Here is a 56,220-nt window from a genome sequence, read left to right as displayed (position 1 = left end):
GAAGGGCGCCTGCGGCTCCCGGGCGAGGTCCTCAGGCAGCACCCCCAGCGCACGGGCGCCGATCCGCGCGGCCCGCAGCTGCGGGAGTTCTGCAGCGTCGCCCTCTACGGGCAGCTGGTGGGCCAGGGTCCGCAGAGCGACGTCCAGGCGGGCTGCGCCGCCCGGTTCGGCGGCCGCCGCCAACTGTGCCTCGGCCGTGGAGGTCTCTGGCGCGATGGCGATCTTCTCGCCGGGCCTGCGGCGGCGGCGCTGCAGCGTCCGGCGCAGGGCGAGAGCGCCGGTGACGGCGGCGGCCAGCAGCGCGCCCGCGCCGAGAACGGTGCGAAGGCTCAGCGGACTGCCGGTCGGAGCCGACGCCGGCGCCTCGGACGCCGCGGCGGTAAGGGAGGAGGCAGCGGAGCCGGACGGCTCAGCCGACGCCGACGGAGAGGCGCTGGTGCTGGGCTTGGGTGTCGCGGAAGCCGTCGTGGAGGGAGCGCCCTGATCCTGCCCGGGCTCCTCGGCCGAACGGCCGGCCGACGTGCTGGGGGCCGACGACGCTGGCGCGGGCGCGGCGGTGTGGCCCGGTGCGGGTGCCTGGACATCCCCCGTGGCGGCGCCCGGCTTCTGCTCGCCGCCTGGCTTCTGGGTGGCGGGGGGAGCAGGCTGCGGGCTGCTCTCCTTGTCACCGTGCTCGTTGTCCTGGGACGGATCGTGCCGTTCGGGCTGGGCGCCGGGCACGGTGACCTGCTGCCCCGCGTAGACCACATCCGGATCGGAGATCGCGGGCAGTCCGTCCGGTTGTGGCTTGCCACGGCTGGCCTCGAACAGCTCAGGCCACTCGTTGCCGTCGCCGAGTTCCTCCTCCGCGATCTTCGACAGGTAGTCCCCCGAGCGCACCGTGACGACGTGCCCGCTCTCCCCGGCAGCAGCCCCAGCACCGTCAACCAGCTGCGTACGGACGCCTCCTGCCGATCCGGCGGCACCGGGCATCGCCAACTGCCAGCCCGGCTGCAGAAAACTGTTGGCCTTGAAGACCTGGCCGTCGGCCATGGTGCGGCCCTCATTCAAGGCGGCGATCTCACGCCACCGCTCGCCGTCGCCCAACTGCCGCTCGGCGATGCTCCACAGGCTCTCCGCGGGCCGGGAATCGCGCACCGTGTACGTGCTGCCTGGGTCGGCTTTCTGGCTGCTGGCCGCCGCGGCGTGGTCCGGCGTTGAAGCGTGTGCTGCCTGCTGCGGGAGGCGTGGGGCGGACTGGGCAGGGATAGCGGAGGCTGGCGTGGCCAGCGCCGAGCCGGTCGGCAGCAGCACCAGGATGCTGCCGATCAGGACGGCCGCGGCGCGATGCGAGGCGCCGAGCCCGCGGGGCGCGTGCCAGGTCCGCCCGCGCAACTGAGCGAGCAACTCCCGCAGCGCACAGAACGTGAATTGGGCCCAGCCAGCCCAGCCCACGGCAATGAGCAGAAGGAGAAAGGCTCCGCCGGTGTCCTGCCGGTCCAGAAGATGCGTCAGGTCGTCATGGCTGGCCGCCCACACCACGGGCGTGGCCCAAGCCAGAAGCAGCGGCAGCCCGGCGACGGCGGCGGCCAGAACAAGCAGGCTCAGCACCGCCCGCAGCACGGTGAGGCTCCTGCGGGCGGCCGCCGGGGCAGGTGTGGTGCGCATCTTCTATGGCCCTTCGGGGACGGTGACGCCGTGCAGGAGGGTGGCCTTGCCGTGGCCGGTCACCGGCAGGGAGCCGATCCCGGCCACGGGCAGGAACTTCGTGTTGTAGGTGCCCGTCGTGGTGACGGTCAGCGCCTTGCCGTCCGCGGATACCGCGACCGTGCCCGCCATACCGGCCGAGCGCAGGTAGGCCTGAGCGGCGGCCTGGGCGGCCTGCGGATCGACAGTGATGGCCGTGCCGGCAATGGCCTGCGCAGGGTCGATGGCCTGTCCGCCAGCACGGGCGGCTTCGGTGGCGATGAAGTCGGCGCGTTCGGTGGCGCGCATCTTGCCGCCACCGTCGACGGCGATGCCGATGATGCCGAGCAACGCGATGACGCAGATCGCGACGAACACGGTGACGCCGCCGCGGTCGTCGTGCAGACGCCGGGCGAAGGTGCCCTTTGTGCACATCAGTTGTCCCGTGTCGGAAAAGTCGTCGGTTCGGCAGCCGCCGCAGCGTCATGGAAACCCGCAACGTCGGCATCCGCTGGATCAAGCTGCTCCTTGACCCCGGCGTCAGCTGCCGCCCGATCCGCGAAGACCGCATCCTCGCCGAAGCCATGGCCAGCCGCGGAGACGCCAAGCGTCTGCACGACATGTCCGGCCTGTCCATCAACGCCAGCCTCCGCTACACCAACGTCGTTGACCATCCCGGCTTCGATTCCGCGTGATACGCAGTCGCTACGCTTCAAGCCATGGGCATACTGCACGACTACTTCCGGGCACCGGACACCTCTGCCGCGATCGACTGGTCTGTCGGTCCCGACGGAGACTGGGATCAGCACTCCGGGACCGGTCTCGACGAGCACGGCGTCGATTGGTTCGACGCCAAGGGCCTCGATCCGAACGTCGTGCTGGGGCAGCTCATAGCATTCGCCAAAGGAATCCCCTTCGACGCGCGTGCCACCGCACCTGCACTCGTATGGCCTGACGAGAGGTTGTGGCCGCAAGGGGAAGACAGGCCAGGACAGGAGTCTCCCTGGGAGACCGGCCTGTTCCTTCAACAACTGCCCGACGAGTGGATCGCAACGCTCGCCGAGATCCATGACGAACACCTGCCGCTGCTCGCACTTCAGTGGCTCGACATCCCCGAAGCCAACTTCGCCGACTTCATCGACGTCCAGGACACCATCGTCGAGTTCCGCGCCCTGGCCCGCCGGGCTCGTGATCACGGACACGGCGTGTACTGCAAGACCGCCATATAGTCCACCGACGGCACGCGAACCCGGAATGCCCGCCACAGCACGGCAAGGGATGGGGAGATGACACGCTGGTTTCGCAGCTACTGGGCCGAGGAAGACACCTGGTTCTACTTCGAGGTCGACGCCGGCGGCTGGATCAACCGCCAGGTTGAACTCCAAGGGCCGCTCGAGAAGCCCATCACGGCAGCCTCGTTGGCCGAATGGGAAGCCGCCCAGCAGGCCGGAACCCTCGCAGACTACGAAGCCACGTTCGGCGCCACGGCGGAGGTTCCCGTCCACGAGTGGGACGCCCACGAGCCGCACGACCTTACCGCCAGTGAGTTTGAGACCGTCTGGCTCACAGCACGAGCAACCTGCCAGGCAAGAGCCCGAGCACGCTCGACGCACGGAACGTGAACTCAAGCATCCCTGCGCGCTCACTGCTCAGCACCCACACTTCGGTTCGTACTCCACGGCACTTCAGAATTCGCGAACCCCAGAGCTCTTTGCCGGTACTGGTCCACGACCGAGGTGGCCGTCGACGTGAGCGTGCGGGAACCCGGCGTGCCGGGCAGGAGCAGGTCGGAGAGGTTGACCGTGCAGGTGACGGTGACCGTCACGGTGGCGACCTGGCCGACCGGTACGTTCAGCCCGCTCGCGTTGACGCTGACGTTGCTGCTGGCGCACTTGATGCCCTGGTCGTCGAGGGACTCGGCGGCCGCGGTGTTCGCGGCGTCCTGAGCAGAGGCCGCGGTGCGGTGGATGGACGCCTCGCGGGCTGCATCCTCGGCCGCGCTGTCGATCTTCGCGCCGGACGTGACCAGCCGCCCGCCGGCGATCGCCAGACACACCAGCATGATCAGACCCGGGACGATGATGGCAGCCTCGATCGCGGCACTGCCACGATCGTGCGGCGCCGAACGTACCCTGCTCAGCACGGACTTCACCTGGTTCCTGCGAGGATGCCCCGGCCTTCAGGCCGGGAAGGAATCGGACTCCTGCGGAGCAGGGCAGGGAACGGGGTTTCGCCTCCAGGGCGAAAGACCGTCCACGCGATCGGGTAGCGTGGTCGATGTGCGTTGCGAGAACCAAGCGCGCACACCGTGCTGAGCGAGAGCCAAGCCAGCACAGCAACTCCTTTGCTTGTAGTGCCAAACCGGGCAGGTTCCGACCCGGCTGGTGTTGAGGGTGTAGGACCCGTAGGTCCGCTGGACCCGCAGGCAGCCTGAGCCAGGAATCCCCCTGCTTCAGCGGGGGGAGGGTTCAATCTCCTGGGACGGTCCAGCGCTCGACCGCGCTGGAAGCCGACTGCGTGATCCTCAGACCCGGTACGCCGGGCAGCATCGACTGCGCGATCCCCGACACCTGGACCCGCACCCGCTGCCCGTTGCTCCCGGCCGTGGAAACGCTCGCGCCGCGCAGGCTGTCGCCCGCCGTGCGGCCCAGCACGTCCTGCGCACGGGCCACGCCGTCGGCGGGGGAGGCCTGGTAGGAGCGTGCGGCGGACAGGCCCTCCCGTGCGGCGGTCAGCGCGATCTGCCGCGCGTAGTACCACATGGAGGCCTGGATGACGGCGATCGCGGCAAGCAGCACGAACGGGAACACGATCGCCATCTGGACCGACGCGTCCCCCCGGTCGTCGTGCCACCGGCTCCCCTCCCACCAGGCCTTGAGCCGGGCCGTGCGCTGCATCAGATCCCGGCCAGGTTGCCGTTGTACTTGGCGATGACCACGGCGATCGTCCCGGCGATCACCAGGGCGCCGGTGACAGCCGCGACCCAGATGATGACGGTGGTGATGCTGATGTCACCCCGGTCCGGACGCCTGCTCGCTTCCTTCAGCCCTTCCTCCAGAGGCGTGGCCAGCCAGCGCACAGCGCGGTAGGAACGGGCGGCGGTGTGCTTCATGAGCGGTGCTCCTCCACAGAATTGGGATTCACGATCAGGTCAGACAGTGAGCATGCGGATCACCGCGGGAAACGCCATCAGGAGCATGACCAGGACGGCGAGCAGCGCGCCGGGGGCGGTCATCTTCTCGCTGGCGGCATTCGCCTCGGCGGCCTGCGCGGCAAGCAGCTCGGTGTTCAGAGCTTTGGTACGGGCCTTGAGGGCCTGGTAGACGGCGGCGCCGTCGGTCGCCGAGCCGCGCATGATGTCGGCGACGTCGTCGAGGACGGGCAGGTCGTACTCGTCCTTCAGGTCGGTGAGGGCCTGCCACGGCGGGATCTTCTCCAGCCGGGCCCGCCGCAGCGCCCCCTGCAGATAGAGGAAGGGCCAGCCCCGGCCCACCGCGGCGGCTTTCTCCAGCGCCTCGGCCGGGCCCGCGTCCGCCGCCCGCTTCAACGCGACCAGATCGAGGTAGGCGGCGACCGCGTGGGCGAACTCCTCCCGCGCCCGCTTGGCCTGGTCACGCACGGCCAGGTCGGGGGTGATGAACAGCAGTCCGGCTGCGGCAAGTCCGACGACGGCGGGCACGTAGAACGGCAGCGACACCCCTGCGATGATCCACGGGATCGTCACCAGGACCGGGCACAGCAGACCGAGCGCAGCCAGCGCCGTCTTGATCAGCATGAACCGGCCCGGGCCCTGACCGAGCAGGGCGAGGTTCTTGGCGGGGATACGGACACCGGGCAGGCGGCCCAGCCGCGCGAGCAGCCACCGTCCCCACACCTCGTCGCGGTCCAGCTCCGGTTCGGGCAGGGCAAGCCGGCCCGGCGCGGTCCGCTCCAGCGCGGCAGCCAGGGCGGGCTGCGGCTGCAGCAGTTCCCGCACCAGCAACGCGACACCGGCCCCGACCGCGCCGCCGGCAAGCACCATGGGAAGCAGGTTCATCGGACCGGTACTCCTTCCGCCTCGCGCTCGGCACCAGGGGAGTCGGGGGCAGCGGGAAGGGCGGGCAGACGGACCGTGCTCAGCGGGTCGGGGACAAGGAAGCGCGCCACCCGCCGGAATGTGCCCAGCGACCTCATCAGGGCGAGGGTCGCGATGAACCCGGCTGTCAGGAACGCCAGCACCAGTTGCCCGAGCAGTGTCGAATACGGGGCGGTGTAGGACGGCACGAAGAACCCGGCGACGATGATCCCCAGGGTGATGAACGTCATCCAGCGCACCGTGGTCCGTGACTTGGCCCGGTCCGCCTCGACGTTCCGCTTGCCCGCCACCTCGTCGCGCACCGTGGCAGCGAGGTCCTCCAGAGCCTGGGCGAGGCCCGGGCCACGGTCATTCACCGACAGGATGAGCGCGGCCGCCACCTTGTCGGCGGTGATGTCATCTAGCTCGTCGGCGAAGGACCGCAGCGCCTCCTCGGGCCGCCAGCCCAGGCGCAGCCGGTCGGAGAGATTGATGATCTGCTCAGCGAGTTCCTCCGGGGCCCCCTTCCGGCTGGCGATCATCGCCTGTTCCAGGCCCATGCCCAGCCGGAGCAGCCCGGCCAGCCGCTGCGTCCACTCACTCAGCGCCTCCAGCTGCCCGATGCGGACCTGCGCCACCTGGGCGGGAGCGACCAGCCACGGCACCCCGAGCACGGCAGCGCCCAGCAGGACAGCGGCGACGAAGTTCCCCGAGAGCAGCCACACCGTCAGGCACAGCCCAACCGCGGCCGCCGCCAGGGTGCGACGCCGCATCTTGGCATCCTGGGACCGCACCTGTTCGGCGCGCCTCGCACGCCACCGCTGAAGCAGCGGGGCCCTGCGGGGCGCCGTGGTGCCGACCAGGCCGGCCACCACGCCGCCCACCACGGCCATGCCGCTGAGCAGCGCCCACAGCAGCGTCATGCGCTCCTCACCTTCAGCGGCAGCGGCCCGCTCCAGGCGCCGTAGACGTGCTGCAGCAGCTGGGAGTCGAAGCCGACACGGCGCAGGTCGTCGATACAGGCCGGATCCATCTGCGGCACCGCCCGCACCTCCCCGATGTCGGGACGCGGCGCGAAGATCTCGTTGGTGGCGGGACGCCCGGACTCACCGATGCCGGTGACCTCCACGATGTGGGAGACGAACCGGTGCCTCCGGCCGCCGATCTGCGTCTCGTCGACCATCGACACGTAGACGATGAAGTCCAGGCCGTTGGCGATCTGCCGGTAGGCGAGCCCTTCGGACAGGTTGCCCTGGGCGAGCGCGTAGAGCTCGGCGATCCGGTCGAAGACGATGTCGGGGCGACGCGCGTGGATGGTGCACAGGTTGCCGCCCGCGCCGTTGGTCAATGCCTGCATCATCGCGACGACTTCCGGCCCGCGGACCTCGCCCACCACGATCCGCTCCAGCGACATCCGCAGCGCGGGATGCATCAGATCCAGCAGGGAGATCTCGCCGGCCCCGCGACCGGTGGCGTCCTTCTCACCGTTGGATTCGCGGGCTACCAGCGAGACGACCTGGCGGTGGTAGCCGTTGGTGTGCGCGTGCAGCTCGTCCTCGGTCTGGATGGTCGCGAACCGGGTTTCCGGGCCGAACTCCTTGAGCATCGCCCGCAGCAGACTGGTCTTGCCGACCTTTTGCTTGCCCGCGATCATCACGTTCTTCTCGGCGCGCACGCAGGCGGCCAGGAACTCCTTGAGGATCGGGTCGATGGTGCCCAGTTGCATCATGTCGTTCAGGTCGGCGTGTTCGACCCGGTGACGGCGGATGACCGCATAGGTCATCGGGCTCACATCGGTGATCGCCTGCAGCCGGGAGCCGTCCGGCAGCGCCAGCGCCAGCAGCGGGTTCGCGGTGGAGATCGTGCGCTCGCTGTGTCCCGACTCGCGGGCCAGTTCCCGCAGCAGTTCGAGAAGTTCTTCCTCAGAGTCGGCGATCGCTCCCACGAACTTGCGCTGTCCGTTGCCGTAGTCGAGCCACACCTCATCGTGGCCCTGGATGAAGATGTCCTCCACATCCGGGTCGTCGAGGTACGGCTGCAGCCGCCCCGCACGGAACAGCAGGTCATACACAGCGCGCCGCAGCGCATCATCCTCGGCCGGAGTCGGGTTGACACCCCGCTCAAGGGCCTGCGCGTCGGACCACAGCGCCACCGCGTCGTTGATCCAGCGCAGACACAGCTGTTCCTCGCTGGCCCGGTCCACCATCGGACTAGTCTTGAGGAGCTCTTCACGCTGCTTGGCGACCTGCGACTTGATGTGCCCGGCGACCGCGTAGTCCACGGTGACCTGCGGCGTAGCGCCGAGCGCCTGCGGGCTCGAGGCAGAGCCCTCCCCGGGTACACCGGTGGCCTGCGCCGGCCAGCCGCCCTGCAGCGGATGGCCGTTGACGTGGAGCGGGCGCACAGAGGGATCTGCGTGAATCGGCTTACCGCGCATGACTCACCCGCCCGCCTCCAGCCGGACCGGCAGCGCGGGGAGCGAGCCGGGCCCTGCGTGCTGCAGCCCGCTGCACCAGCAGCGCACTCGTTGTCCTGGCCGCCTTCATCAACGCCGACCTGGTGAAATGACGGGCCTGTTCGGCGCCGTCGGACAACACCCGGGCCTCCTTCGGCGCGTACGGAAGCGTCGCCACCACCGGAACCCCCAGCACCCGCTGCACCTCACCAGCCGGATACGGACCCTCGTCGATCACCACCAGCCCGACGTCGCCCGCACGCTCCTCCAACGCCTCCACACGAGGCTGGGCAGCCTGCAGACAGCGCAGCGTGTTGCGCACCACCACGACCACCGCGTCCGCACGCTGCGCGAGGACCCCGGAAGACGGCCCGAAGGCGCCACTGCGCCCCAGATCGATCAGCACGTCATGACCGTGCACGGGCAAGGCGTCGATGCCAGTGAGCATGTCGGCCAGCGACTCCCATACCGGGCCGAGCCCGGCCGCCTGCGCTGGTTCGGTCAGGCCCGGCAGTAGCAGCCGGTCCCGGGGCGACTCCGCCTTACTGTCCTCGGAGCTCAGGTCGATCAGCTGGCGCCAGAACGCCTCCTGCAGCTCACCCTTGCGGGCGGCGACCGACAGGTTCCGCAGCCCGTACCGGTCGCCGAGTGTGCCTTGCAGCAGGCCGTGCAGGACCGCGCCACCGTCCGGGTCGCACTCCGCGAGGATTACTTTCCGGCCCGGCTCCAGCGGCCAGGTCAGCAGCAGAGCCAGGGCGGTGGTGGTCACACCGGGAGCGCCGCTGCAGCCGGCCAGAGCGATGACACTCATCAGCTGCCGCCCTGCGCATCGAGGACGAGCCGCAGTGTGCTGGAGGACACCCAGGAGGCGACCGTCGGGCCGTCGTTGGCGGAGGTGGCGACGTCGACGACCACGATGCCGGTGCCGGGCGCGGCCTTGGATGCCTTCACCACCCGTCCCGCGATGGACTCCGGCGGGATACCGGAAGCCTTCGCCGTCTCCCCCTGCGCCGGGACATGGACGAGCTGCACCTTCTGGCCCGGCACGAGCTCGGTGGCCGGCACCTGTTCGGGCTTGAGCCCGATCGGGACCAGCTGTTCGCCCGCCTTGACCAGCGAGTCCTTCGTCACCTGTGACGGGGTGAGCAGCGAGCCGGGCTTGAGCTCGACCGCGGCCCGCTTGCCCACCACCGAGCCAAGGTCGTCGGCTTTCACCGTCTTGACGGCCGGGTCCAGGGAGATGGACGCCTGCCCCAGGTCCTGCTCGGTGAGGACCTGGCCGACCTGCACGTCGCGCACCACGGTGACGACCTGCGTCCGGTGGCCGACCTGCAGCAGCAGCACGGCAACGCTGGCTCCGCCCGCAGCGATCAGTGCCAGCGACAGGGCGATCATGCCGGGCCTGCGCCTGCGGGCCGAAACGCGGGGAGGTGCCACCGGTCCGGCCGCCCGTCCTTGCGGGGGCACCCCGTTCGCGGCGGCGTCTGGTGTGCGTTCCTTCGTCTTACTCAACGCTCGTTTCCCTTCGGGGTGCTACCCGACAACCTGCACTTCGCCGATCGCCACCTGCATCTGGGACTGCCTCACTTCGGTGAACTGGCCGGCCTGGCCGCCGCCCCCGGCCACCTGCCAGTCCACCGTCCACGTCGCCGTCGCGGTTACCGCGTACTTGCCGCCGGACTGCGAGGCCGAGGTGCGGGTGTAGGTGTGGCCGCACGTCGGCGACTCCTGTTTGCCGACCGATGCCTCGTACCGTGTGCCCGGGCCGTTGCACGTCACCGACTCGCCGTCACCCAGCTTCCACACGATCTTGCTGACTTTGGCGGTGGCGGTGACGGTCACCCCGGCCAGGCCCGCGAAAGCGGTGTTCGGCCCGTACGTCGTGGGCGTCTGGTTCACCCACATCCACATGGGCACGCCGACGGTGTACTTGCCTGCCGCTCGCGGGCTGACGATGGACGGGCCGGTCAGTAGCATCCGGTCGACGGCCTCTCGCGCCAGTTGCTCGGGGTCGACGTTGACTGCGGGTGCCGCGGCCGCCCAGAAGATCTGCGGAGGTGTCACGGTGCCGACGGCTGCCCCTAGCGCCTGACTCAGGCAGATCCGCGCGTAGATCGCGCCGTCGCCTGGCTTGTGCCCCTTCCAGACCGGGTCGCTGGCTGGCGGCTGCGGGTCGAGCCGCTCGACCGCGCAGGTCTCTGGGCGCGCCTTGTCGGTGCCTTTGCCTTTGCCGGTGCCCTTGCCGTTCGACGCCGTGTCGCCCTGGCTCTGTCCGCTGCCGGTTCCCGGCTCCTGGCGGCAGACGGTGACCCAGCTTGATGCCCCGGCGCAGTCGCCGCCGATGACGGGGTCATCGCTGGCGTGGGCTGGCCGCGTCGTGAGGGAGCCCAGTGCGGCCGCCGAGAGCAGGCCCGCGGTGGTGCGTCTCAGCAGGTGCGGGCGCCGTCTGGCGTGAGCTTTGTGATCATCCACCGGTTCCCCCACTTTTCTGCGTTGACTGTGGTCACGTAGCGCGTGGCCTGGTTTGACGGGAACGGCTGAACCGCACCCGTCTTCTTCTTGACCGTGGGCCACTTCGAAATGTCCAGGCAGTCGCTGATCGTCGCCTTCGGGATCTTCACGCCCAGCGTCAGCGACGTCACCTTGGCGTCGTGCGTCGGAGCACCCTTGGTCGCGGTGCCGGCCTGTTTCATGACGAGCAGGTCGCCCATTGCCCGGGCCAGAGCGTCCTTGGTCGCGTACGTTTTGAGTTCTGTGCCCTTGATGTCGGTCTGCGCGTACGCCTTGACCTGCTCATCCCACATGCGGCTGTACGCATTGAGGGCAGCGGCCTTTTCGGCCGCTTCCGAGGAACTCGGACTCGGTGAAGGTGAGTTCGACGAATTGGCGGCCGTCGGCGTGGCTGACGACTCGGCGTTGTCACCCGTGCCGTTGTCGCTGCATGCAGTCAGGCCGACGGCGCAGCAGCCGATGAGCGCAACGAGCGCGGCGCGATTTCGGGCGGGAACGGAAGAAATCCTCAAGCAAAGTCGAGCTCGTGTCACGCTGTCTCCCCGTGTGACGTCACCGCAGTCGCTGGCAGCCGCTATGCGGCAGCCCCAGGTCCGCGGTCTGGTGCGTTTGCGTAGTGAGAAGGTTACGCATATGCCAGATGGTTCTGTCTGAATTAGCCAACAACACGGGTAACTTGGCTCAAATTCAGTCACATCCTGTCTTTGCAATCGCCAATCATCCTCGTTGACGTTCTCCCAGCCCAGTCTTTTAGTGCTGGTGCGCGTCAGCTGTGCATGTGGCGCCTCAAGCGGCCTGGATCGTGCAATTTGGAACATCACAGCTCGGTCCACGGTCGTGGCTCCCCTCCGGTCAGCGGTACCCACCGCGGTGCGGTCGGGCCGTGGGTTTCGAGGTCGTCGAGGACGGCGGCGCCGAGGGGCACTTCGCGGGCGAGGGCGGCGACGAGTGGATGCTGTTCGGTCATGGCTTGCAGGTCGCTGATCCGGTTGGCCAGTACGTGCGGTGTAGCGCCGGTCAGGATGAACAGCACGCGTGGGAAGACCGGATACCAGCGCAGCCAGGCTGCCCCTGCTCCGGCCTGCTGGCGTCGGGAGCGTGCGCGGCCGATGGGCTGCGGTTCGTACGACCACAGCCGCGCGTACTCGATCAGCTTTGCGGCGAGGCGTTCGCTGCCCATGGTGGCGCGGTCGACTTCGATGAACGCCCGTAGTTTCGTGCGCTGTTCACTGCCGGCGAGGGTGTAGTGCATGACTGCGTCGGCGATGACTTTCTCGCCGTCGCTGAGCGGGTGGGAGATCTCGGGTGTCCAGTCCAGGTGGCCGTGCTCGTCACCGCGGCGGCGGGCGTCGGCGACGAAGGCCAGGTGGGAGCGGACCACGGTGAGGGTGTGCGGGGTGCGCAGGGAGGCGGCTGTCGCCGAGGTGATGGGGTAGGGGGGACGGCCGCGCAGCGCCGGCCAGTCCCGGGTGAGGCGGGCGCCGTCGGGGGTCAGGAACCAGGCGCGGGACCGGTTGGACTGCGGCAGCACCGTGTAGTCGAGCAGGCCTCTGATGCGCAGCCTGTTGAGCGGGTTGGAGAGTGTCTGCCGGGTCGCGTGGGGCCGCAGCAGGGTGTGGAGCTGGCTGGTGGTGGCCATGCGGTGCTGGGCGAGCGCGGCCAGGAGCTGGTGCGGCAGCGGCTCGACGGGACTCGGCACGAGCCCGGACGGCTCGGAACGGGCGGAGAGCGGGGCGGTGGTCACTGGTATCCCTTCGACTTGTCCAGGCGCGCTGGCGCGCTGGCGGGGGTGTGCTGGGCGAGGAAGGCGGCCACGCGGTCGAGTTGGCCGGCCGCGCGGGCGGTGAGCTGATCGAGGGGAAGCGCGCCGGCGGTGGCCCGGGCGGCGTGTTCAAGGGCGGCGACTTTGCCGGGGCGGGCCTGGTCGGCGAACACCTCGTCGAGATGGGGTCCGGTGAGGCGCAGCGGTCCGATACGGCGGCCGCGGACGGTCAGCGACACGTAGTGCTCGAAGCGGTCCAGGACGGCGACCTGGGCCGGGGTGGGGCTGTCGCCCCACTCGGCGGTGATGGGCGCGATGGCCGATGTGGAGCCGGCCGTGCTGGCCAGCGTGGAGGCGTTCTGGGTCAGCGACAGGCGCACCGGGGCCGGAAGGCGGGCGAGGAGCTGGGTCATGCCGTGGACGGTGGCCTTGTACTTGCGGAAGTCCTCGAACATCGACGCGATGGTTTCCGGGGCTGCGCCGGTCAGGGTGATCAGCTCGTCGAAGTACAGCCGGAAGGGCACCCGGCCGTTCTCGGGGGTGTCGCGGCGCGAGCGCACCGCGCGCAAAAGGTCCCGGGCGAGCAGGGCGGTCAGCAGCCGGTCGGTGGGCCCGTTCCCCGCCGGGCACACCCACACGATCATCCGGTGGTCCATCGCGGCGCGGGCGTTGTAGACGCCGGCCCCCTGGCCGAGGAAGGCCCGGGTGACGGGGTTGGCAGCCAGCCGGGCGAGGGGGTTCAGGACGACGGCGAAGGCGTCGGCGGGCAGGGCCGGGAACACGGTCTTCCACCAGGAGCGGCTCTCTTCGTCGAGCCGGTCGGCGGTGGCGGCGAGTGCCGCAGCGCGGAAGCCGGGGTCGGTGAGCAGGGCCCGCGTGTGAAAGACCGTGGCCTGGTCCTCTGGGCAGCCTGCCTGGCAGGCGCCCTGGTTGACGGCGACGAGCACGGACAGCGCGGCCGTGAGGATGGTGATCGCGCGGGGTGCGTTCGCGTCGTCCCACCCCAGGGCGGCGGCGAAGGCATCGGTGAGGGCCTCGACGACCTCGTGCGGGGCCGGCCCGTGCTCCATGCCCAGCGGATTCCACGAACTGACCCGGGGAGCTGGGCCGTTGGCGTTGAGGTCGATCAGCGCGATCCGGTCCATGAGGTGGTCGTGGGCGAGGAACGGCGCGGCGCGCGGCCAGGAGTCGCGGTGCGGATCGAGGAACATCAGCCCGCCACCGGCGTGGGCCCAGCCGATGGCCTGGGCGAGGGCGCGTTCGGTTTTGCCGCCGCCCGCCTTGCCTACGGCGCACTCGAACAGGGTCTCGGCCGCGTAGGTGGCCACCATGCGACGGCGCCCGTCCGGGCCCCGGTAGAGGCCCTGCAGCAGCAGCTCGGGGTCACTGAAGGTGAAGGACGGCAGGTCACCGGCGAGCAGCGGCAGCCGGCAGTGCACGGTCGGCGGCTTGAGCAGACCGGTGAGCTCCTCCAGCCGGACCCAGTTGGCCCGCGGCGGCTGGCAGTACCCATGCCTCCAGCGCCGCTCGAAAGCACGGCGGCTGGGCCAGTGATCGGCGCCCAGCCGCCACGGACCCACCCGCAGCCCGCGCATCGCCCACCGGGAGCGCCCGCCGAACACGTCCAGAGCGGCCTGGAGTTGCGCGAGCCGGGCCTGAGCGCGGCCTTCCACCCTGGACGCGCACATGATCAGCAGCTGCACCCGCACCAGGTGGTCGTCCTCGGCGAGCTTGCCCAGCGCCTCGGCCCGGTCCACCCGGCGCGGCACCGGCGGCATGACCAGCCGCCGCCCGGCGGCCCCGCCCTGCCTGCCGCTGACGAGCTGCTGCAGATGCCAGCCGAGCGAGTCCTCGAACCCCGCTGCGTCGCGCCGCACCCAGCGGGCAGCACGCGCGGTCTCGCGACGCTCCGCGCGCCGCGCGGCCTGCATCAGCTGCAGACGGCGCGCCCGCAGCGCCCACTTCGGCGCCCGCTGAATGTCCAGGCGGACTTCGGCGAGGTCACCGAGATCGGCCCGCAGATCGGACACCGCGTCCACGAGGGGCTGCAGCGGGTCCGGATCCAGCGGCACCTCACGCAGCGGAGCGGTGAGCCTGCCCCGCAGGATGAACTCCGCCCGCACGGTGTGCTCGCGCGGCTCGTCGGCGATCGGCCGGGCCCGGCTGACGGTAACGTCCGGGCCGAACGGCGTGATGGACAGCAGACGCTGCGCACCGGCCGGCCCTTCGATCCGGTAGCGGAGCGGGCTGGAGCCGTCGGCGCGCAGCCTGATCTGCACCGCCTTCGACCTTCGCGGCGCCCACCAGGGCATGCTGGTGGAGGCGCGGGCCAGCTGCACCCCGCGGCGGAAGATCTCCTCCAGGCCCGGGTCGAAGTGCCGGGACGCTGCGAGTTCAAGCGCCATCCGCTCGGCCGACGCCTTCAGTGCCAGCCGCCGTACGACGATCTCGCCCACCCCCCAGACCAGGGCGAGAGCCAGCACGAACAGATACCAGTGGCCGGTGAGCCATCCGGCGCCGTGGGCAAGCGCGGTGAGCAGGCCGGGCACCTGTCCGGACGCCGTCTCACCGGCGTTCAGGTACGGGGCAGCGGAGTCCACGTGGGCGATCCCTTCCTTGTGGTGTGGGTGAAGCGCCAGTCGGTGATGCGGCCGTCGGTATAGGTGCCGCCGCGGTCGGCCCCGGCCCACACCAGGTGGACCACGGCCCGGCCGCCTCCGCCGTCGCGGCGGGCGATCGCGGCCTGGATGCGGAAGCGGGCGAACGCCGGTGCCAGCGCCCGGCCTTCGGCGGTAAAGACCGCGGGCCACCTCCCGCGGCCGGCGCCGGTGGCGTCCGCCCGCAGCAGGGACCGGCCCATCGCCAGCAGCTGCCGCGCGTCACCCGGCGGGAGGTCCGGCGGCCAGGCTGCGTCCAGTGCCTCCTGAATAGCGCGGTCGCCTGCCACGCCTTCGCCGTGCGGCGGCAGCGCAGACACGGCGGCGGCGCCCCTGGTGGGATTGCTTGCTGCGTGGGCCGGCGCGGGCACGTCGTTCGCCGCAGAGCCTCTGGCGGGGGAGGCCGCCGGAGAGCGGGTCACCGGGGCTGAGGAGCCCGGCGCCTTCGGCGAGCCCGACGGCTCCCGGGCCTGGGGGACGGCCAGCAGGCCCAGCCCGCACACAGCCAGCAGGACGGTGGCGATGACCAGCATGCGAGGTGAGCGCGGCATGGAAGTGGTCACAGCAGCCGGGCCCCTCCCGCGTAGCCGGACATCGCATCGACCGCGTCCAGACGGACCAGGGTGCCCGGGCGGGCGGCGTTGACCATCCGGCCGCTGCCGACGTAGATGCCGACGTGGTAGATCGTGGAATCCCGGCCCGGGGCGTAGGCGTAGAAGACCAGGTCACCGGGCTTGAGGACGCTCTTGCCGAGGCCGGCAGGAATCCGCCGGCCAACGGAGGCCTGGGCGGCCGCGGTGCGCGGCAGGCTGATGCCGGCGTTGGCGTACGCGTACACGGTCAGCCCCGAGCAGTCGAAGCCGGTGATGTCCGCGCCGCTCTTCCCGCTCGGCGAGCAGCAGATCCCGTACGACTTCCCGCTCGCGTTGCCGCCGCCCCACGAGTACGGGACACCCCGCTGGGAGAGGGCCGCATCGAGGACGGCGCGGACCCTCCCGGACACGTTCTTCAGGTCCGGGCTCTTGGCGGCCGCCGTGTACTGGTCGATCCAGCCCAGCACATTCGAGAGGTACTCGGTGGAGTGGTTGTACTGAAGGATCGCGGCCTCGAGCTGGGACCGCTGCGTCAGGTCGCGGCCGTTTCCGCACAGGTAGACGGCGGCGCCGAGGGCGGCGTCGTCGGCGTTGTGCGGGTCGGCGGTCTTGTCACCGTTCGCGTCCTTGCCAATCGATGCCCAGGTGGAGGGGAGGAACTGGAAGGGGCCGACTGCGCGTTCACCGCTGGCGGTGCCGTCCCACCTGCCGTTGTCGGTGTCCGGGAAGGCGGTGGTGTTGCCGCCGGCTCCGGAGCCGTTGAGCAGTACGCCGTAGATGCGCGGGCTGATGTCGCCGTTGCCGGCGATGGTGCGGCCGATGGCGTGGTTGGACTCGACCTTGGCTATCCCGGCAAGGATGGGCCAGCGCATGCCGCGGCACCGGGGCACATACCGGCCGACGAGCTGGACGGCCTTCTTGTAGGCGGTGAGCATGCGCGGAGGGATGTCCGCGGCCGTGCCGCCCTCGGCGATCCCGCCGTCGTCTCCCGCGGCGCTCTGCAGCGCGACGACCGCGCTGATCGCTCCGGATATGGGCGCGGCGCAGCACACGGCGGCGAACAGCAGCATCACGGTCAGGCAGCCCCACTTGGCCTTCCGGCCACGGCGGCGGGTCACGGGCCGTCACCGTCCTCGGGCTCTGCCGGGGCCAGCCAGTCGACCTCGGCCCCAATACGCCGCGCCTCCTCATAGGCCCGCGCCCGCCGCGCCTGCTCCTGCTGCTGGCGGAGTCTTTCGGCATCGGGCGCGGTACGCCGCAGCAGTTCCTGGAACCGATCCGCCGCTTGGGCGCGCGTACTGCCGCTGACGCCTTCGGGAAACACTGAGGCCGGCCTGCCGGAATGAGGCTCGGAAAGCCTGGGTCCAGGCGCGGCAGTTGGCGGACTCGGAGGGGAGGGCGGTTGCGAGGCTGTGACCGGTGGCGCGGCAGGGCGCGCCCGACCGGAGCCGGCACCGCCAGCCGTACGGGCCATGCCTCCGGAAGGGGGCGGGCCGGACGGACGAGGAGGTGGACCGGACGGCGGAGCCGGTGGGCCGGGCGGAGGAGTGGGAGGGCCGGATGGGGGAGTGGGAGGTCTTCCAGCAGGCCCGCCGCCGCCCAGCCGACGGTTGCGGACGGGCCCAGTGTCGCCCCAGGCCCGGATGTCTTCGCGGACGGTGTTGCCCCACACCCGCACTTGCTGGCGGGCGTCCTGGGAGTAGCGCGAGCCGCCCGTCCGCGTAGCGCGGACGGTAGCGGGCAGGCCGACCGTCGTCCCGTAGGCGGCGCGGCCGCCGCGGTGCAGGATGCGGTATCCGCGGAAGCGGACGAGCCGGTTGTGTGCGCGGGTGGACAGCAGGGTGCGGTCGGTGTTCTGGTCGTGCAGCACCTGACCCGAGTTGCGGTCGACGACCTGGCCGTCCTCGTTGCGGTACCGGTCGGGCGGGCCGCCGGGCCTGAGCGGCCCGCCGCTGCCTGAACCGCCCGGTCCGGCACCGGGTGAGCCGCCAGGATCGCCGTCGGCGGTGGGCTTGCGCCATTTGATGAGCTTGTCCATGTCGGGCCGCCGCCCGATGAGCAGCCAGTGGGCGCCCTTGGTTCCGAGCCGTGCTCCGAGCCCGCCGACGGCCGCGGCGGCAGTCAGCGGTGCGAGTCCGCGTCCGGCTTCGGCCGTGGCGTCGGCGAGCAGCCCCCCGGTGTCCACCGGCATGCCCGCGCCGTCGACCAGTGAGGCGAAGGCGCTCATCAGGCGCTGGCGGGTGCCGAGCATCCCGAACCGGCCACCACCTCCGGTGAAGGCGCGCAGCCCGCCGCCGTAGCCGCCCATCGCTGCGGGGGAGTTCATGGCGAGGGCGGCGCCGAGCTCGGAGGTGTCGCCGGGCAGATGGGTGCCGCCCACCTTGGCATAGCGCATCCGCATGGCCATGCGCCGGCCGAAGGACGTGATGCCGGTCAGCAGCCTGCGGTGCCCGGCCGCACCGGCGATGGCCAGCACGTCGATCAGCAGGATCCGCTCGACCATCAGGTCGGGGCCGTTGGTGACGGTGGCGTCGACGGCGATGCCGAAGAACGGTACGAACGCACAGATCCCGACCAGCGCGAGGATCGCGATGCCCCACAGGGACAGCCACTTCCACACGGACTGGCGGGCAGGCCCGGGCAGCATCCCGGCGATGAAGGTGACCCCACCCGCCGCTGCGGCGGCGGCGCAGATGCCCTGGGTGCCGAGCAGGACGATCGCGCTCGACAGGAGCATGCCGCAGATGAACAGGGCGGCGATCAGCAGCAGTCCGGCGCCGCTGACCCGCCACCAGGTGGGCTTCTCGGCGTAGGCGGCACACGCCTTGCCGACCGGGCCGGCCCTCTTCATGTCGGCCAGGAAGGAGGAGAACTCGCGGTCGTCGTCGGTGACGATTGCGTTGGAGGTGTCCAGCAGTTCGCCCCCGGGGGTAAGGGCCGGAAGGCTGCCGCTTCCGCTGGGGACATCGCTGGTGGAGCGCTCGCAGTACTTCTTCGCCTCACCTTTGATCAGCCGGCAGGGATCGTCCTTGTCGCCCTTGCCCTTGTTCTGTGCGCTCGCCTTGTACCCGCCGGTGATCCACTTCAGGTGGACCGCATACGCCGTCCGGTCGGCCGCCTTGGCGGGGTCGAGGATGCGCCCGTACTCCAGCAGCATGTACGGCTTGACGATCAGCGCGTTGGTGATCGAGTCCTGGATCGGGCGAGCCACCTCCGCGGCCGAGACAGGGCCTTCGCCTTCCTGCTGAAGGCACTTGAGCTCTTGGTTGCCGGCCATGCCGTCGCACGGGCCGCGGCTGGCGAGTTTGCCGCCCCAGTCGTAGGAGTTGACGCTCTGCTGGGCCACCTCGGCGGCCACCTGCTGGGCCTGCCCGAGCGGGCCGTCCTGGGTGAGGAGGTAGTCGGGGCGGACGAACGCGGACGCGGCGAACGCTGCGATCAGAAGGGTCAGGAAGATCTCGCCCAGACCGCGGCCGACCCGGCCGCGCACAAGCATGAAACCGGCGAACACGAACGCCCAGGCCAGCAACAGGCCCTTCAGCCCGAGCGTGTCGACGACCACGTGGGTGTAGGAGTCGGCGACCTTCTGCGCCGGCTGGATGAGGATCTTCAGCAGCGGGAACCGGAAGGCCAGCTCGATCGACCACCCTGCGAGCCCCACCAGCAGCCGGATCAGCGTGAACAGGCCGGACAGGGCGAACGCGAGCGCCTGGGACCTGAACGCGACGACTGAGCCGCCTTCGGCGTTCAGCTCGTATCCGTTGATCGGCACCCCCTCGGAGGAGGTGATGTTCAGCGGCGAGAGCAGGTCACCGGTCTCACTGCTGCTGCTCGCCGCATACACGACCTGGCTGTTGACCATGACGAACACGGCGGTGAGCAGCAGGACGAAGCCGGCCGAGCGGAGGGTGCCGCGGTCTGGACGCCACATGTGTCAGCGCCGCCTTTGCCCGGCGGTACTCCGGCGCCGCCAGATGGCGAGGGCGGTCAGCCCTGCGCCGGCCGTTCCCAGCCGCCATGCCGCACCGGCGGCACTGGGGTGTCCGGTGGGGGCGGAGTTCGTGGTGCCGCGCTCGCAGTACTCCTTGGCGGGCCCCACGATCCGGTCGCACGGGTCCTGGTGGCCGGAGTGGGCGCCGGTGGCGAAGGCCTGCCCGGTGTGCGGCAACCACGGCTCCGGCATGCTCGTCCCGAGGGCCAGGACGAGCACGCCGACGGCGACGGCGATCACCATGAGGATGCTGGCGGCCGCGGCGACGTGCCGGGAGCGGTCCCAGGAAGCGCTGGTCATGAAAGGTGCTCCTTCGGACGGGCATCCACTGCCTCACCGGCAACAGGTACGGAGGGCGGGGCAGCGCTCGTGCGGCGTCCGGGTGTGGTGGTGATGGAGGAGGAGATCCGTTCGATGCGGGGGATGACGACCTTGATGCGACCGGTGTTCTGCCGCGGGCACGCGATGAGGAACTCGCCTTCGCGGCCGCGTTGTCCGACGGGGGACAGGCCGGTGGTCACCAGCCGCAGCAGCTCGGGGTCGTTCGGGTCGAGACCGAGGAACTCCAGTCCCCGGCGGGCGCGTTCGCGGTCGGCGGTGCGGGCGAGCGCGCGGTAGGCCATCAGCCCGCGGTCGGGGCCGAGTTCCTCGGCATCGTGCGACCCGGCGAGCAGGCCGGCGCCGTGCTTGCGGCCGTCGTGGAGGATCTCGTGGACCAGGGCGGTGCCCTCGGCCGAAGAGGTCAGCCAGTACAGCTCGTCCAGCACCACGGCGGTGAACCGCTCCGGGTCCTCGAACGCGGTCTGCCGGGCGATGGCCGCGATCAGGTAGAGGACCGCGCGGCCGATCAGGGCTTCCAGCGGCTGCTGGTGCAGGACTTCGGGCTTGTCGAACGCGGCCTTCGGCGGCAGCTTCAGACCGGTCGTGGTGATCACGATCATGTCGGAGGCGCTGGAGGCGTCCAGCCGCACGGGTGGCAGCGTGGGGTCGAACACCATCCGGGCCAAGGAGTTGGTGGCGACGATGCGGATGAGGCCGGCGAGGGTGGCGGCCGCGTCCTGCCGCTTGCCCGCCTCCGCCCCGGCCATCTCGTCGAGGACCTGAAGGACACGGTGCATGGAGGGGGCGTCACCGGCGGCGGCCCGCTCGACGGCGTGGTGCAGGACCTCCCCGTTGGTGCTCATCGGGCCGATGCCGAGCTGGAGCGTGAGGTAGGACAGGGCGTAGTGGCGGCCTTCGGGGCCGTCGAACATGCGCAGCGGGTCGATGGACACCTCGGCCTGGGCGGCGTCGATGATCTGGCAGCGGCCCGCAGCTGCGGTGCGGGCGAAGGTGGCCCACTCCCGCACAGGGGTGCGGTCGATGCAGATCGCGACCCCGCCGCGCGCCCACACCGACTCGGAGATCAGCTTTTCCAGGACGCTCTTGCCCGCGCCGAGATCGCCGATGATCCCCATGGATGCGGAGGCGTCCTGCTTCGGCGCGTCCGCCACGTTGATCATCACGGGGCGGGTGGTGCCGCAGTCCAGGTCGATGCCGAGGAACATGCCGTTGGGGTCGCCGACCTCCGCAGCCGTGAAGGCCCCGCCCAACGCCCAGTCCTCGCTGACCTGATGCTGGGTGAACTCCCGCACCACGCCAGGCCGTACTGTGCTGGGCAGGCCCAGGGTGAACAGCGCATCCTGCAGGCCGCCCGGGCGCACCGCGCGGTAGTCGGCGCCGCCGAGCAGCGCGGCCAGGGCGCGGGCCCGGGCGTCGCAGACGGCCGCGGTCGGCCCCCACACCGTCAGCACCGTGACCGACTGGACCTCGACCTCGACGGACGTGCGGGAGAGACGGGCGTCCAGCTCGCCCAGGTCGCGGGCGGCATCGGTCAGGGAGGCGGGCATGCCGGTGGGGCGGGCGTCGTACTGGTCGGCCTGGTCGATCAGCTCGTTCTTCTTGCGCCGCACCTGGTCGCGGGCCTTCTCCGCCGGCACCAAAGCGAGGTCGACGGTGTAGTCGACGGGAAAGTCGAGCATCTCCAGCTGGGCGAACAGATCCGCGGCATCCTGGCTGACCGCGGGCGGGCACTCGGCCAGCGCCAACTGCGCCTGGTAGCCGACTCCTGCGTCCGTTTCGACCTGCAGCCAGCGCCGCCCCAGCGGCGAGCCGGTGTTCAGCCGCCACCAGGCCTTGCGACCCGACCGCGTGATCCGGCCCGCGTTCTTGAGCTCGTCGACGTCGTCGATGCCGGGGTCGATGCCGCCTTCCTGCAGGCGGACCTGGCCGAGGTCGGCGTAGCTGGGTGAGCGCAGCACGCCGTCACGGATCTGCCCGCCGTACAGCTCGCTGGTCTCGGCCTCGGCCAGCAGGGGCTCCGCGAGACCGCGGTGGAGGGCGTGCTGGATCATCCACACGATCTCCGCCGGGCGTGCGGGGCGGAAGGCGATGCCGCCGGCGAGCGCGGCTTCCACCCGGGAGGCCTGCTCGCGGTAGGAGGTCACCTCGCGTCGTGCCACGGGGGCGGCGCGCATGCCCAGCATCGGCGCGATGTCCGCCCACATCGCGCCGAGCGACGCGGTCACCTGCCCGCCGGCGGCGTCGTTTTGCAGCGGCACCGCCAGCCAGAGCGTGCGGCGGTGCATCTCCTGCTCGCCCAGCAGGTCCAGGGTGGCCTCGACGTTCTCCACCCACGGATGCGTGCTGCCGGGGGGCTGGTCGCCGGGCTCGATGCCCTCGATCATGCGCAGGGCGATCTCGCCCGGGTCGACCTGTGCGCACAGCCCGAACAGGCGCGGCGTCCCCGTCAGGGAACGGATCAAGTGCGTGATCTTCGCGAGTTGCTCGTCGCGGACCGCGGCCGGGACGTAGGTGCCCTGGACGGTCTCCTCGCGGCGGCCGCGCGCGTCCGGTCCGGGGTGCAGCCGGTAGAGCGCCCACACGCTGCCGTGCGTCGACCAGACCAGGTGCCCGGCGATGTGACGGATCGGCACCCTCATCGCACACCCCCCTGCTGGGCGAGCGCGAGCAGCTGCTGCACACCCGACACCGGCCGCACCGGCGCCGCGGGAGCAGCCGGCGCCGGGCGCCGGCGAGCGGACGGGCGCTGTGCTGCCGTGCTCCGGCGCGGTGTCCGGCGGTCAGGCCACCCCGGGGCGCGGGCGGGTGCGGCCGCGACGGCGGGGGCGAGCACTGCGGTGGGGGCGAACGCATCCTCGAGAGTGAAGCCACCAAGCAGCGCGCGGGGAGCGCGGTCGCGGGCGGCCCTGCCGCCGATCCGCCCGCCGCGCGGCTGCCAGCCAAGCAGCACCCAGCCCAGGGCCGCCTGCATAGGAGTGCGGCCGTTGATCTTCGCCCGGCGCACCGCCCAGATCGCCAGCAGCCAGGCCGCGATCGGCACCGGGCCCATCCACGACCACCAGCTGATGGTCTTGACCAGAAGAAAGCCGCCGCCGACGGCGACCGCGATCTGGGCAGGGGTGTAGGGGCCGAGGGGGATGCGCCAGTCCGCCACCTTGCCCAGTACCCAGGGGTGGCGGCGGGCGGAGGTGTAAAAGCGTCCCATCCGCACCTGGGCGGCGGCGCTCACAGCCAGCCTCCCGCGCTGGCGGAGTGGTCACGCACGAGGGGATCGGTACTGCGCACGATGCCGGGGATGGCGGGTGCGCCCTTGGCCGGGTTCTTCACCTCGTCGGTGAACATGTTCGCCAGGTCGTTGCGCGAGTTGTAGAGGCCCAGCGCGATCACCATCAGGAGCAGGGCGCCGATCCCGGCTTTGAGGCTGAACTTCTGGATCATGATGACGACCACGAGGCAGACCAGACCGGCCTGGAGGCCTTTGGTCGCCCACTCCTTGAACATGTTGATCCACGAGTTGCCGAGGTCGTTGAGCTGCCCGGCGAGCATCAGGCTGTGCATCGTGTTCACCGGGCACCCTCGTCCTGGGCGGTTCCGGATTCCAGCGCCGCGACGTCCCACCGGCCCGAGCGGGCCTTGAGCGTGAGCTCGTACCCCAGCGGCCAGCGACCGCCGGAGTCCCGGGCTTCCACCTGGACGAGGACGTGCACCGCCGTACCGTCGGCTGGCACCTTCGTGGCGGCCGCGGCCTCCTCGACGGCGGACACCCGCTGCACCGCGACCGCCGTGTACGGGGCGGGGGAGATGGGCGACAGCTTCACCCCGGGTGCGAGGTAGCGGTCCACCTCCCCGGCCCCCGTCAGGTACGCGCCGAAGAACTCGCCGACTGCCAAGGACAGATCGCCGTCGGACGGCACGCTCACGCCGTACGGCGGCTTGCCCACCGCGGCGCGCGCCGGGCCGGCCACCGCGCCGGGGACGCCGGTCACGGCGAACGAGGCGCCGCTCGCGTCGGCGGTCACGGGGACGACGAAGTAGCGCAGCCGCCCGTCGCCGTACTGCGCAGCCACGGTCACCGCCCACTCGCCGTCCTCGCGCTGCGCACTGCGCACGGCGGTCACCGCCGCCGGCTTCGGCTGCGCACTGGCGACCGGGTCTGGCAGATCGACATCCGGCGCGAGGGACTGCGCAAGCCGCGCCTGCGCACTGTTCGCGTCGTCGGCGCTGCTGCGCAACCACGCGTCGACGAACACCTGCGCATAGCCCGCAGGGTCGGCCGCGGCGGCCGCGCTGCGCACGGCGGTCGGCTTGTCCGAGGGGGCGGCCGCGACGGGGGTCGGGCCGGACATCACCACGCCGCCCAGGGCGACGGGGCCGGCCGCGATCGCGGTGAACAGGGCCAGGCGCGACAGGCGGACGCGCCGCCTCATCTTCTCCAGCCGGGCGCCTGCGGCCACCGGGGGAGACGTGTCGCTCTCCGAGGCCTGCTTGCCAGGGGACATGGTCAAACTCCCAGGTCAGAACGTGTACTTGCTGACCTTGAGACAACCCGCCGACCCCGACCCGACCACCGACCACGAACCCCCGACCAAGGTCACGATGGGGACACGAAGCCTGTGGTCGGGGTCATGGTCGGCCCGACCACAGGCCCGACCACGGGCTTCGTGAGCCGAGGACAGGACATCGCGCCCGGCCCACAGTCCCCGGGCCGCCGACCGCTGGGCGACCACGTCACGCCCAGCCAACGGACCCGCACACCGATGCGCAGACGCAAGCCGCCCGGAGCCCGCAAGGCGCCTGCGCAGTGCTCCACCCGGACCTGCGCACCAGAAGATCAGGGAATCCTCGGGCCGACTGCGCAGCCGCACCGCGCAACCCGACTGCGCAGGATCCCCGGCCGGTTGCGCAGCCCGATTGCATACCACCCCTCCGGAGCTGCGCAGTCTGGCTGCGCAACCGCTGCGCACCGGGGGTGAAGGTGACGTGGTCGGCCCGACCATGAGCCCGACCACGGCAGCTAGGCGGCTACGTTGCCGGATCGTGACCGATGGTCGGGGCTCGTGGCCGTCAGCCTGGTCGGGGTCGGCGGATGAGCTGACGGCATGGAACACACGCACCCCCGCGCACCCAGGACCGGTGACCGCCCCACTTCGGCGGTCCCGGCGCGCTGCCCTGGGTATCGCGCGCTGCCCGCATCGGGGGCACGGCGGTGAGCCGCTTCGGGGCGGGCATCCGGCGCGGGGTGATGGCGGCCGATCAGTTCACCCAGGTCGCCAACGGCCTGTTTCGGGACAGCCGGTTGTCCTACAAGGCGAAGGGGATCTTCGGGCACGTCAGTACGCACCGGGACAGCTGGCAGGTCACCGTCGCCCACATGGTCTCCGTGGGCCCTGATGGGCGGGAGGCGGTCCGCGCCGGCCTGAAGGAACTGGAACGCTACGGCTACCTCATCCGCGAACGACTGCGTCACCCGAACGGAACGCTCGGCGAGGTCGTCTACTCGATCACCGACCGCCCCGCCACCCTCGACGTCGCCCTGCTGAAAGCGACCTCCACCCTCGCGATCGAAGACGAACACGATGCCGGCTTCGGGGCGGGCATCCGGCGTGGGGTGATGGCGGCCGATCAGTTCACCCAGGTCGCCAACGGCCTGTTCCGGGACAGCCGGTTGTCCTTCAAGGCCAAGGGGCTGTTCGGCTTGCTCAGCACGCACCGGGACGGCTGGCGGATGACCGTCGCTGACATCGCCCGCCGCAGCCGCGACGGCGAGGCAGCGGTGAAGAGCGGGCTGAAGGAGCTGGAGAAGCACGGCTTCCTGGTCCGGGAGCGCGAACGTGATCCCGACGGAACCCTCAGCGGGGCCGCGTACTTCATCACCGACCTGCCCAGCCTGCAAAGCCGCAGGTCACAACCAGAGTCGGGTTTTTCACCAGTGGATAACCCTACGTTGGCTGATCGGCCCACTAAGAACACCATCAGTAAGAAGACCAACAAGCAGCACACCAGATCCCTCCGTCCGTGCGACCACGGCGACGCCACACGAACGAACAGAAGGACGGACCTCCCTGACACGACAGCATCCCCGACGCCTCCGGCAGACGAAATGCATCCGGGGATCCGGCTGCTGCTGGAGATCGGGGCGAGCCGTCCTGAACTCCTGCTGACCGGGAAACCGCTGACCGATCAGGGCCGCGTGGCGACCGTGATGATGGACGCCGGCTGGAGTGCTGAGCAGCTGCGCCACGTCATCACCGACCGGCCCCTGCCGCACCCCGTGCGCACCTCGGTCGGCGCGATCATCGCCGCCCGGCTCCGCGCCGCCCAGGCCTACCCGCCGCCCGCCACCGCAGCGGACCACCACGATGCGCCCCCGTGGGACGAGCCGCACGCGTCGGCGACAACCGAGCGGCCATCGACAGGGACCGCCGCCCGCACCGTGACCGAGGCCCTGACCTACAGGGCCCTCGTCGAATGCGCCGGCTGCGGCGTTCCCGCAACCGCCCCCGGCGAGGACCTCTGCCCGGCCTGCCTCGGCTGGCCGCTGTGCCGCACCTGCCCAGGCCCGACACCCCGGCGCGCCCACCCCGATGGCGACGGCCGCTGCAGGACGTGCGCCTCCGCCTGACCGACCCACTGGAAGAAAGGAAGACGCCCGTGACGGACACGCGCCGCACACCACCGCCGACCACGGCCGAACAGCACCGGCGCCCCTTCACCCTCGACCCGGGCCGCTGGGAGACGGAACGCTCACGCGCTCTGCGGACCGGCCACGTCCGCGACCACACCTGCACAGCCGAGTGCGAACCCGTCCTCGTGTACGAACGCACCCGGTGGGGCTGGCTCGCCTGGACCGTCCCTGGTGACGGCACAGAGCCCGATCAACCCCATCAGATCGGGGTTCTCACCCCCACCGCGAGCCGCATGCAACGCCTGGCTATGCGCTGGCTGACCAGGCACCCCGCCCAACGCCTCGCCCTGGCCCCCACCACCCCCGGGTCCCTGCGGCTCTCCGCCGCTGCTGTAGTCCTCATCAGCCTGCTCGCAGGCCTGTTCGCGATGGGCCACGGCGTTCCCGTCGACGTCGTGCTGCCGGCGATGCTGCTCGCTCCGGTACTCGCCGAGCACCTGCCGGGCCAGCTGGACGCCCGGGCCCGCGAACACGTCCGCAGCGTCGAAGGCGACGGCGCCTGCCGCTACCTGCAGCGCCTCGCCGCCCTGCACACCTTCCTCGTCCAGGCCGCCGCTGGCAGCGACCGTTACGAGCTGCACCGCTCGGCCGAGATCGGCCAGCACACGCTGTGGGACGTCGCCGGCCTGCTCCAGACCCCCGACACCCGCTCAGCCTCGGCCGAACTCATCGCCCGGGAGCGGCTGATGGTCCAGCTCGCCGACCAGGTCGCCCAGACCCTGAAGCGCACCCACATCGAAGACGGACCGGCCGACACGGGCCAGTCCCATGCACGAGAGCGGCCGTTGGGCCCCTACCCGCCCGGCTCCGAGCAGACGACACGGCCAACGCCTCATCGAATGCACGGCACTTCACCGCTGAAGGGACACCACTCCATGACACAGCCCGAACCCGACCACGCCGTCTGCACCGCGGACGTATACCTGCTCTTCGCGCACGAGCCGTACTATCCCGGCCCCGGCGCCCAGGAGATCAACACCACCCTGGTGACTGCTGCCTCGCTGCTCCACCCGCGAGTACGGCAGCCCGACGGCGCACAGATCCATGAGCGCCTCATTCAAGGGCGCCGGCCGGGAGAGATCATCCCGCTGGCCACCCTCACCCACGAGCTCAACGGCGGCGCCGGCTGGCCAGCGGTCGGCGACTGGGAGAGCGTCACTGCCGACCTGCTGCAGCTCGTCCGCGTGGGGGAGTGCGATGCCCTCAGCCTCGGTCTGCCTGAAATCGCACGTGTCCTCATCTGCACCGGCCCGCACAGCCACGTGCGCACCTACGACGCGGCGGCCAACCAGTTCATCGCTTACGGGCCGACGGAGCGCGCCGCCGTCCTGGCCGAGGTCGAGATGGTCCTCGCCCCCCTCGTGGCCGAGCAGGCCCTCTGGCCAGGGGACGGCCTGTTGCCCCCGCCCACCCGCCAGCCATAAGACCGCCACCCTCCGGTGCGGCGGGGGGCCGACGACTACGTGCTCCGGTGCGTTGTCAGAGGCGGTTCGTACGCTGGCCGCTGGCTCCGCAGCCCGTAGCCGATCGGTTCGTCAGTGGAATACCAGAGGGCCGATCTCCTGCTGTGCGAGGTCGATCAGGAGGCTCAGCCCCTGGCTTTGCGCAAGAGCCTCAGGATCTCCCTGGGCGTCAGGGTTGTAATCGGGATGCCTGACGCTCTCGTCAAGGGCTTCCGCGATTGCCTCCTCGTTGTCAGCAGCCAGAGCACAGGCCAACGCCAAGGTGGCCGCCCGAGGGGTCTCCGGCCACACACTAGCCAGGCTTGCGATCCGCGGGATGACATCAGTCCCGGCGCAGGCAGCCGCTAGGACGGCAAGCGCGAACTGCATCACTTCAGGCTCCTGGTCCCATTGCGCAAACAGGCGGGGAGCTTCCCCTTGAACGGCTTGCCGGACCGTTCGCTGACTGTCAGTCTGCTGCCGCAGCACAGCCTCGGTACTGACGAAACCCTGCGGATCCAGCGCCTCATCACGCAGCGCGTCCGTCGCCGCTTCGGCCAGCGTCACCGTCAGCGCGGCACGGACAGCGGCAGCGGCTTGACTGTCGATGACCACGTCCGCGAGAAGCACCGCCGCACCTGCAGTGGCAGTGTCCAGTGCGTGGGCATGAAGCAACTGATCGAAGAGCTCGCCGAGCAATTCTGAGTCGTCGGCGAAAGCGTCCATCTCCTCATCCAGCCACTGCATCATCGAGGCCGGCACAGGCAGATGTGCGGCAAGCCGCCGCGAAACGGCAATACGCAACCGGTCCAGAAGCGGGGCTGCCGTCTCGCCGGGCTCACCACCAGCCAAAACCGGCAGCGCGCTGGAGGGCGGGGTGACGTCATCCATATGCGCGGAGCTTACGTGGCAGCGCATTCGCTCCCTTGACCGACTGCTCCACCATGATCGACCGGACAAGCTCTGGGAGTGGCGATGGCCGGTTCCGCGAAGCCGTGCGGCTTTGCGGCGGAGAGGTGGCTGGCCTCTCCATACCGGCCATCGTGCGGCGTCTGGCCCGCCGGGAGTTCGTCGATCCCTTAAACCAGAGGCCGCGGTCTTACGGTATCCCGCGTGTGACGCGGTTCGGTGTTGCAGTCAGGGCGTCGAGGACCGGCGGGCGGCCAGCTCCTCGAGGCGGGAGCGTTTCCAGCGCTGCTGGCGCGGTCGGCCGGCACTGCCGCGGCGGTATTCGAACCCGTCGGGCTGCTCGAGATCGGGCAGGAGCCCGTGCCCGAGCGCGCTGATGAAGCTGTCGGCGTTGCAGTATCCGAGGATCTGGGCCGCTTCGGCGGCACCGACCAGGTCCTCGTTCTCGTCCTGGTCGGCGGCCGGCAGCACACCGCGCTTGCGGGCGGCGGCGACGACGGTGGCCCGGCGCCACTTCTTGCGGGCTCCGCCGCGGCTGCCTTCCTCCCTCTTCAGGGTCTCCGGCTCGGGCAGTTCGGGGATGCGTCCCTGGTAGAGGGCGCTGGAGAACGAAGCGACGCTTCCGTAGCCGAACAGGCTCGCGACCTCGGCCGTACCGAGCAGCTCGTCGGGGTCCCCGTCGACGGGCACTGCGGGCAGCGCGGTAGCCGGGGCGGAGCTGCGCCGGCCCTTGCCGGGCCGGTTGCTGGCCCAGGCGACGATCGTGCCGCGGCGCCACATCGGGCCGTCGGCGTCCTCGTCGGGCTCGGGGAAGTATCCGGGCCGGTCGCGGAAGTAGGCGTCGATGGTGGAGGTGCGGGTGTAGCCGAGGAGCTTGGCCACTTCCCGCTTGGGCAGCAGCTCGTCCTGGTCGGCCTCGAGTACCGCGGCCGGCAGGGTGCGCTTCTTCGGGGCGCGCTTGGCGAAGAACGCCGCGACCTCGTCGTGGCGCCAGAACCGCTTGCGGCCCTCCGTGTGCGCGACCGCAGGGAAACCGCTGTCCGGGTCGTTGCTCCACTCGCTGATCCGGGGCTTGCTCGTGCCGAACTCGGACACGATCTGCGCAGTGTCCACGAGCCGCTCGGCGGGAGACATCGAAACCCCTTTGGAAGGATCGGCAAGGCGGCGCCGGCGCCCGGTCGAGCGCGACAGGTTCGATAATGCCAAAGATGGCGGGTTCGTGTCCAGCCCAGCGCGAGAGGCGGCTACAGATGTTCCTCGCCAAGAAGGCAGACACCGAAGAGCGCGGCGCGTTCTTCCAACTCCGTGTAGGCCATGGCAGCCGGCGCGGCCTCCCAGATCGCGAACGCGAGCGCGCAGACCGCCTCGCTGCGCGTCATCCCCTCCTCCCATGGCGCGCCCGCAGCAGCGCACTGCTCGGCGAGCTGGACGTCGGACAGGCCTGCGGCCTCCAGACTGATGCCGGAGCGGACGTCGGCGACGCCCTCGCACCAGGCGCGGTGGCCTGTGGCAAGAAGGGCCTGCAGCGCGTCCCGGTCGCTCAGGCCCTGGGCGCGGGCGGCGAGGTCGAGAAGCAGGGCGGTGGGGTTGCTGTCCATGGTCATCTCCTCCAATCCACTGTAAGGGGACATGCGCCGGGCCGGGTCCGGACAGACCCGGCCCGGCGCACACGGGTATCAGCTGCAGGCGGGGCAGCCGTCGTACAGCGCACGGCCGCCGCGCCGGCCCAGCTCAGGCTCCTTGCGGGAGTCCTTCTTCAGCGCCTGGCGAACCTGCTCCTGCAGGGCGGTGAACTGCGGGCCGTCGTCCGCGCACACGACGCCGGGGGCGGGCGCCTTGCAGGTCGCGGCGTGCCGGATCAGGTCGGTGATGCGCCAGTCGGCGCGAAAGCTGTCGCCCCGCACCTGCTCGACCTCGGCGCCATGTGGCGGATCTTCTGCGAGCGCGCGGTCGAAAGCGCGCCGGTTCCAGGAATCCTGGACGCGCGTGGCTGTGAACCTGCTAAGTAGGTCGCCATTCTGTCGTTCCCGCAGCCGGGTTGCCGACCCTTCGCCGTGGCGGTCGGCGCGTTCTGCCGGGAGGAACACGGGCCGCTGCCGCGACGGCGGCCGTACGACGGGCTGAGTGGCGGGGTCGATGCGGCCGAACTCCCCTCCGAGTAGCCTGAATTCACCAGTGGCCGGTGTAGGCCGGGCAGGCGGGGGAGGGATGCTGGGTGCGGTTCGGGGCGTGGGTCGTGGAGGGAGAGCTGGGGCGCGGTGGCATGGGCGTGGTGTATGCGGCCGTTCACAGTGAGAGTGGGGAGCGCCGCGCTCTCAAGGTCATCCACGCGCCCGCCGGGGCCGACGAGGAGGTGGTCCGCTTCTCCCGTGAGGTGCGCGTTTGCATGGCGCTGCATCACCCGCACGTGGTGCGCGTGATGGGGGTGGAGCGCACAGGGCCGGAGAACGGCGCCTTACCGATGGAGGCTGAACCCTGCTGCCTCGTCCTGGAGTTGTGCGAGGGCGGCAGTCTCGCCGACCGGGTGCGCCGCGACGGACCGCTTCCGGTGCGCCAGGCCCTGGAGTTCTTCGACGGTGTCCTGGCCGGGCTCGGCCACGTCCACCAGGAACACGGCTTCGTCCATCGCGACATCAAGCCGCACAACATCCTGCTGGCTTTCGGCTCCGACGGCCGGACCACGGCCAAGCTCGCAGACTTCGGCCTGGCCAAGGCATACGACAGCGCCGGACTCAGTGGGCTGACCCGCACCGGCGCGGTCATGGGCACTCCCGCCTTCATGCCGAGAGCCCAGCTCATCAACTACAAGTACGCGACCCCCGAGGTCGACGTGTGGTCCACCGCCGCCTCCCTCTACCACGTCCTCACCGGCTCCACGCCCCGCAATCTGCCGCCGGGCTGGGACCCCTGGCTGGCCGTCGCTACCAGTCCCGTCGTGCCGGCCGGCAAGCGGGGGGTGAGCCTGCCGCCGGGGCTGGGCGAGGTCCTTGACCACGCGCTCAGCGATGAACCCGACGGGGGTTTCCAGACCGCCGAGGCGCTGCGCGCCGCGCTCAACGGGAGCTGAGATGGAAGCGGGCAGCACATTCCTGGCGGAGTTCACGGTGGAACGGCCGCTGGGCAGCGGAGGGTTTGCCGGTGTCGTACTGGTCCGTTCGCGTCGTACCGGCGAGCAGTACGCGGTCAAGCGTCTGCACCGCGCTGATCCAACGCACCAGGGGAGGCTCCTCGCCGAAGTGCAGCGCTGGATCGACCTGCCGGCCCACCTGCACATCACGCCCTGCCGGTTCGCCCGCAGCCTCGGCGACGAGGTCGTCGTCTTCAGCGAGTATGCTCCTGGCGGCTCGCTGGCCGACCGGATCCGCTCCGGTGCGCTGTACGAGGGCGGTGAACGAGCCGCGCTGCGTCGTGTCCTGTCGGCAGCGGCCCAGTCTGCCTGGGGACTCGCGGCCGCGCACGAGAACGGGTTGCTGCACCTGGACGTCAAGCCCGCAAACCTGCTGGTAGACGGGAACGGCATGGTACGGCTGACCGACTTCGGGCTGGCAGCGGCGCCAGCCTGGGGTGAGGAGCAGCGCCTGCAACTCGAAGCGGTGGTCCAGTACATCACCGCTGTGCCGGGTACCGGCGAGGAGGAGCGTGAGCTGATGCGCAGCATCCTGCGCCAGGAGCTGCACCCGCCCCGCCCCGGCTCCGAGGCGTCCCTCCAGGTCTCCGGCGCTGCCGTCGGCACACCCGCGTACGCGTCGCCCGAGCAGGCCGAGGGACGGCGGGTCGGTGTCCCGGCGGACGTGTGGAGCTGGGCGGTGACCGTCCTGGAACTGCTGGTGGGCGAGCGCACCTGGCCCGCGGGAACCGTGGCCGGCCTGGTACTGCAAGCCGCTCGGACACGGCCGCTGACCCCGAAGTCGCTGCAGGTACCGCCCGCGCTGGCCGACCTGCTGGAGCGCTGCTTCCGCAAGGAACCCGGCGAACGCCCCTACCCTCTAGGCGAGATCGCCGAGGCCGTCCTGCGGATCGCGGAACAGGAGACTGGCGAGTCAGTCGCGGCGGCACCACCTCCCCAGGCCCCGACCGCGCCAGGCCAGAGGCGGCCGCGGTACGAACGGCGCGTCCCTGGCGGGGGAACATGGCGCGACCCGCGCGCACTGCTGCACTACGCCTACCGCACCGCGGGTCTCGACGAGCGGGATGCCGTGGACTTCTGGCCGCTCGACGTCGGTGGCCCGCGCGCCCAACTGCTCGGCGACCTGTGCGCGCTGCGGGAGGCCCGGCGAGTGCTTGACGGCCTGCCCCGCCAGCAGCAGGACGCTCCGGAAACGGCGTACGCGCGCGGCCGCTGCGTAGCGGAGACCGGCCGGGTCCTCGAAGCGCTCGGCGACATCGACGGTGCCCTCACGCACTACCGCACAGCCGCCGACCTCATCGACCACCTGGGTGACGATCACCGCAATCTGCTGTCGGTCGTCCTCGGCTCACTGTGCCGCCTCCAGCGCCGCGCCGGGGACCTGGCCGCCGCCCTCGACACCGCCGAGCGCGCCGTGGCCCTGGCGCGGGGCCTGCCGGGTGACAGGAACATCCTGGGCCACGCGCTGCTGCTGGAGGCGAACGTCCTGAGCGACCGGGTCGCCGGGCAGCTTCGAGAAGCTCTGTCGGCGCGGGCCGTCGAGCTGTACGAGGCCTCTGCTGAGGAGTTCACGGGGTCCGACGACCCGCTCGACGTCGTACCCACCCTGATGAGCCTCGCCGCCGTCGAGAAGACGCGCGGCAACGAGCAGCGCGCCGCCGAGCTGTGGCGGAAGGCCGACACACTCCTGAACCGGCACCTTGACCGCGCGCCGGCCGACCGGCGCGCACGTGAATTGCGTGCCGCCGTCTCCGTCCAGCGGGCGCAAGGAGGGGCGTCGGGGCACGCCGCCGCCGCCGTCGAGGTGCTGACTGCCATGGTGCTCGGGGAGGGCATCCACCAACTGGCCGGACGCCTTGGCGAGGCGCTGATCCTGCGCGGCCGGGACGAGGAGGCGGCCGGCCGGGTGCATGCCGCGCGCGACAGTTACGCCGAAGCCGCGCGCCACCTGGAACAGGCCGTACTCCTGGCAGGCGACGCCGCCGACGCCGATCATCTGGCCAGAGCCCACGACAACCTGGCCAATCGCGTCGGGGTCCTGGAGGATCCAGTGCGCGGCCTGGAACACGCTCGCACCTCGCTCGACCTGTGGCGTCGGCTCACAGGAATGGACGGCTTGGCCGTCTGGGGCCGCAGGTTCGTCCATGCGCTGTCCAAGCTCGCCCACATCGCGCTGGACGCCGATGCGCCCGAGGAGGCCGAGCGGTATCTCACCGAGGCGCTGGAGATCCTTGCCGCGCCCGAGTACGCCGACAACGCGCCCGTGCCCGACCCGGAGGCGGCGGCCGTCCACCGCTGCCGGGCCGTGTGGCTGCGGCGCACCGGCCGGCCGCAGGAAGCACTGGAAGCATGTGGCCGGGCCCTCGACTCCCTGCGCGCATCCGATGAGACAACGGGCGAGGCGGACGACGACCCGGCCCTACGACCGGAGACGGCCAGCATGTACGTGCTGACCCTGGAAACTCTGTCCGCGGCATACGGTGACCTCGGCGCGTATGAACGGGCTCTGCACGCGCAGGAGGCCGCGCATGCCGCGCTCGCTCGGTCGCCCGGCACCCGCGCTCCGTCGGCGCTGCTCGCACAGAGCGTCCAGCGTCTGGCCAACTCCCGGCTGCAGTACGGCATGCACGGCGAGGCGGCCGAGGCCGCGCGCAGTGCCGTCGACCAGTACTCCGCGCTGATCGCCCGGGGCCGGGGCGACTTCGCCGCGGAAGCCTCACGCGTGACCGGCACGCTCGCGACAGCACTGCTCTGCCTCGGCGACATCGAAGGTGCCGAGCGCGCCCTGGAGCAGATGCTGTCCCGGCACGGCAGCCTGGCCACCGACGATCCGGCGCTCGGCCGCGCCGCCCGCTTCGCGGCCCGGTGGCTGCCCGACTCGCCTAAGCCCGTACACCGCAGGGGCGGCGACGTGCACACCTTCATGTTCGAGGCGCTGAGTAACCAGCAGCGGGACCTGCGTTCGTTGCTCGCCGTCACGTCCGCCGGTCTTCCCGCCCAACTCGCCGCATTCGAAGGCGACATGCGCTCGGCTTCCGACATCGGGGCTCAGGGGGCGCGACGCGACGCATCCCTGCTGCTCGAGCAACTCGCGGGCAAACTCGTCTGGCTCACCGCCAGGTACCCCGGTGCGAGCGCCGAGCAACTGTGCGGGGAGGCTGCCCTCCGGCTCGGCACGTTCGCCATGGCGTGCGGTCGTGACGCCGCCGCCGTACGCGGCTTCGCCCGGGGGACCGCGGCCTACCGCACCCTGGTGGTCGACTACGGGCGGCGCGACCTCGTCGACCGGTACCTGCGGGCGCTGTCCGCACCGGTCATGTTGCACGGCATGCGCGGGGACACGGCGTCGGTGAGTGCCGCGCTGCGCGAACTCCAGGAGCAAGCACGGCGCCACGACCGCCGCAATGCCGCCCGCTGGGTCGAGCAAGCTCGCGCCTCCATCGCGGACTTCGGCGTGACGGGCACCGCCTAGGAGCCGATGGCCCGCAGCCACAGCGGGGCGCCCACGAGGATGCGTTCGGCGCCGTTCATCTCCGGCTCGTGCCGGAAATCCCACCGGCCCGGGGTGAGCGTGACGTCCTTGTAGACCACGGCCGCGTACTGACAGGACTCGATGCCCGCGATGGTGTAGGCGCGGGTCTCGGGGCGCCCCGGGTGGTCGGACAGGTTCGCGGGTGCGCCTTGGTACAGCGCGGCTTTCAGCGCCTCGACCGCGACGGACTCGTCGTCGTAGAAACGAGGGATCCTCGCTCCCCGGGTGGCGACGAGTTCCTCGATCGCGGGAGCGGCGGACGACGTCCACCCCGTCACGTGGCCCTCAGGTGCGGTGTATCCCGTCAGGTTGCCGAGGCTGCCGAACAGGCACAGGTCCACGCGGCGCCCACGCCTGCTGATCGTCCTGACATGCACCAGGCACGTCTCTTGACGGAGACTGCGCTCCGCCACGGGACCCCACCGCTGGAACTCGGTGACATCGGCCCGTCCCTGTCCCTGCACGAAATGGAGAGGTCCGGGAGTGTCGGGATCGGAGACAAGCTCGTTGCCCAGCTTCTTCGAGACCTTCTTCATGATCTCGAAGCGAGTCACCTTGTTACGTTCGTGACCGCTCAGTTCGATTCCCGCACCACCGGCACCGACCTTGACGACCGACTTGAGACGCGGGTCGACACGAATGCCGTTCGAATCGATCACCTCTTCGACGAGTCGCTGCGACCAGTACACGATTCTGCCCGCGGGCGCTTTGGGCATTGCTCGACCTCCGTGAAGCTCCGGCCTGCCACGGAGGGGAGGCCGCCGCTACAGGAAGACGACCGATGTGCGGCTGAAGTTCCCGCCGACGAACGGGCCCTGCCGACTTTGGGCGACGCTGCGGAGCAACGGTTGGCAAAGCACCAGTTCCAGGTGATCACGGTCAACGTCGTCCTGCTGACGCTGGCGGTCGTGGCGGCCTGGGGACGCTTCGGCCCGTACTCCTTCTGACGGGCTTTGACGGTCGGCAGCCCACGCCCTCGGTGGCTACCGGGGCAGCTTGGCGGCGCGTTCGGGGTGGGCGGCGGTGACGTAGCGCATGGCGGGCTGCTCGGCGATGCCGAAGAGGCGCATCAGCCTGAGGGGGTCGGCGCTATCGGAGCCTCGTATGCGGTCCTGGCGCAGACCGCTCAGCGTCAGCCCCTGGGGGAAAGGCTCCGCTCAGAAGGCCGATGCTCGCGGCCGGGTGGTCGGGGGCGACCGTGGTCTTCTGGCTGACCAAAAGGTGGGCGTTGGTCGAGGCGGGCCACCGCTGGTGGCGGTAGGTCGTCCCTGAACCTGCTGCCGTTGCTGGCCTGGAAGGACCAGCCGACCGGCTCCGACGGCCACCGCACACCGCCGAAGGCCAGGCTGATCATGTGGCTGGTCGGCGCGTACGTCGCCGTTCACGGCGTCCTCTACAGTCGTGATCGCGGCGTCGACAGCAGCGTCCTTGCGCTCGGATTCGGATGGGCCTTCACCTGTTTTGCCGGGTTGATGTGCATGTACCTCCTGGGTCAGCAGATGTGGGGCCGCGACGCCGAGCCCGCGAACGGCATGGGGGAGAGGCCTTCGGGCTCGTGACCGGACCGGCTGGTGGCGGGATTCAGCCTGAGATGTGGGCTTCACCTGCGCTGTTGCCTGGGTCTGCGAAGATGGCGAAGGCGGCCGACCCCACTAACGCTGGGGTCGGCCGCCGCTTTTCGTCTACGGCTGTCTCACGTCATGGCCGGTGAGTGCTCAGGCCAGGTGGTCGAAGGCGCCCGCTTTCGCTCCGGCCAGCAGGGCCCCGATCTCGCCCCGGGTGTACACGAGCGGGGTCTGCTCGGGCCGCTTGGAGTCGCGCACGGCGACCAGGTCGCCGATCACACCGAATTCCACGCAGTTGTCGTTGCCCCCGCTGAACGGGCTCTTCTCCCAGGTGACGGTGGAGAAGTCCAGCTCGGCGGGGTCGGGCTTGGTGTTGCTCACTTACAGCTCCTTGAGCATGCTCTTGATGCGGCTGCGGGTCTCGGGCGGGCCGAGGGCCGTGGCCCGCAGGTGGTCAAAGCCCTCGGTGTAGCGCCCCACATCGTCTGATCCCTCGAAGTACACCGAGTTGGTCAGATTCTCCACCCAGACCACGTCCGGGTTGGGCTCGGGGAAACCCATGAGCATGAACGACCCGTACAAGCCGGGATGGAACCCGGCGGCGAACGGTAGGAGCTGCAGGGTGATGTTGGTGCGAGGCTCGGCGTCCAGCAGGTGTTCGAGCTGTTCTTTGAGGACGGTCGGCCGGGATTCGATGCGGCGGAAGGCGGCCTCGTCGATGACCGCCCACAGCTTCGGGGCATCGTCGTGGACCAGCAGCGTCTGGCGGTTCATCCGCACGTCCACCAGGGCCTCGACCTGTTTGGCGTCCAGGTCGACGCGCATTGCGGTGATCACCTGGCGGGCGTACTCGGGGGTCTGCAGCAGTCCGGGGACCAGTTGCGGCTCGTAGGACCGCAGGGTCGTCGCGCTCTGCTCCAGCTCCAGGTAGCCGCCGTACTGGGTGGTGTTGATGACCGCGGAGTACTTGCGCCACCACTTCTGACGCTGTGCCTGATCTGCGCGGACCAGGTCCAAGATGTCTTCCCGGACAGCGGGGTCGGTGACGCCGTAGCAGTCGAGTAGTGCCTTCACCAGGACAGGGGAGGTGCCGCGGTCACCGTTCATGATGCGGCTGAGCGAACCCTGGTTGACCTCGATGATCTGGCCGACCTCGGCCAGCGTCTTGCCGGACTGGTCGTGCAATTCCTTGAGCCGGGCCGCGAGTTGACGTCGGTAGATGGACTTGGGGGCAGGATTCCTCTTCCAGGCCATGGCGACAGTGTGGCCCTTGCCCGAGGGATGGACAACCAATCTGGGAAATCTCAATTGGGCATGTTGCCCAATTGAGTTGCCTCAGGGCATGCTGGCTAACGGCTGCGAGGCGTGATGACTTCATCGCGCTTCGTGTCATATGCCGTTGCCTTACGCCGACTTCCCGGGGCGAATCACCGCTCTCGGGGGCCGACGTGCCGACCCACAGCGCGAGCCCGGTCCGACTCCTCGGCCGGCTGCCCGCTCTGTCGACTGGGGAGCACGCCATGCACGAAGCCCAGGCCCACACCGGACCTACCGACGTCCTGCCGCAGGCATCCTGCGGCTTCTACCTGGTGCACCATGACGCCGGATTCGTCCTCCACATGAGCGCCAGCCCGGAGCATCTGCGGGAGATGCGGCAGGCGGTGTTCAAGACGGTCACCGGGTCGGGAATAGGCGAGGAGATCGCGGACGCGGCACAACTGGTGGCCAGCGAACTCGTCGGCAACGCGGTGAGGCTCTGCGGCCCCTGGGCCCCGGTCATCGTCCAGGTCCAGCCTCAAGACGATCTGGTGCTGGTGAAGGTGCACGACCCCGAGGCTGCCGCCGTTCCCAAGCGCCGCGACCAGGCACCGGACAATGCCGAAGCCGAGGCCGGGCGGGGGCTGTGGATTCTCGACGCGCTCGCCCCGGGCTGGACGGTGAAGCCGACTGAAGTCGGCAAGCAGATCACATGCGCCCTGTCCACCCCGGCCCTCGTGGACGTCTGACACATCTTCCGGCCCGCACGACGGCTGCCCCCCTTCCTCGGGCCGCCCGCAGGGCCGGGGCCGTACAGCGCGACCGGCGCCCCGGCGCGTGTGCGGCGGGCACCGCTCCTTCCTCCTCCTTGAGAGCGGTGCCGTTCGCGGTCCGGCCGCTGCCACACCCCCGTTGCCGGCGGCTGGACCGCCCCTTCGAAGCACTGCATGACCGGCACCACCTGCAGCCCCAACCGCTCGTGCCCTGGAGGTTCTTGATGGAGCTTGCTCCTGCCCGCATGACCGGCGTCGACGCCGTCACCGTCCGGCCCGGCCGCCCGCTGGCCGGCACGGTCAGGGCGGACGGATCGAAGAACGCGGCCCTGCCGCTGCTGGCCGCCGCCGCGTCTCTCCGTCGCGGGGTGCACCTGTCCGGCGTCCCCGCCAGTGCCGACGTCCAGAGGATGCTCGGCCTGCTTGAGCAGTGCGGCTACCGCGTCGCCCACCCGGTCGCCGAGCCGGGGGCCGTGATCGTGATGCCCAAGGGCAGCCCCATCGAGGTGCCCGAGCTGGCGGACGCCGCCCGGATCAGGGCCTCCTACTACCTGGTGGCGCCGCTGCTGGCGGCCTGCGGGCAGGCGGTGCTGCCCTGGCCGGGCGGCTGCCGGATCGGCGACCGCGGGATGGACCTGCACTTCAAGGTGTACGAGGCGTTCGGTGACACTGTCCTGCTCGACGACACCGGATACCGCGTACTCGCCGGACAGGCCCGCGACAGGGTCGTCCTCACGCTGCCGTTCCGCTCACGCGGAGCGAGCATCGTCGCGGTGTGCCGGGCGGTCGCCTCCGGCAGCCGCCTGGAACTGGGCAATCCGAACCTGTCCCCGGAGACCACCGGGGTGCTCGCCGCCTTACGCACCGCCGGGTGGCAGGCCCATGCTAGCGAGGACCAGATCACGCTGGACCCCCCGCCGTGCGTTACGGCCAGCACCGTCGCCTGGACGGTCCCCGGCGACAAGATCGAGGCCGGCACACTGGCCTGCGCGATCGCGGCCACCGGCGGCGAGGGCCGCATCGAGGGCATCAACGGCCCCGACCTCAAGGCCCTTGCGGGCCTGCTGGACTGGGTCGGCGTTCCTATCACCCTCGCCCCCGACGCCATCACCGTCCACCAGGCCCGCACGGTCGGCGGACGGCCGCTGCGGGCGATCGCCTCACTGGCTCCGGACGGCCTGGACGCTGACTTCGAACCCCCGTTGATGGCCCTGGCTCTCACCCTGCCTGGCATCCACCTGTTCTGCGACGACATCAACCCCGGCCGCCACGGCAACCTGATCCCGCAGCTCACACGCCTCGGTGGCGTGATCGAAGAACTCTCTCCCACCCACTGCCGCCTGGTCGGCCCCCAGCGGCTGAGCGGGACCGGCGTGCAGGCCACCGACATCCGCACCGGCTCCGCGCTGCTGATCGCCGCCTTGAACGCCCGCGGCGCCACCACCGTCAGCGGCCTCGACCAGCTTCGGCGTGGACACGCCGACCTGCCAGGCAAACTCCGCACGCTCGGCGCCGACATCACCGAGGTACTGCAATGACCAGGACCTTCACCCAGATCGTGGCCACCACCGACGTCCACTCCGCCCTCGACCGGGCCGACAGCTTGCTTCCGCACCTGTACGGTCTGCGGGCGACCTCGCTGATTGCCGACTGCGGCGACTTCTTCGAGGGCACCGGCTACTACCAGCTGGGCAAGGGGGCCAGCGAGCGAGAGATCCTCACGACGCTGTATGACGTCCTCGCCCCCGGCAACCACGGCTGGCCCCACTACTTCGAGCCGAGCCTGCGCGAGATGACCGTGTGCGCCAACGCCGTCGACGACAGCACTGGTCGGCCGCTGTTCGACCGCATACGCATCGTCGACCTGCAAGGCCGCCGCGTCGCAGTCACCGCGGTCATCGGCGTCAGCGCGTTCCACACCATCCGCGCCGACCAGCGGGCCGGGCACCGCGTCACCGATCCCGCCACCGTTTTGCGCGAACTGATGCTGGAACACCACCACCACGTGGACGCGTGGATGGTGCTGTCCCACTCCGGCTTCGAGACGGACCTCGAACTCGCCGTCGCCTGCCCGTTCGTGGACGTCATCTTCGCCGGGCACTGCCACAGCAGCACCTACGGGCCGCTGAATGTCGGCGACACCCTTGTGGTCAAGGGCGGCGAGCTCGCCGCCGGATACGCCGCCGCCGAACCCGTCGGGTCCGGATGGGCCGCCCGCACCGCCCCCTTCCCCGACACCGGCACGGTCCCCGCCGAACTCGCCGCCCTGAAGGAGAAGATCGCCTTCACCGGCCGGATGCTCGCCGCCCGCCTCGGCGCCGTCAACGAGCCCTACCGGGACACCGAGCTGGACCGGCACCGCCTCCTGCAGGACATCGCGGACCGGCTGCACACCGGGCTCGGCGCCGACGCGGTCATCCTCAACGACACCACTCTGCGGCCCACCCGCCTTACCGACGTGCTCACGCTCGGGGACCTGCTGGCCATCGAACCGTTCGACAACCAGCTCGTCCACGCCTTCCTCCCCGCCGCATACACGGCCGACACGGACGGCTTGCTCACGCACTTGGCCGAGCAGGTCGGGCCGTTGGCCATCGCACCCCGCCCGCTGCCGCAGGAGATCCGGTCCGTGCTGACCACCGACTACCTCGCCGATACCTACTTCGGCGGACGCACACACGAAGCCGGACTCCGGCTCGGCCAGACCGTCCGCCGCACCGTCGCCACCCCACTGCCCGACCAGGAGGAAGGCGCCCGATGATCCTCACCGGCCCCGAGATCACAGCAGCCGCCCACGACGGCCGCTTAACGATCAACCCCTTCGAACCGGACCAGGTCAACCCCAACAGCTACAACGTCCGCCTCGGCCCCACCCTGCTGACCTACACCGCCCCCGTCATCGACGCCCACCACCCCAACCCGACCACCGCCGTCGAGATCGGCCCCGGCGGCTACGTTCTCCAGCCCGGCGAGCTGTACCTCGGCCACACCCTCGAACAGGTCGGCTCCGACACTTTCGTCCCGCTGCTGTTCGGCCGCTCCTCCGTCGGCCGGCTCGGCCTGTTCGTCGAGATCACCGCCCCCATCGGCGACATCGGATTCCACGGCCAGTGGACCCTGATGCTCTCCCCGATCCGGCCCTTGCGGGTGTACGCGGGCATGAAGATCGGGCAGGTCATGTTCTTCGTCTCCATCGGCGACATCGACCTCTACCGCGGCAAGTACCAGGCCGCCACCGGCCCCCAGCCCTCCCGCTACTGGCGCGATGCGGCCCGCGCGGTGGCCTCGTGATCCTCACCGGCCCCGCCATCGCCGCCGCCGTCCACACCGGAGAGATCACCATCGACCCCTACGACCCCGTCCGCATCTCCCCTAACGCCTACGACTGGCGGCTCGGCGACACCATCCGCGTCTGCGCCGGCGACTTGGACGCCGCCGCCCCCACCGCGTTCACCGAACAGCACATCCCCAACTACGGCCTAATCCTCGTCCCCGGCCTGCTCTACCTCGGCGTCACCCACGAGCGGACGGGCTCGGAGACGTTCGCGCAGATGCTCAACGGTGACCGCACCCTCGGCTCTCTGGGCATCTGGGTCCACGTCTCCGCCCCGCTCGGCCACCAGGGACACGCGATCCGCTGGACCCTGGAGATCCGTGCCGCCAAGCCCGTGCGGGTCTACCCGGGCATGACCTTCGGCAAGCTCGTCTTCATCGCCGCGCATGGCCATCCGGACAGCTACCAGCACCAGGCGGCGAAGTACGCGGCCACGGACGGCATCGACATCTCCCGCCTCTACGAGGAGATCAACGGAGGCAGCCGATGAGCCGCCCTGCGAGCCCCCCGTCCGGTCCGCGGGCCGCCACCTTCCTGGATCTGCCCGTCGGCAGTCCCGGCGGCAGCGTCGAGCTCTTCCTCGACCTGTATACCGGCGAGAAGCCCCTCATCCCCGCGAGAGCGTTCATGCTCGCCCCCGCCGGTGTCCGTCCCCGCCTCCCGGCCGGACTCGAGCTGCTGTCCGTCACCGGAAAGTGCCTGGAGGGTCCGGCTTTCAGCCGGTACGTCGCGACCCTGCGCACGTCGCTGACAGCCGTGCTCGACGCTGCCCAGATCAGTGTTCTGCACCTGCAGCACCTCGCCTTCGGCGCCACCCCGGCCCTGATACGGGCCTTTCCCGTACATCCCAGGATCGCCCTGGTCCACGGCACCGACCTCCTGTTCGCCGAGGCCCACCGCGACCAGCTCCAGATCCTGCGCGAGACTGCCCGGGCCGCCGACGCCATCGTCGTGCCCACCGGCGCGATGGCCGACCACCTGATCAAGCTCGCCCCACAGACCGACCGCCGGAAGATCAACCACATCCCCTGGGGCATCCCGGACCGGCTGCTGACCGCCCCACCGGCCCGCCCGCCCCTCGCGCTGATGAGCCATCTGCGGCTGCTGTACGCAGGACGGCTCACTGCCGAGAAAGGCGCCGAAGCCCTGGTCAAGAGCCTCGCTCCGGTCCAGGGCATCGAGCTGTCCATCGCCGCCCCCAGAGCCCAGTTCCATGCGCTGAAGCCACTGCTGCAACGGGCCGGGGTCCGGGCCCGCTATCTGGGCTGGCTCCGCCGTCCCCAGCTGTGGAAGGCGTTCACCGAGCACGACGTGCTCGTCATGCCGTCCACCACCCTGGAGGCCATGGGCCTGGTCGCCCTCGAAGCCCAGGCATGCGGGCTGCCCGTCCTCTACCAGCCGGTGCCGGGCCTGAGCGAGGCCCTTGCCGCATCCGCCGTGGCCACCGACTTCACCCACTCTGCGGCCCTCGCCCGCGACCTGGACCGGCTGCGGACCGCGCCCGGGTTGCTGCCCGCCCTACGGCAGGCGGGCTATGCCAACGCCGCCCGCTACCCCCTCTCAGCGACCGCCGAGGCCCTGGTCGACCTGGGCCATCAGCTCACCTAAACCGGCTCCCAGACCAGGAGGCGGGGGCCGCCAGGCCGCTAGATACCTGGTCACAGCGTTGGACCTAGCGCCGAGGGCCGCTAGACCCAGCACCCCCCCGCTAACGGGAGCGCGGCGGCACAGCCGCCACTGACGACGCGCCACTGCCCGGCCTGCCCCGTCCACGTCACTACGCTGACCGGCGGGAGCAGACGGCGAACAGGGAGACCATGACGTACCGCACCGACCGCATCGAAGCCCTGCTGGACGAAGGCGTCCGCAACAAGGTCTACCCCGGCGCCGTGTGGGCCGTCGGCGACGCCGCCGACATCCGGGCATCCGGCGTCACCGGGGTCCTGGACCCCGACGAGCCGGGTGTGAAGATGCACCCCAACACCGTCTTCGACGCCGCCAGCCTCACCAAGATCCTCGCCGTGTGGTCCTCCATCGGTGCCCTGTGGGAAGACAGCGTCCTCGACCTCGACGCCCCACTCGGCACCCTCTGGCCCGAAGTCACCGACCGACCGCTCGGCATAGTGACCGCCCGCCAACTGCTGACCCACACCGCAGGCGTCCCACTGCGGGCCCAGCTGAAGAACCTCTACGGCACCGACCGGCAGGTCATCCGGGCCGGTGTGCTGCACGAGGCTCTGCACCGGCTGCCCGGCGAGGCCGTTGAGTATACCGACCGGGCCGCTCTCATCCTCGGCTATCTTGCCGAACACCTCTCCGGCCAGCCCCTGGATCAGCTGGCTGACGCCCGCACCTGGCGGCCGCTTGGCATGGCTTGCACCCGCTTCGGCCCGCTGCCCGCCGAGATCGCCGCCCGCTGTGCGCCGACCGAGCTCGACCAGGACACTGACACCCATCTCAAGGGCGTCGCCCACGACTTCTCCGCCCGCCTGCTGGGCGGGGTGTGCGGCATCGCCGGCGCCTTCACCGTCCTCGGCGACCTGATCCGCTTCCTGCGCTACATGCTGGACGCCTCGGCGGCCCCCGCTCAGGCCGGTTTCGGGGCTGAGTGGACGGCCTACTCCTTGACCGTGCAGACCGGCGGCCTGGAGCCCGCCCGCGGCCTGCTCTGGCACCCGGCCCCCGGCACCACCGACGAGCAGGACGTGTGGGTGCACTACGGGTTCACCGGCACCGGCATGTGGATCTCACCCGATCAGGACCGCTGGGCGGTGTTGCTGACCAACAAGCTGTACTACACGCGCGACCGTCAGCCCCTGACCGACGTACGTAACACCTTCCGCCAACTCGCCTTCTCCTGAACGCTTGTGGGGCCCGGCGAAGCCGGGCCCCACAAGCCGCCTGGCCGGTACGGCAGACCAGAACTCGCTGGGAGCGAGGTCTTCGATGCCCGCGACCACCCACTGCCATTGCGCCTGGTCTATGACCACGCCGGGCACGGGGGCGGTTGGGGATGTCAGAGCAGGGCGAGCGCTCGCGCGGGGTTCGGGACCAGGACGGCGCGCTGCTCGGCGAGCAGCCGGGCGCTGCCGTCGGCGCGGATGTCCTCGGTGGCGGGCGGGGTGAGCAGGGGCCTGTTGAGGTCGGCGGCGACCTGGGCGGTGTGCATCGCCGCCTCGGCGTGGTCCAGGGCCTCGATGAGGATCACCGCGCACACGAGCGCGGCAAGCAGGGTGGCACTGGCCCTGAGCGTCGCTCCGCTGGCTTCGGTGCCCGGCCGGTAGAGGCTGACCACCGCGCCGCCGGTCGCGGGGACGGAGCTCAGCAGCTGGGCGTGGTCGTGCGGGTGGGCGCGGTCCAGGCCGCGCGGCAGGACGGCGAGCGTCGCCCGTCCGGCCAGGGCGGCGGCCCGGTGGGCGGCCGAGTCGACGCCGTACGCGAGTGTCGCGGTGACCGTGTGACCGGCCTCGGCGACGGCGGTGGCGAAGGCCCGCGCACGGGTGATGGCCTGCTCGGTCGCGTTGCGGTTGCCGGTCACCGCGACGGCGCTGGCGGTGAGCTGCAGCAGTTGGTCGCCTCCGCGGGCCCACAGGCCCAGCGGGCAGTCGGGACCGAGGTCGGCCAGGGCCGCGGGCCAGACCTCGTCCGACGGGATGACGAACTGGCAGGACAGCTGCGCGTTGTCGAGTTCCTCGGTCGGCTTGTACTGGGCCAGGCGTCCGCTGTTGTCGAGGCGTACACGCTGCTCCCAGACCTCCGGGGCGGAGAACTGGGCGAGTGCGGCGGCGAGCTGGGCGGGGGTGAAGTGGGCGGCGAGCGCGGCGCGGGCGGCGCGCTCGGGCAGGACGGGGCTGGGCACGGCGAACCTCCGGGACGGGCGGCGGCCGGCGGGCATGCCGGTGCCGCGATGGGCGGTGTGCTGGATCGAGGGCGCGGTCAGCGCCTGGTGCGGCTGGGCGCGGTGACGGCGTCCCAGGAGGGGCGCGGCGCGGCGGACCGCCACCAGTCGGTCTCCGGCGCGGCGGCCGGGACCGGGGCCGGGCGGGCTGCCGGGGCGGGACGGGGCGGTCCGGCGCGGTGAGCGGGCGGGGGCACGGGCGCGGCCGCCGCACGAGGGGCCGGAGCGGGGGAGCGTCCGGCGAGGACGGCGGGCAGGGTGTCGTCGACGTAGGCGACGTGGTGGGCGAGGTCCACACCGACCTGGGCGGAGTCGAGATGAAGCACGTTGTCGCGCAAGGCCACGTTCCCGGTGGCGATCACGTGCACGGCGTCGGTGAGGCATTCGGCGACGTGCCGGGCAAGAGGGCCGGTGACGGTGCAGATGACCGCGACAGGTTCCCCGTCGCGCCACTGGCCGCGTGCACGGTCGTACTCGCGCGCGACCTGCATCACGGTGAACCGGGCTGCTGGCGTGCCGCGTTCGGTGTGGCGCAGCTGCACGGTTCCGTACACGCGGCCACGGACGACGGCGGCGGTCTCTCCGCTCATGGAGCTACTCCTCGAAGCGACGAACGTTCTGGCAGTGCCCGGGAGCCAACTGGACAAGTTCCATAATACTTTAATAGAGAGGGGGTGTCATCCTCTTTTCCTTCGGGATGGGAGCACCCGCCCCCGGCGAGGTCAGCCACAGTCGTACGCGCGGCTGGCCTTCCCCGTCGCCTACACGGAGGCCTGCTCTGCTGCGAGCTTGGGCTTCCGGAAGGGCCCGGGGCGGCCGGCCACCCTAGGGCCCGCGAGCCCCCGGCGCGGCGCGGCAGTCGCACCGCCACCCGCCACGAATCTCTCGGCGCGGCCCGGCTAGAGCCCCGTACCCGGCAGCAGCTGGCCTGTCAGATCCCGCGCCTAGGCTGTCCGCAGAGATTCGATCAAGGAGCAGGGCAGTGCGAATAGAGCGTCACCAGGTGGGCGGGTCCGTCGTGTCGGCAGCACGCGAGGACTTCACGAACCGCATCGGGGGCCAGGTGCGGTCCATGTCGCGGGCCGGCCGGATGGCCACCTACGAGTGGCAGTCGATCGCCGACGAGTTCCTCGACTACCTGGGCGCCCTCTCCGTCGAGACCCCTGACCTCGACACCTCGGAGGCCAAGGCCGCCCTCAAGGACGCCTCCGAGGCCGCGGCCGGCGCCGTCGCCTACGCGGCGTACCACCCGCACTGCAGCTTCCAAGTCTTCCTGGAGTACGTGAACTTCGGCATGAGCTACGACCCGGGTGAGGATGCCCCCGAGGAGAGCGTCACACCCGGGGAGTGGATGGACGCGCTCTGCCTGTCGGTCCTCAGGGACAAAGCCAAGTGGCACGGCGAGGCCTTCCACTTCGCCCGGGAGAAGTTCGCCGCGCAGGCGCAGGGAACGCCCGCCGGCGAGCTCGTCACAGGACTGATGGCCGTGGTCCTGGACGACACCGGTGACGACGAGGAGTACCCGCCGAGCGCGCAGGCCAAGCTCGCCGCCATTGACGCGGCCCTGGACCGCATCCGTACCCGCGCCGGGGAGACGGGCGAGCCCCTCCTGGACCGGCCGGACAGCGTAGCGCTGCACACGCTGCGCGCCCTGGCCGCCGAGGACCGGGAGGCCTTCGATGCCGCGCTGGCCGACCTCCTGGCCAGGCACACCACCCTGCACGGCCCCGCAGCCTCCCCGAGCACCCTTCTCCCGCTTGTCCCCATGGCCCTCGCCGCGCTCGCGTACCGGACCCTGGGCTGGGCGCCTGCCGTCCACACCGACTACCTCCCGCACGCACTGATCACCGGCTTCGAGAGCCGAGGCCCGCGGGTCGCGGGGTTCGGCCGGAACCGGCGGCCGGACGCGGTGGCCGCGCTCGCCGCAGGCCCACTGGTAGTGGAGCGGCCGGCCCTCGACGGGACGGCGGGCCCGCAGATCGAGGCCACCTATGAGGAACACGCTCGGAAGGCGTTCACCCCCGTCGACGGCAAACCCCTCGCTGTCCGGCAGCTCCGCAGAGTCATGAGCGACCAGGAGCGCCTCTTCAAGTGGCGCGCGGGGAACCCCGGCGGCGTCACGGACGCCCAGCTCGCGAACCTTCGGCTGGCCTCCCAGATGGGGGCGGCCCTGTTCCGCATCGCACTGGCAGAGCCGGGCGCCGAGGTTGAGGTGACCATCGACGGCCGCAAACTGCGCTACCCGGCCCAGCGGGACGAGGAAGCAGGAGCCGGCAACTGGCAGACGGCCACCGCCTTCGCCCTCATCACCGGCGCACGCGAAGACCTCGCCCCGCTGGTCCTCACCGGCCCTGCCTTCGCCCACCCGGACGGCTCCGCCTTCACCGCGTACCGCGAAGCCCTCCACGCCTACCTGCAGGGCACCGATCCCAAACCGGCCGCGCAGCGCGCCTTGCAGCAGGCAGAGAAGGCCAAGGACTGGGGCTTCGCCATGCCGCCGGCCGTGCTGCTGTCGCAGCTCGTGGAAGGCGACGAGGAGAGCTTCAACCTGGCCCTGGCCGACGCGCTCGAAGCCCACCGCGACTACTACCAGGTCGCCGACCGCGCCGACGATCCGGATGCTTCCGTCAACCTCGACGTCCTCGCCCTGGCCTGCCACGCTCGCCGCCGCGGCTGGGACATCCGCGTCGAATCCCCCTACCTTCCGCAGGGTCTACTGCGCGCCGCCGAACCCTTCTAGGGGCGGGTCCACGGCGGAACGTCCCTGCTGGCCCCTCCGCCGCCCGGCCTGGCTCTCTGCAGTTGCCGTCGTGACTTTGTTCACGAGTTACGACAGCGGATGTTCACCGCTCGCGGAGGTGCCTAGTTCGAGTCAGTGTCAATGTTCGCGAGAACGGACAGCACCCCCTCGGCATAGATGAAGCTGGCCGTCCTGGCGGCCCTCGAGCAGCGGACCGCCCTGCGTTACACGATGCCGGGCATGACCTCGAACGAGGCGACCAGCTACGTCGGCCACCAACTGAAGATCGCGGGCCGTCCGGACCAGCTCTTCACCGAGGACGCCCTCTCGCTGATCCACACCACCTCGCGCGGTTACCCGCGGGCGGTCAACAACCTCGCCCTGCAGTCCCTCGTCGCCGCGTTCGCCACCGGCAAGAACCTCGTCGACGAGGCCGCCGCCCGCGCTTCCGTGAGCGAGGTGGTCGGCGATTAGGGTGGCCCGATGGGGTTTGAGCTGCGGGAACGATGGAGCGGACAGCCGTTGTGGGCGAGATGGGTTCTCGCGGTGTACTTGATCGGATTCCTCGAAGGATCCTGCGTCCACATTCTCGATGTGGCCCGTGACGGCATCCATGCCTACGCGTCGTTTCCTCAGGTTCCCCTGCAGGTGTTCTTCGTCAGCCTGGCGATCCTCGATCCGCTGGTTGCCGTGCTGGTGGGACTCGTGCGGCGGGAAGGCGTCTGGCTGGCAAGCGCCGTGATGGCGACGGACGTCTTCGCGAACTGGTGGGGCAACCGGCACTGGCTGCAGGACGACCCTGCGAGACTCGTCTGGCTCTCGCCCATCACCTTCTTCGGCCTGTTCGTCGTTGCGTTCTTGCTCCCCTTGCATCGCACGGTTGCCAGGACGGCAAGCAGCCCCCAGACGGCCCCTGCCGCCTGACGATTCACGCATCGCGCAGCCTTGCACCACCGGCACCTCGCCGACGAAAACGACACCGTGCCGACGGTCGCCCCGCCGGGACACCCACCGGCGGGGCGTCGCCATCACCGCTCGTCGGCACCGTGAACGCCGCCTCCGTCCGCATTTTCAACGCCGGGTAACAGTGCCAGCAGCAGTGCGAGCACCGGGTGCGGACGGGCGGTGAATCAGCGGGCCAGCGTCCACCATGCGGCGAGACTGCGGGCGGCCTGGACCCGGTGGGCTTCGGCCTCCTCCAGGTAGCGGGCCTGCGCCTGTTCCGCGTGCGAGATCATCGCGTTCAGCCATTTCAGCAGCTGCGGGGTGTCGTGGCGACGGGCCGCGAGCTGGAGGCGGGCGAAGTCGCTGCGTGCGGCGTAGTTGCTGGCGCACGCACGGAGGATGGCGGTCAGCGTCTGGCTGGCCTGCTCGGGCGCGGGGCGGTCGTCGGTGTCGACCAGGGACACCGGTCCTTGCCACCCCCAGGGCACGTCGGCGGAGTGGGCCAGCACCCGGACTGTGCTGCCCTGGTAGGCGCGGCCACGGATGCGTACGAGCGGTTCGACGGGCAGCTCGCGCACGGCGCTGGCGGATCCGAGACTGGCCCGGACGGCGTCGAACTGGTCCCACCGGGCGGGGCTGCTGGTCGCGGTCACGTGGACGGTTTCCCGGGCGGCATCGGTGAGGCTGTAGCGCACGCTGCCGGTGGCGTCTGCCTAGGACGGAACGGCGCGGACGGTGCCGGACGGGGTGGCAATGGTGATCACAGGGTGTCTCCTCACAGGGCGTACAGGAATGGGGAGTTGGCGGGCGGCCCGGCCCCCGCCGGGGCCGGGCGGTGGCCTCAGCCGGTGACGGACGGGTCCGGCAGGAACGGGGCGGGGTACGCGCGGGCGACGGGCGCTGAGCTGCCCCCGCACGGCCGTACGGCGGCCTGCACGGCGGCGGCCTTCATGCCGTGCAGCCATCCGCGCTCGATGCACCCGCAGACAACCGGGCCCGGTTCCTGGCCGGTCTGCACGACCAGGGTGGCCAGGACCGTGCAGCTGCCTTCCAGGGCGGCCGTGACGGCAGCTTCGATGGCGGCGAACTCGTCCGGATCCGCGTCCAGGTGCCATGCAGGGGCGGTCGTGACCGTGACGGTGGCGCTGGCCAGGCGGTACCGGCCGTCGACGTCCAACGCGCCGTAGTGGAGGCGGTGACGTCCTGCCCCCAGGGCGGTGAAGAGCTGGGCGAATGCGCGGTGCGCGCGGTCGCGGGCGGCGGTGATCGCTTCGTCTCCGGGGTACGGCAGGCTGCGGCGGTCGGCGCGGGCGGGCTGGTCGGGCTGCGGGTTCGTCACGGTGACTCCAGCGGGGCGACGGGTGGGGGCCGGCTGCGCGCGGCGGGCGGGGGTGCCCGCACGCCGTGGCGCGCGGGCACTGGTCAGATGACGGGGCGGCGGCCCAACTCGTCCAGGCGACGGATGTCGGGCGCGGGCTCCCGGATGTGGCACCAAGTGCGCCCCATGAAGTCCTCGGCGGTGTAGAAGTGCACCGTCCGGGCCCGGTCGCTTCCGCCTGGCGTGGTGTACGCGGCGGCGTACCAGTAGCCGTTGATGTTGACCGGAACGGTGTCCTCGGGCCACTCGTGCGGGACCGGGGTCAGGTGCGCCCGGCGGGCGTGGTGCAGGCGGCGGTCTGTGGTGAGGTCGACCGCCATGAAGTGGTCCCGCTCCATCGGGTGCCGCTCGCCGAACTCGTCGTCCTGCTCCCAGCAGGCGTCGCAGTGGCCGAACCACATGCACGGCAGGAGGTACAGGGGGCGGTCGTGCATCTCCGTGATGGTGCCGTGGTAGGTGACGCGGCTCCCGATGAACAACCGGGGCGCGGGGGCGGTGTCAGGCATGGGCGGCCTGCCAGGCTTTCGTGTTCCACTGGCGGGTCAGGTCGTCGGCGTACGCGACCTCCCGCGCGGCCTCGCCGTCCAGGGCGGCCACGACCAGGACGCTGCCCCGGATCTCGTCGGCGCGGCGCTGGGCGGCGGCGGCCTGCTCCTTGCGCTTGGCCTCGTCCTCCGGCACGCGCCGTACGAGGTGGATGTGCCGGTCACGGGTGAAGATCACGACGTAACGGCGGAAGTCCTCGATCCGCGACGGGCGGGCCGGGCCGGTCGTGGTGTCGGCCAGCGTCGCGCGGGCCTCGGCCAGCAGCTTCGCCACTTCCTCGGTCGCCTTCACGCCCGTGTCCCGCTGGGGCTGGTTGCGGCCGTAGTAGACGTGGGCCTGGTCGCGGACGGGGGCGAACTCCACCGGGGCGTAGATGCTGAGCATGCGGCGCGCGTAGGCGTCGCGCTGGTCCCGCTCGACCTGGGCGGCGTGGGCGGTCAGGGTCACCGTTGCCTGCCTCCACCCCAGGGCGCGGGCGGCGCAGGATGTGCCGTAGTACACGACGTCTTCGGCGGTGCCGTCCTCGTTCCCGTCGGCGTCCAGCGGCATCAGCGCTACCGTGCGCTTGAGTCCGCGGCGGCCGCAGCAACCACACTCGTCGTAGTCGTCAACGATGCCTTTGATCGTCCACTTCGGGATGGGCATGAATGGCCTTCCGTGGGGCGGTGGGTGGGGCGTCGAGCTGGTGGGCATCCGCCGGCGCGGCCTGGGCGCAGGGAGCGGCGGACGTGTTCTTGGCGCGCGGGCTGCTCCGCAGACGCGACGCTCTGCCGCTACGCGGCAGGGGCGGGCCGGGGAGCGCTCCGCGCTCCTGAGGCGGGGTGAGCGCTCCGCGCTCGGGCGGGGCGGCCTCTGCGGCCTGTAGGGGCCGGGCGGGCACCCGTGGGGGAGTACGGATGCCCGCCCGGCGGTCAGGGGGTCAGACCGTGGTGAGGGCGAATGCCTTCTCCATCAGGTCGTTCGCCGCGCCGCTGATGACCCGCTCGGCGCGGGCGTCAGCCTTCTCGGCGTCGGTCTTGCCCCGGGTCGGGGCGACGTGGTTGGCGTACTCGGTGAGCGCGTTGTATCCGGCCCACCGCGTGCCCCGGATACCGGCCTGGGAGTCGGCGTGCTCGAACAGGTTCGAGATCGCCCCCCACCGCTGGCGCTGGTTGGTCTTGGTGCGGGCGTGGTCGTTGTCCTTGACCGGCCACAGCTCGTCCACCACCGACTTGAGCTCGCCGAGCGTCATCTCGGCTTCGATCATGCGCTGGGCGGCCTGCTCGAACTTCTCGGCGTACTTGAACGTCAGGCCGAGGGCGGAACGGGCCTGCGCGATACGGGCCTTGGCTCCGGCGGTGTGCCGCACCACGAACGAGGAACGGGCCCCGTGGATGGCCGCGCGCATGGTGTTCGCGCACACGACCCGGACCGGCGTCACCACGATGCGGAACGCGCTGCCTCCGTCGTGGCTGTTGAACGCCGCGATGTACAGATCAACGTCGTCGTTCCCGCCGATCGTGAGGGACTGCGGCATCTTCATGGTCAGGAACACCTGACGGCCGTCCTTGAGCGATCCGGCGGTCTCAAAGTGCGCTCCGGACTCGTCGGCCAGCAGGTTGAGGAACTCGGCGTGTTCCTCGTTCTGCACGGGGTGGTAGTCGCTGCCGACCACTCCGAGCGTCTGCGTGCGGCCGGTCTTCGGGTGCGTGCGCGCGGTCGCGAAGTGCTGCGCGACCTCCAGCGGCGCGACCCCGTCGGGCGTGATCTCGGTCGCGGTCAGGGGGAGAAGTCGCACGTTCCAGCCGGACAGAGACGCGATGCGCATGGCCTCCTCGGCAGTCATCGCGCCGTCGGTGACGGTGCCGAGCTTGTGCCACGCGCTCGTGTTGGCGGAGGCGAAAGCGGCGGTGCCGTCGGTGAACTGCTCGATTTCGTGAGCCACTTGGGGCTTCCCTTCTGGTGACGAACTCTCGGCGTGTCCGGGAGGGGGCCAACCCTTCCGAACTGGTTCCATAATACCTAACTCCGGGGGTGGGGCAACTGATTAAATCTCCGGCACGCCCCACCCCTGGAGCGACGCTCTGACCTGCGGCTACAGCGTGGCGAACTTGATGTCAGCAGCCGTCGCCGTAAGTGCAGTCCATGCACTGGTTGCCGCCGCAGTTCCCGCAGACGTAGTCACGGGGGACCGACTTGCCGGTGTCCTCGTCGTAGACAGCGTCACGGATGTAACCACGGTCGCATGAGCAGGCGTTTACACAGGCCATGGGGGCTCCCGTTCCCGTCTGAGGTGTTGTGGTTTGGGCTCCTGGGCGCGAACGGCCAGGCCTACATCTGCCAGTGCTGCGGCAATGCGGTGACGCTCTCCGCGTGGACTCCGGTCAGTGCGGTGACGAACGCGCCGTTCCTGTACTCGCTGAGGCTGTAGAGCACGGACTCTCGTCCTCGGCGGTCCAGTTCGCGCTTAATGCGCGTCACCCAATAGCGGCCGTGGCAGCACTCCTGCGACCCGTGGTAGCTGACCAACTGCCCGATGCTGGGGCCGCTGTCCGCGTGCAGGGCGGCGGACAGGTTGGCCAGAGCCGTACCGAACGTGTAAGGCGGCAACGGCACGTCGGCCAGCGCGGGCCCGGTGTGCCCGGTCCGTACGCCAGAGATCCAACCCGACTTGAACAGGGGCCGGGCCAACTCGCGCACGGCGTGCGCGAAACCGGTGTTCGCGGGGAGCTGCTCCAGGGCGGCCCGGAATGCGGCCTCCATCTGCTCGCGCTCGCCCTCGGTCGCCGGAATGGCGCGGTGTGCGGGCTCAATGCTTGTCATGCTCACAGTGAATTTCCCTCCGGTTGGTGTAGGTGGTGGGGATGCCCGGGGGGCCCGGTGGACCGGACCCCCCGGAATTGCCTCCTACTTCAGGCCGCGCGTCCGCAGAAATTCACTGATGCGGAATGCGACGGCGCGGACCGAAAGGGATGCACCCCGGAAGGTTCCGAGAATGCGGGGCCCGGTGTCGCTGTCGTGGATGATGTGGAATTCGAATCCCTGAGCGACCGGCAGCAGAATTCGGATGGGGCCGGCCGTGGTCTCGAACCGGATAGACGTGGTGTTGTCGTCCTGGTTGTGCTCGATGACGGCGTCCCGGAGGAGTTCCGGGCGCGGGAGGTAGTTGGCGATCCGGCGGGCCTTTGCGGCCTGAGGGGTCGTGATCTCGTCCGTGCTGGGAGCGACCTTGCCTCCGCTGATGACGATTTCCACGCTGACGCCTTTCTGTTGACGAACGTTCGGCGGTGCCGGTTAGGGGAGCCACCCCTTCCGACATGTTCCATAATACAGCAGCCTTGATTTGTTGCACCACCTCACGCGCACAACTCCTGCGCTATCTCTTGCGTCATCTCCTGACCCTGCCCGGCGGCCGGCCTCCGGGCGTCCCTGGTCAGCTGGCCTTTCCGTCTTGGTCGGTGAGCTGACATCCCCTCTGCTGCCGCTCTCCCTGCCCGAATGAGAGAAAAAGGGTGGGTGTGGGCGTGGGTGGCGCGGCGGCGTCGGGGATCGGGGCGGGTTGGTGTGCTGCGCGTCGGCGTGGCCTCCGCGCTCCGTGGTGGGGCCCTGAGGGCCCCGGGAGGGTGTGGGCGGTCCAAGGGTCCGGCCTGCTCGGCCTGTCTGTTGTTGGGCCGGTTCCTGGTTGGTCGGTCTTCCGGGGGATGTGTCTGCTCCTGTCTTCTCCTCGGTCTGTCTGTCTTCCTGGGTGGTGTCGGTCCTGCCGGAGGCAGGCACACCCACCAGGAACTGACCCAACGTCCCTTGCCCTGAAAGGGGTTGGGCCCCGGAGGGGCCCTTTCCTTTCCCGGGTATTCCGTGGTTTACTTTCTCACACGGAATATCAATCCAATTTCCTCCGCTTTTAAGGGAATCGGAGATTCCCCAAAACCCTCTCCGGACAACGCACATGACAACCCCTCAACTCACCCCCCAACTCAAACCTCAACCCCCCACCCACAAAACAAAACCAGCGCTTTACGCTTTTCGTGCCGGAGGCACACCCGCTTTTCGTGCCGGAGGCACGCACGTTATGGAATGGCC

The 56,220-nt window shown here is 70.6% G+C and carries 57 protein-coding genes (1 of these 57 only partly in view); 18 read left to right on the top strand and 39 right to left on the bottom strand.

Going from position 1 to position 56,220, the window contains the following annotated elements; translation table 11 throughout:
- Together AQJ27_RS46290 and AQJ27_RS46285 are read right to left on the bottom strand one after the other, a co-directional pair.
- On the bottom strand, positions 1–1,647 hold the 5' end (the start) of the coding sequence (locus AQJ27_RS46290; protein ID WP_067383704.1) for an AfsR/SARP family transcriptional regulator. 1,785 nt of this gene lie to the left of the window's left edge; 1,647 of the gene's 3,432 nt are visible here — the first part of the coding sequence; the start codon lies at positions 1,645–1,647; its stop codon lies off the left edge, out of view.
- A gap of 3 nt (positions 1,648–1,650) precedes the next feature.
- The gene (locus AQJ27_RS46285; RefSeq protein ID WP_067383703.1) at positions 1,651–2,100 is read right to left on the bottom strand and encodes a TadE/TadG family type IV pilus assembly protein; all 450 of its coding nucleotides are present in this window, start codon (positions 2,098–2,100) and stop codon (positions 1,651–1,653) included.
- Between the two features lie 50 nt (positions 2,101–2,150).
- Here AQJ27_RS46285 and AQJ27_RS46280 point away from each other — a divergent pair, with 50 nt between their 5' ends.
- From AQJ27_RS46280 to AQJ27_RS46270, 3 genes are read left to right on the top strand one after another with little or no spacing between them, the layout of a single operon-like run.
- Positions 2,151–2,360 (top strand): hypothetical protein, encoded by a 210-nt coding sequence (locus AQJ27_RS46280; protein WP_067383702.1) that lies wholly within the window; start codon positions 2,151–2,153, stop codon positions 2,358–2,360.
- 24 nt (positions 2,361–2,384) lie between these two features.
- A complete protein-coding gene (locus tag AQJ27_RS46275; RefSeq protein ID WP_067383697.1) occupies positions 2,385–2,894 on the top strand; it encodes a hypothetical protein in 510 nt (169 codons plus the stop codon).
- A 57-nt stretch (positions 2,895–2,951) separates the two neighbouring features.
- Positions 2,952–3,287, top strand: coding sequence for a hypothetical protein (locus AQJ27_RS46270; protein WP_067383693.1), 336 nt, complete (start codon positions 2,952–2,954; stop codon positions 3,285–3,287).
- Between the two features lie 20 nt (positions 3,288–3,307).
- Here the strand turns inward: AQJ27_RS46270 and AQJ27_RS46265 are convergent, their stop codons facing one another.
- The 20 genes from AQJ27_RS46265 to AQJ27_RS46170 form a co-directional block, all read right to left on the bottom strand.
- Entirely contained in the window at positions 3,308–3,808 is a 501-nt protein-coding gene (locus AQJ27_RS46265; RefSeq protein ID WP_398871297.1) for a TadE/TadG family type IV pilus assembly protein, read from the bottom strand.
- A 325-nt stretch (positions 3,809–4,133) separates the two neighbouring features.
- Positions 4,134–4,562, bottom strand: coding sequence for a TadE family protein (locus AQJ27_RS46260; RefSeq protein WP_235613951.1), 429 nt, complete (start codon positions 4,560–4,562; stop codon positions 4,134–4,136).
- Positions 4,562–4,777 carry a hypothetical protein gene (locus AQJ27_RS46255; RefSeq protein ID WP_067383689.1) on the bottom strand — a complete coding sequence of 72 codons (216 nt, stop codon included), beginning with the start codon at positions 4,775–4,777 and terminating at the stop codon, positions 4,562–4,564. The genes AQJ27_RS46260 and AQJ27_RS46255 overlap by 1 nt, the downstream gene beginning before the upstream one ends.
- A 39-nt stretch (positions 4,778–4,816) precedes the next feature.
- Positions 4,817–5,701 (bottom strand): type II secretion system F family protein, encoded by an 885-nt coding sequence (locus AQJ27_RS46250; RefSeq protein ID WP_067383686.1) that lies wholly within the window; start codon positions 5,699–5,701, stop codon positions 4,817–4,819.
- On the bottom strand, positions 5,698–6,642 hold the full coding sequence (locus tag AQJ27_RS46245) for a type II secretion system F family protein (RefSeq protein ID WP_067383683.1): 945 nt from the start codon (positions 6,640–6,642) through the stop codon (positions 5,698–5,700). Before AQJ27_RS46245 ends, AQJ27_RS46250 begins: the two co-directional genes overlap by 4 nt.
- Positions 6,639–8,156, bottom strand: coding sequence for a TadA family conjugal transfer-associated ATPase (locus AQJ27_RS46240; protein ID WP_067383680.1), 1,518 nt, complete (start codon positions 8,154–8,156; stop codon positions 6,639–6,641). The genes AQJ27_RS46245 and AQJ27_RS46240 overlap by 4 nt, the downstream gene beginning before the upstream one ends.
- A complete protein-coding gene (locus tag AQJ27_RS46235; RefSeq protein ID WP_067383679.1) occupies positions 8,146–8,985 on the bottom strand; it encodes a hypothetical protein in 840 nt (279 codons plus the stop codon). Before AQJ27_RS46235 ends, AQJ27_RS46240 begins: the two co-directional genes overlap by 11 nt.
- A complete protein-coding gene (locus tag AQJ27_RS46230; protein WP_067383677.1) occupies positions 8,985–9,686 on the bottom strand; it encodes an SAF domain-containing protein in 702 nt (233 codons plus the stop codon). The genes AQJ27_RS46235 and AQJ27_RS46230 overlap by 1 nt, the downstream gene beginning before the upstream one ends.
- A 21-nt stretch (positions 9,687–9,707) precedes the next feature.
- Positions 9,708–10,658, bottom strand: a complete 951-nt coding sequence (locus tag AQJ27_RS46225; protein ID WP_235613950.1) for an ATP/GTP-binding protein — start codon at positions 10,656–10,658, stop codon at positions 9,708–9,710.
- Entirely contained in the window at positions 10,601–11,218 is a 618-nt protein-coding gene (locus AQJ27_RS59595; RefSeq protein WP_235613949.1) for a hypothetical protein, read from the bottom strand. Before AQJ27_RS59595 ends, AQJ27_RS46225 begins: the two co-directional genes overlap by 58 nt.
- A 284-nt stretch (positions 11,219–11,502) precedes the next feature.
- Positions 11,503–12,435, bottom strand: coding sequence for a replication-relaxation family protein (locus tag AQJ27_RS46215; protein ID WP_096240538.1), 933 nt, complete (start codon positions 12,433–12,435; stop codon positions 11,503–11,505).
- Entirely contained in the window at positions 12,426–15,047 is a 2,622-nt protein-coding gene (locus AQJ27_RS46210; RefSeq protein WP_067383666.1) for an ATP/GTP-binding protein, read from the bottom strand. The genes AQJ27_RS46215 and AQJ27_RS46210 overlap by 10 nt, the downstream gene beginning before the upstream one ends.
- Positions 15,023–15,667, bottom strand: coding sequence for a hypothetical protein (locus tag AQJ27_RS57645; protein WP_235613948.1), 645 nt, complete (start codon positions 15,665–15,667; stop codon positions 15,023–15,025). The genes AQJ27_RS46210 and AQJ27_RS57645 overlap by 25 nt, the downstream gene beginning before the upstream one ends.
- The gene (locus AQJ27_RS46200) at positions 15,664–16,815 is read right to left on the bottom strand and encodes a C40 family peptidase (protein WP_235613947.1); all 1,152 of its coding nucleotides are present in this window, start codon (positions 16,813–16,815) and stop codon (positions 15,664–15,666) included. Before AQJ27_RS46200 ends, AQJ27_RS57645 begins: the two co-directional genes overlap by 4 nt.
- Positions 16,812–19,628 (bottom strand): hypothetical protein, encoded by a 2,817-nt coding sequence (locus AQJ27_RS46195; RefSeq protein WP_235613946.1) that lies wholly within the window; start codon positions 19,626–19,628, stop codon positions 16,812–16,814. The genes AQJ27_RS46200 and AQJ27_RS46195 overlap by 4 nt, the downstream gene beginning before the upstream one ends.
- A gap of 3 nt (positions 19,629–19,631) precedes the next feature.
- Positions 19,632–19,988, bottom strand: coding sequence for a hypothetical protein (locus AQJ27_RS46190; RefSeq protein ID WP_067383663.1), 357 nt, complete (start codon positions 19,986–19,988; stop codon positions 19,632–19,634).
- A complete protein-coding gene (locus AQJ27_RS46185) occupies positions 19,985–22,669 on the bottom strand; it encodes an ATP-binding protein (RefSeq protein WP_067383661.1) in 2,685 nt (894 codons plus the stop codon). Before AQJ27_RS46185 ends, AQJ27_RS46190 begins: the two co-directional genes overlap by 4 nt.
- Positions 22,666–23,235 (bottom strand): hypothetical protein, encoded by a 570-nt coding sequence (locus tag AQJ27_RS46180; protein ID WP_067383736.1) that lies wholly within the window; start codon positions 23,233–23,235, stop codon positions 22,666–22,668. Before AQJ27_RS46180 ends, AQJ27_RS46185 begins: the two co-directional genes overlap by 4 nt.
- A 20-nt stretch (positions 23,236–23,255) precedes the next feature.
- Complete coding sequence (locus tag AQJ27_RS46175) at positions 23,256–23,597, bottom strand: hypothetical protein (RefSeq protein WP_060898318.1); 342 nt, start codon at positions 23,595–23,597, stop codon at positions 23,256–23,258.
- Positions 23,594–24,529: a conjugal transfer protein gene (locus tag AQJ27_RS46170; protein WP_067383659.1), complete on the bottom strand. Its 936-nt coding sequence runs from the start codon at positions 24,527–24,529 to the stop codon at positions 23,594–23,596. Before AQJ27_RS46170 ends, AQJ27_RS46175 begins: the two co-directional genes overlap by 4 nt.
- Positions 24,530–25,236: 707 nt before the next feature.
- On the opposite strand from AQJ27_RS46170, the gene AQJ27_RS46165 reads away from it, so the two are divergent.
- Both AQJ27_RS46165 and AQJ27_RS59590 read left to right on the top strand, forming a co-directional pair.
- Positions 25,237–26,652: a hypothetical protein gene (locus AQJ27_RS46165; RefSeq protein ID WP_067383657.1), complete on the top strand. Its 1,416-nt coding sequence runs from the start codon at positions 25,237–25,239 to the stop codon at positions 26,650–26,652.
- A 29-nt stretch (positions 26,653–26,681) separates the two neighbouring features.
- Complete coding sequence (locus AQJ27_RS59590) at positions 26,682–28,139, top strand: hypothetical protein (protein ID WP_235613944.1); 1,458 nt, start codon at positions 26,682–26,684, stop codon at positions 28,137–28,139.
- Positions 28,140–28,250: 111 nt separating this feature from the next.
- Here AQJ27_RS59590 and AQJ27_RS46155 read toward each other — a convergent pair whose 3' ends face one another.
- From AQJ27_RS46155 to AQJ27_RS58150, 4 genes are all read right to left on the bottom strand, one after another.
- Entirely contained in the window at positions 28,251–29,048 is a 798-nt protein-coding gene (locus AQJ27_RS46155; RefSeq protein WP_067383654.1) for a hypothetical protein, read from the bottom strand.
- A gap of 246 nt (positions 29,049–29,294) precedes the next feature.
- A complete protein-coding gene (locus tag AQJ27_RS46150; RefSeq protein ID WP_067383650.1) occupies positions 29,295–30,200 on the bottom strand; it encodes a hypothetical protein in 906 nt (301 codons plus the stop codon).
- Positions 30,201–30,310: 110 nt separating this feature from the next.
- Positions 30,311–30,664 (bottom strand): hypothetical protein, encoded by a 354-nt coding sequence (locus AQJ27_RS46145; RefSeq protein WP_159064592.1) that lies wholly within the window; start codon positions 30,662–30,664, stop codon positions 30,311–30,313.
- Positions 30,665–30,742: 78 nt separating this feature from the next.
- On the bottom strand, positions 30,743–31,153 hold the full coding sequence (locus tag AQJ27_RS58150; RefSeq protein WP_201264504.1) for a hypothetical protein: 411 nt from the start codon (positions 31,151–31,153) through the stop codon (positions 30,743–30,745).
- A 128-nt stretch (positions 31,154–31,281) separates the two neighbouring features.
- On the opposite strand from AQJ27_RS58150, the gene AQJ27_RS46135 reads away from it, so the two are divergent.
- Both AQJ27_RS46135 and AQJ27_RS46130 read left to right on the top strand, forming a co-directional pair.
- Complete coding sequence (locus AQJ27_RS46135; RefSeq protein ID WP_067383636.1) at positions 31,282–32,133, top strand: serine/threonine-protein kinase; 852 nt, start codon at positions 31,282–31,284, stop codon at positions 32,131–32,133.
- Position 32,134: 1 nt separating this feature from the next.
- Positions 32,135–35,665, top strand: coding sequence for a serine/threonine-protein kinase (locus tag AQJ27_RS46130; protein ID WP_067383634.1), 3,531 nt, complete (start codon positions 32,135–32,137; stop codon positions 35,663–35,665).
- Here AQJ27_RS46130 and AQJ27_RS46125 read toward each other — a convergent pair.
- Complete coding sequence (locus AQJ27_RS46125; RefSeq protein WP_067383629.1) at positions 35,662–36,441, bottom strand: hypothetical protein; 780 nt, start codon at positions 36,439–36,441, stop codon at positions 35,662–35,664. The two genes, AQJ27_RS46130 and AQJ27_RS46125, sit on opposite strands and share 4 nt — an antisense overlap.
- A 567-nt stretch (positions 36,442–37,008) precedes the next feature.
- On the opposite strand from AQJ27_RS46125, the gene AQJ27_RS46120 reads away from it, so the two are divergent.
- Positions 37,009–37,284, top strand: a complete 276-nt coding sequence (locus AQJ27_RS46120; protein ID WP_067383624.1) for a hypothetical protein — start codon at positions 37,009–37,011, stop codon at positions 37,282–37,284.
- 156 nt (positions 37,285–37,440) lie between these two features.
- Here AQJ27_RS46120 and AQJ27_RS46115 read toward each other — a convergent pair whose 3' ends face one another.
- A complete protein-coding gene (locus AQJ27_RS46115; protein WP_067383621.1) occupies positions 37,441–37,671 on the bottom strand; it encodes a DUF397 domain-containing protein in 231 nt (76 codons plus the stop codon).
- Entirely contained in the window at positions 37,672–38,544 is an 873-nt protein-coding gene (locus AQJ27_RS46110; protein ID WP_067383731.1) for a helix-turn-helix domain-containing protein, read from the bottom strand.
- A 266-nt stretch (positions 38,545–38,810) separates the two neighbouring features.
- Between AQJ27_RS46110 and AQJ27_RS46105 the strand changes: the two genes are divergently transcribed.
- From AQJ27_RS46105 to AQJ27_RS46075, 7 genes are all read left to right on the top strand, one after another.
- Positions 38,811–39,296 carry an ATP-binding protein gene (locus AQJ27_RS46105; RefSeq protein ID WP_067383618.1) on the top strand — a complete coding sequence of 162 codons (486 nt, stop codon included), beginning with the start codon at positions 38,811–38,813 and terminating at the stop codon, positions 39,294–39,296.
- Positions 39,297–39,544: 248 nt separating this feature from the next.
- Positions 39,545–40,858 (top strand): UDP-N-acetylglucosamine 1-carboxyvinyltransferase, encoded by a 1,314-nt coding sequence (locus AQJ27_RS46100; RefSeq protein ID WP_067383609.1) that lies wholly within the window; start codon positions 39,545–39,547, stop codon positions 40,856–40,858.
- Positions 40,855–42,081: a metallophosphoesterase gene (locus AQJ27_RS46095; RefSeq protein ID WP_067383606.1), complete on the top strand. Its 1,227-nt coding sequence runs from the start codon at positions 40,855–40,857 to the stop codon at positions 42,079–42,081. The genes AQJ27_RS46100 and AQJ27_RS46095 overlap by 4 nt, the downstream gene beginning before the upstream one ends.
- Positions 42,078–42,611, top strand: coding sequence for a dCTP deaminase (dcd, locus tag AQJ27_RS46090; protein ID WP_067383603.1), 534 nt, complete (start codon positions 42,078–42,080; stop codon positions 42,609–42,611). The genes AQJ27_RS46095 and dcd overlap by 4 nt, the downstream gene beginning before the upstream one ends.
- On the top strand, positions 42,608–43,144 hold the full coding sequence (locus AQJ27_RS46085) for a dCTP deaminase (RefSeq protein WP_067383601.1): 537 nt from the start codon (positions 42,608–42,610) through the stop codon (positions 43,142–43,144). The genes dcd and AQJ27_RS46085 overlap by 4 nt, the downstream gene beginning before the upstream one ends.
- On the top strand, positions 43,141–44,262 hold the full coding sequence (locus AQJ27_RS46080; protein WP_067383598.1) for a glycosyltransferase family 4 protein: 1,122 nt from the start codon (positions 43,141–43,143) through the stop codon (positions 44,260–44,262). The genes AQJ27_RS46085 and AQJ27_RS46080 overlap by 4 nt, the downstream gene beginning before the upstream one ends.
- Positions 44,263–44,471: 209 nt before the next feature.
- Entirely contained in the window at positions 44,472–45,515 is a 1,044-nt protein-coding gene (locus AQJ27_RS46075) for a serine hydrolase domain-containing protein (protein WP_067383595.1), read from the top strand.
- Between the two features lie 155 nt (positions 45,516–45,670).
- On the opposite strand, the gene AQJ27_RS46070 is transcribed toward AQJ27_RS46075, so the two are convergent.
- Together AQJ27_RS46070 and AQJ27_RS46065 are read right to left on the bottom strand one after the other, a co-directional pair.
- Positions 45,671–46,657 (bottom strand): DNA-processing protein DprA, encoded by a 987-nt coding sequence (locus AQJ27_RS46070; RefSeq protein ID WP_067383592.1) that lies wholly within the window; start codon positions 46,655–46,657, stop codon positions 45,671–45,673.
- Positions 46,591–47,142 (bottom strand): single stranded DNA-binding domain-containing protein, encoded by a 552-nt coding sequence (locus AQJ27_RS46065; protein WP_067383589.1) that lies wholly within the window; start codon positions 47,140–47,142, stop codon positions 46,591–46,593. The genes AQJ27_RS46070 and AQJ27_RS46065 overlap by 67 nt, the downstream gene beginning before the upstream one ends.
- A gap of 413 nt (positions 47,143–47,555) precedes the next feature.
- Between AQJ27_RS46065 and AQJ27_RS46060 the strand changes: the two genes are divergently transcribed.
- From AQJ27_RS46060 to AQJ27_RS46050, 3 genes are all read left to right on the top strand, one after another.
- On the top strand, positions 47,556–49,292 hold the full coding sequence (locus AQJ27_RS46060; RefSeq protein ID WP_067383585.1) for an immunity 49 family protein: 1,737 nt from the start codon (positions 47,556–47,558) through the stop codon (positions 49,290–49,292).
- Positions 49,293–49,469: 177 nt separating this feature from the next.
- Complete coding sequence (locus AQJ27_RS46055) at positions 49,470–49,766, top strand: hypothetical protein (RefSeq protein WP_201264502.1); 297 nt, start codon at positions 49,470–49,472, stop codon at positions 49,764–49,766.
- Positions 49,767–49,775: 9 nt separating this feature from the next.
- Positions 49,776–50,216: a hypothetical protein gene (locus AQJ27_RS46050; RefSeq protein WP_067383582.1), complete on the top strand. Its 441-nt coding sequence runs from the start codon at positions 49,776–49,778 to the stop codon at positions 50,214–50,216.
- 206 nt (positions 50,217–50,422) lie between these two features.
- Here the strand turns inward: AQJ27_RS46050 and AQJ27_RS46045 are convergent, their stop codons facing one another.
- The 8 genes from AQJ27_RS46045 to AQJ27_RS46015 all read right to left on the bottom strand — a co-directional run bounded on the left by AQJ27_RS46045 (position 50,423) and on the right by AQJ27_RS46015 (position 55,395).
- Positions 50,423–50,890, bottom strand: a complete 468-nt coding sequence (locus AQJ27_RS46045; protein ID WP_067383579.1) for a hypothetical protein — start codon at positions 50,888–50,890, stop codon at positions 50,423–50,425.
- Between the two features lie 188 nt (positions 50,891–51,078).
- Positions 51,079–51,576 (bottom strand): hypothetical protein, encoded by a 498-nt coding sequence (locus AQJ27_RS46040; RefSeq protein ID WP_079065789.1) that lies wholly within the window; start codon positions 51,574–51,576, stop codon positions 51,079–51,081.
- Between the two features lie 83 nt (positions 51,577–51,659).
- On the bottom strand, positions 51,660–52,121 hold the full coding sequence (locus tag AQJ27_RS46035) for a hypothetical protein (protein WP_067383576.1): 462 nt from the start codon (positions 52,119–52,121) through the stop codon (positions 51,660–51,662).
- Entirely contained in the window at positions 52,114–52,806 is a 693-nt protein-coding gene (locus AQJ27_RS46030) for a hypothetical protein (RefSeq protein ID WP_067383573.1), read from the bottom strand. Before AQJ27_RS46030 ends, AQJ27_RS46035 begins: the two co-directional genes overlap by 8 nt.
- A gap of 274 nt (positions 52,807–53,080) precedes the next feature.
- Entirely contained in the window at positions 53,081–54,085 is a 1,005-nt protein-coding gene (locus AQJ27_RS46025) for a DUF932 domain-containing protein (RefSeq protein WP_067383570.1), read from the bottom strand.
- A gap of 172 nt (positions 54,086–54,257) precedes the next feature.
- Positions 54,258–54,410, bottom strand: coding sequence for a hypothetical protein (locus tag AQJ27_RS56975; protein ID WP_159064591.1), 153 nt, complete (start codon positions 54,408–54,410; stop codon positions 54,258–54,260).
- A 61-nt stretch (positions 54,411–54,471) separates the two neighbouring features.
- Positions 54,472–54,963 carry a hypothetical protein gene (locus AQJ27_RS46020; RefSeq protein ID WP_159064590.1) on the bottom strand — a complete coding sequence of 164 codons (492 nt, stop codon included), beginning with the start codon at positions 54,961–54,963 and terminating at the stop codon, positions 54,472–54,474.
- 84 nt (positions 54,964–55,047) lie between these two features.
- Positions 55,048–55,395, bottom strand: a complete 348-nt coding sequence (locus AQJ27_RS46015; protein ID WP_060897833.1) for a hypothetical protein — start codon at positions 55,393–55,395, stop codon at positions 55,048–55,050.
- Positions 55,396–56,220: the final 825 nt, after the last annotated feature.

The organism is Streptomyces olivochromogenes (genome assembly GCF_001514115.1).
GTDB classification, from domain to species: domain Bacteria; phylum Actinomycetota; class Actinomycetes; order Streptomycetales; family Streptomycetaceae; genus Streptomyces; species Streptomyces olivochromogenes.
The sequence above is the reverse complement of the archived record's forward strand: the minus strand, read 5'-3'. Positions and strand labels throughout refer to the sequence as shown.

Bases quoted from the DNA above. Each gene is read 5' to 3' on its own strand.
- AQJ27_RS46285 (WP_067383703.1), bottom strand. From the start codon at position 2,100: ATGTGCACAAAGGGCACCTTCGCCCGGCGTCTGCACGACGACCGCGGC.
- AQJ27_RS46280 (WP_067383702.1), top strand. From the start codon at position 2,151: ATGGAAACCCGCAACGTCGGCATCCGCTGGATCAAGCTGCTCCTTGAC.
- AQJ27_RS46275 (WP_067383697.1), top strand. From the start codon at position 2,385: ATGGGCATACTGCACGACTACTTCCGGGCACCGGACACCTCTGCCGCG.
- AQJ27_RS46270 (WP_067383693.1), top strand. From the start codon at position 2,952: ATGACACGCTGGTTTCGCAGCTACTGGGCCGAGGAAGACACCTGGTTC.
- AQJ27_RS46260 (WP_235613951.1), bottom strand. From the start codon at position 4,562: ATGCAGCGCACGGCCCGGCTCAAGGCCTGGTGGGAGGGGAGCCGGTGG.
- AQJ27_RS46255 (WP_067383689.1), bottom strand. From the start codon at position 4,777: ATGAAGCACACCGCCGCCCGTTCCTACCGCGCTGTGCGCTGGCTGGCC.
- AQJ27_RS46250 (WP_067383686.1), bottom strand. From the start codon at position 5,701: ATGAACCTGCTTCCCATGGTGCTTGCCGGCGGCGCGGTCGGGGCCGGT.
- AQJ27_RS46245 (WP_067383683.1), bottom strand. From the start codon at position 6,642: ATGACGCTGCTGTGGGCGCTGCTCAGCGGCATGGCCGTGGTGGGCGGC.
- AQJ27_RS46240 (WP_067383680.1), bottom strand. From the start codon at position 8,156: ATGCGCGGTAAGCCGATTCACGCAGATCCCTCTGTGCGCCCGCTCCAC.
- AQJ27_RS46235 (WP_067383679.1), bottom strand. From the start codon at position 8,985: ATGAGTGTCATCGCTCTGGCCGGCTGCAGCGGCGCTCCCGGTGTGACC.
- AQJ27_RS46195 (WP_235613946.1), bottom strand. From the start codon at position 19,628: ATGTGGCGTCCAGACCGCGGCACCCTCCGCTCGGCCGGCTTCGTCCTG.
- AQJ27_RS46190 (WP_067383663.1), bottom strand. From the start codon at position 19,988: ATGACCAGCGCTTCCTGGGACCGCTCCCGGCACGTCGCCGCGGCCGCC.
- AQJ27_RS46185 (WP_067383661.1), bottom strand. From the start codon at position 22,669: ATGAGGGTGCCGATCCGTCACATCGCCGGGCACCTGGTCTGGTCGACG.
- AQJ27_RS46180 (WP_067383736.1), bottom strand. From the start codon at position 23,235: ATGGGACGCTTTTACACCTCCGCCCGCCGCCACCCCTGGGTACTGGGC.
- AQJ27_RS46170 (WP_067383659.1), bottom strand. From the start codon at position 24,529: ATGTCCCCTGGCAAGCAGGCCTCGGAGAGCGACACGTCTCCCCCGGTG.
- AQJ27_RS46155 (WP_067383654.1), bottom strand. From the start codon at position 29,048: ATGGATGACGTCACCCCGCCCTCCAGCGCGCTGCCGGTTTTGGCTGGT.
- AQJ27_RS46150 (WP_067383650.1), bottom strand. From the start codon at position 30,200: ATGTCTCCCGCCGAGCGGCTCGTGGACACTGCGCAGATCGTGTCCGAG.
- AQJ27_RS46145 (WP_159064592.1), bottom strand. From the start codon at position 30,664: ATGGACAGCAACCCCACCGCCCTGCTTCTCGACCTCGCCGCCCGCGCC.
- AQJ27_RS46130 (WP_067383634.1), top strand. From the start codon at position 32,135: ATGGAAGCGGGCAGCACATTCCTGGCGGAGTTCACGGTGGAACGGCCG.
- AQJ27_RS46125 (WP_067383629.1), bottom strand. From the start codon at position 36,441: ATGCCCAAAGCGCCCGCGGGCAGAATCGTGTACTGGTCGCAGCGACTC.
- AQJ27_RS46110 (WP_067383731.1), bottom strand. From the start codon at position 38,544: ATGGCCTGGAAGAGGAATCCTGCCCCCAAGTCCATCTACCGACGTCAA.
- AQJ27_RS46105 (WP_067383618.1), top strand. From the start codon at position 38,811: ATGCACGAAGCCCAGGCCCACACCGGACCTACCGACGTCCTGCCGCAG.
- AQJ27_RS46100 (WP_067383609.1), top strand. From the start codon at position 39,545: ATGGAGCTTGCTCCTGCCCGCATGACCGGCGTCGACGCCGTCACCGTC.
- AQJ27_RS46095 (WP_067383606.1), top strand. From the start codon at position 40,855: ATGACCAGGACCTTCACCCAGATCGTGGCCACCACCGACGTCCACTCC.
- dcd (WP_067383603.1), top strand. From the start codon at position 42,078: ATGATCCTCACCGGCCCCGAGATCACAGCAGCCGCCCACGACGGCCGC.
- AQJ27_RS46080 (WP_067383598.1), top strand. From the start codon at position 43,141: ATGAGCCGCCCTGCGAGCCCCCCGTCCGGTCCGCGGGCCGCCACCTTC.
- AQJ27_RS46075 (WP_067383595.1), top strand. From the start codon at position 44,472: ATGACGTACCGCACCGACCGCATCGAAGCCCTGCTGGACGAAGGCGTC.
- AQJ27_RS46065 (WP_067383589.1), bottom strand. From the start codon at position 47,142: ATGAGCGGAGAGACCGCCGCCGTCGTCCGTGGCCGCGTGTACGGAACC.
- AQJ27_RS46055 (WP_201264502.1), top strand. From the start codon at position 49,470: ATGAAGCTGGCCGTCCTGGCGGCCCTCGAGCAGCGGACCGCCCTGCGT.
- AQJ27_RS46050 (WP_067383582.1), top strand. From the start codon at position 49,776: ATGGGGTTTGAGCTGCGGGAACGATGGAGCGGACAGCCGTTGTGGGCG.
- AQJ27_RS46035 (WP_067383576.1), bottom strand. From the start codon at position 52,121: ATGCCTGACACCGCCCCCGCGCCCCGGTTGTTCATCGGGAGCCGCGTC.
- AQJ27_RS46030 (WP_067383573.1), bottom strand. From the start codon at position 52,806: ATGCCCATCCCGAAGTGGACGATCAAAGGCATCGTTGACGACTACGAC.
- AQJ27_RS56975 (WP_159064591.1), bottom strand. From the start codon at position 54,410: ATGGCCTGTGTAAACGCCTGCTCATGCGACCGTGGTTACATCCGTGAC.
- AQJ27_RS46020 (WP_159064590.1), bottom strand. From the start codon at position 54,963: ATGACAAGCATTGAGCCCGCACACCGCGCCATTCCGGCGACCGAGGGC.